This is a genomic window from Streptomyces sp. S.PB5 (genome assembly GCF_030403745.1).
Taxonomy (GTDB): Bacteria; Actinomycetota; Actinomycetes; order Streptomycetales; family Streptomycetaceae; genus Streptomyces.
The window spans coordinates 343988-398876 of the sequence record NZ_JAQMWP010000003.1 but is presented as its reverse complement, the minus strand read 5'-3'; the positions used below and the strand labels follow the sequence as shown (position 1 = coordinate 398876).

Here is a 54889-nt window from a genome sequence, read left to right as displayed (position 1 = left end):
CCTGAGGCCGAAGGAGAATCCGCCGCTGACGCCACCGACATAGCCGAACCCGGAGGCCCGCCTGCCGCCGCCGGCGCCGATCCAGCCGTGCCCCTTCTTGGTGCGCTTGCGCAGGGTGAAGCCGTCGGCGGAGAGCTGGGAGAGGGTGTAGTCGCCCCACTCGGGGATGTACTGGAGGCGGGTGGTGACCCGCTGGTCCCAGGTGGCCGGGTCGGGCAGCTTCTGGCCCGCGTACTGCGCCGCCTGCACGGCCGCACCGGGATCGCGGCGCAGACCCGTGATGCCCTTGACCGCTTCCCGCAGCAGACCGGTCCCCTCACCACCGATGCGGATGTGCCGGTCGTACGACTGGTCCCGCATCGGCACGTTGAACCGGACGCCGATGCCGCGGATGAAGTCCCCGCTGGCCTTGCCCGGTTCCTGGGTGCCGTCGAAGGTGATGGTGTGCACCATCCGGAAGGAGTCGGCGCCCGCGTAGAAGTACAGGCGGATGGAGAACGGCAGCCAACTGCGGTTCCCCTTGCGGTGCTTGCCGTCGATGCGGACGACCGCGCGGACCGGCCCCTCCTGCTCGACGGTGACCTCGGAGATGGCCCCGTCGAAGCGCTCGGTCTTGACCGCGCCCTGGTCCTCGTCCTCGATCTCGGGCTGGCGGATCAGGACGAGCTTGCCGTTTCTGGCGATCTCGATGGAGCCGCGGGTGACCGACTTGATGAGCGTGGCACCGGACTTGCCGATCTTCGCCGTGATGACACCCGTGGACACGGTGACGGTGCCGCCGCTCTTGTCGACGGTGACCTTCTTCTCCGGTACGGCGGTCTCGCCCGCGGTCAGCGTGAGCTTGCCGTTGCCCGAACTGACGGCGTGGGCGGTCCACTTGAGGGAGCCGTCCGGCCAGTAGGCGATGGGCCAGGACTGCACGGGCACGGCCTTGCCGTCGGCGTCCGTGATCGCGAAGGTCTGGTCCTCCTGATGGACGCCCTTCGGCCAGGGCACGCCGAGCGTGGAGCCGGGCGCGGCACCGAGGCCGCCGTCCTCCAGCCAGTCCAGGACCACGGGCGAGTCGTCGGCCTCCGCGGCTCTCGGCGCGGCCTGCGCGTCCTTGGCTCCTAGCGCCCAGCTGAACTGTGCGGCGGCACCGGCGACGGCGGCCGCCTTGAGGATGGACCTGCGGGGGATGGGGGACATGGCCTTTCCTTTCCGTGCGGGAAGTCTTTTTCCATGCAGCTGGCCAGGGGCATGACAGAGAGAGGTACGACGCCCAGGGCGCCGACCTTGTGCGAGGGCGCCGCCCGTCAGCGGCGCCGGAAGCGTTCCTCGACGGCGACGGCCGCCGCCGCGACGGCCCCCAGCACGGGGACCGCCAGCGGCGCGACGAACAGGGCGGACAGGGCCACGACACCCAGCCCGCAGACGATCAGGAAGGACCCGGCGGGATCGAGCACGGTCCGCCGTCCGGCGTCCGCGAGCAGCACCCGCCAGGCGTCACCGGGCGTCCAGTCGGCCGCCGCCCGCAGCAGGGCCACCGCGACCCCGATCAGCGCGAAGATCCCGACCGCCCCGACGAACGGCCCGCCGGGGATCCCGGCCCGCGCGGCCAGGACGTCCACCCAGACCGCGAGGACCACCGCCCACCCGGCGAGCCCGACAACCCACCCACCTCGCAGGGCCGTACGGAAGTCCGTGACGAACGCCCGCCAACCGCCGCCCTCGTGCGTCGTACGACGCCGCAGATGCCGGGCGCCGGCGGCGAAGGCGGCCGGATAGGTGACGACCCCGAGACAGGCCACGGCGATCCACACCCCGGTGAGCAGACACTCGGCGAAGACCGAGAACCGCTCGCCGAACATGGACTCCCTGCGCCGGGAGCGGGCCTTCACTCGTGCTTCCGCCATGGTGACCGCCTTCAGCCCTTTCCGCTCACTTCAGTCCGGACGTCGCCATGCCGTCGATGAGATACCGCTGGAAGGCCATGAAGAACGCGATGACCGGCACCAGCGCCACCAGCGACATCGCGATCATGCTTCCGTAGTTGGAGATGCCCTCCTGGTCGCGGAACATCATCAGGCCGAGCGAGACGGTGTACTTGTCGGGGGTGTTCAGGTAGATCAACGGCCCCATGAAGTCGTTCCAGGCGTTGATGAAGGTGAAGATGGCGCTGGTGATGAGGGCCGGCCGGGTCAGCGGCAGCACGATGGACCAGTAGGTCCTGAAGTGTCCGCAGCCGTCGAGCTTGGCGGCCTCGTCCAGCTCACGCGGCAGCCCGCGCATGAACTGCACCATCAGGAACACGAAGAACGCCTCCGTGGCCAGGAACTTGCCCGCGACGAGCGGCACCAGGGTGTCGGTGAGCTCAAGCTTGCGGAACATCACGTACTGCGGGATGAGCAGGACGTGATACGGCAGCAGCAGCGTGCCGATCATCAGTGTGAACAGCAGGTTCCGCCCGGCGAACCGGATCTTGGCGAAGGCGTAGGCGGTCAGTGAGCTGGACAGCACCACACCGGCCACGGCCAGGCCCGCGTACAGCAGCGAGTTCGTGAAGAAGGTGCTGATGGAGATGCCGGAGATACCGTCGGCGAGCCCGGAGAAGTTCTCCCAGACCGGCTTGGTCGGCAGCAGGTCGATGCTGGCGATGATGTCCTTGCTCGGCTTGAACGAGGCTCCGAGCACCCAGATCACGGGATACAGGACGACCGCGAGGACGAGGAGGGCGCCCACGTGCCAGGCGATCGATCCCACGCGCTTGCGTTCGTTCGCGGTGCGCACGGCGGGAGTGCTGACAGTGGTCACTTGGCGGCCTCCTCGTAGTGCACCCACTTCTTCTGCGACCAGAACAGGACCGCCGTGACCAGCGCCACCGCGACCACCAGTGTCCAGGCCATCGCGGAGGCGAAGCCCATCTGGGCCTCCTTGAAGCCCTTCTGGTAGAGGTAACAGGTGTAGACGAGCGTGGCGTCGGCGGGCCCGCACTGGGTGTTGGACACGACATAGGCGGAGCCGAACACCTGGAACGCGTGGATGGACTCCAGCAGCACGTTGAAGAACAGCACCGGGGAGATCATCGGCAGCGTGATGTTCCAGAACCGCCGCAGCGGACCGGCCCCGTCCATCTCGGCGGCCTCGTACAGCTCCTGCGGGACCTGCTTGAGGCCGGCCAGGAAGATGACCATCGGTGCGCCGAACTGCCAGATACTCAGGGCCACCAGGGCGTAGAGGACGTAGTCCGGGTTGCCGATCCAGCCGCCGACGTCGAGCCCGAAGATCTTCTGACCGCGGTCCACGATCGCGTCGTCGGAGAACAGCGCCCGCCACACGAAGCCGACGGAGACGCTGGCGCCGATCAGCGAAGGCATGTAGAACGCGGCCCGGTACAGCCCCTGTCCGCGCCGCTTCTGCGCGAGCAGCAGCGCGACGCCCAGCGCGAGCAGCAGCTTCAGCGGGGTGGCCACCACCACGTACTTCAGGGTGACCTCGACCGACTTCTGCCAGCGCGGGTCCTGGAACATCGTCGTGAAGTTGTCGAAGCCCACCCACTCCGGTGGAGTGAAGAGGTTGTAGCGGGTGAACGCGTAGTACAGCGACGCGATCATCGGCCCCGCCGTGAGCACCAGGAACCCGGCGATCCACGGCGACATGAAGAGATAGCCGGCGATGTTCTCTCGGCGCCGCCCGCGCCGCCCGGCGACAGGAGCGGCGGACCGCTTCTTCGCCGGGCGCGCGGGCGCTTCCTTGACGAGCGTCATGGCGGTACGTCCCCTCAGCCCGCGAACGCGGCCTTGGCCTCGCTGAACAGCGCCTTGGCGGCGTCGGCCGGCTTGGTCTTGCCCTGGGCGACCTCGCCGCCGAGACGCAGGAACGCCGCCTCGATGACATCGGCGCCCGACGGGTGCGGCGTGATCTTCCCGAGCACGCCGGCCTTGGCGACCTCTTCCTCGTACGCCTTGACGCCCTTGTTGTTGGGGTCGGTGGGCACGAACGCGTCGTACTGCTCCGTCGTGGAGAGGATGCCGCGGTCGTAACCCATGATCTTGCCGACCTCGGGGTCGTGGACCATGAAGGAGATGAACTGGGCGGCTTCCTTGGGGTGCTTGGTCCCGGAGAAGGCGCTGAGCATCAGCGAGCCGAGGTACTGGCCGGTCTGCTTGCCGTCCGTGGTGGGGATCGGCGCGAGCCCGTAGTCCGACTCGCCCTCGCCCTCGTAGCGGATGGAGAAGTTGTCCCAGGTGAACTCGGAAGCGGCGAGGCCGGCCGACAGACCCGACTTGGGCTGGACCTGCTCGATCTTCTTCGGGTCCGTGACGAGGCCGGACCGTACGCGCTTGTAGCCGTCCTCCCACCACTGCGTCAGATCGTCCTCGGTGAAGCCGAGATCGGAGTCGGTGAAGAAGGCCTTCCCGTTCTGACGCAGATACAGGTCGTACAGGTACATGATGCCGAAGTAGCCGGTGTCACCGGCGATCTTCAGCTTGTCCTGGATCGTCTGGAGGGCGTCGAAGTACTCGTCCCACGTCCAGCCCATCTTCGCCTCGACGCCCGCCTTCTTGAAGGCGTTGAGGTCGACGACGAGGGCCATGGTGTTGGCGCCGACGGGGATGCCGAGCTGCTTGCCGTCGACCTGACCGTTCGCCAGAACGCCGTTGCGGAAGTTGTCCAGGCTCAGATTCCCGGAGTCCGCCTGGGCCTTGAGGTCCAGCAGAACACCGCGCTTGTCGTACTTGCGCAGGAAACCGACCGCATTCTGGAAAACGTCCGGCGGATTTCCACCGGAGGCCTGCGTCTGGAACTTCTCCCAGAACGCTGCGTAGTCGGTGAATTCCGGCTTTATCTTGATCTTCGGATACTTCTTCTCGAAGACGGCGATCGCCTTCTTCATGGCGATGGTGCGCGGCTCACCGCCCCACCACGCGTAACGGAGCGTCACATTCCCGTCGCCGGAACCGCTGTCGCCACCGCACGCGGTGGTCGCTCCCAGCCCGATGGCGGCCGCGGAGGCCCCGGCCACCTTCAGGATCGTTCGCCTCTCAACATTCCTGCTGGTTCCCATGGTTGGGCCCCCTCCCCGCAGCGTCATTGCCGCCTGCATGAATCGTTTCAAGTAAGCGCTTGCTGGCACAAGCTACGAGGGGCCTCGGGGTGCGTCAATGATTCGGACAGGAATTTCTTGCGGGCCGGTTCGGCAAGTTGACGGCACCGTCCGGGACTGTGCCGCAGCACACACTGCGAAGTCGCAGGTGGAGAGCCGGGGTTCGAGCAGCCGAACATGAACTGGCCTGCCGCACCCGACAGTTGCCCGGCCGAAATTCATCGAAGGCCCGGAGGGCCGGAAACGACGTCGGCCCGACTGCGCTCTGGCAGTCGGGCCGACGGTCCGGGTGGGCGATACTGGGTTCGAACCAGTGACCTCTTCGGTGTGAACGAAGCGCTCTCCCACTGAGCTAATCGCCCGGACGCAGGAAGAACATTACCCCATGTCAGGGGGTGCCTGAGCACCCCCCGCCGGGCCGCCGGTCACTGGTCCTTGATGTTCCACGGCATCTCGAAGCCGAACTTGTAGAGGTAGATCCCGCCGAGCGCGGCCACGATCACCAGGCCGATCGACGTCAGGATGATGTTGCGCCGCCGCACCCTGGGGTCGAGCGCCCGCTGGGCCGCCTCGGTCACCTTGCGCTTGGTCCAGCGCAGCACCAGCTGCGCCCAGACGAACTCGGTCGCCCAGATCGCCATGCCGCCGAAGATCACGACCCAGCCCGGCCCGGGCAGCGGAAGCATGATGATGCCCACGACCACGACCGCGAGCCCGATGATGAAGATCCCGACCTGCCAGCTCAGGTGCAGCGCGCGGCGCGCCTTGATGAACTCCGGTGCTCTGGAGCCGAGCGACTGCTCGCCCTTCGCCCCGTCCGTACCGGTCCCGTCCGATGCCACGCCGGCCTCGCCCGGCTGGTCACTCCCCGTATTCATACGGCCAAACTTTACCCGAGGGAAACCAGTCACCGGAATGGAGGTAGCTCGCGAACGGGTCCTCGGCCGGAAGAGTTACGTAAAGGCACGCAAAACACTCAGAGGGGTTTACAACGGCACCGTAGGTGGCATGTCGATTTCGCCGACGTGCGAATCCCCGAGCGCACACTGAGCGAAAGGCCCTGGCGCTTATGAACACCACGGTCAGCTGCGAGCTGCACCTGCGCCTCGTTGTGTCGAGCGAGTCCTCCCTGCCTGTCCCCGCAGGCCTGCGGTACGACACGGCCGACCCCTACGCCGTGCACGCCACCTTCCACACCGGAGCCGAGGAGACCGTCGAGTGGGTGTTCGCCCGCGACCTCCTCGCGGAGGGCCTCCACCGGCCCACCGGCACCGGCGACGTCCGAGTCTGGCCGTCGCGCAGTCACGGTCAGGGCGTCGTGTGCATCGCCCTGAGCTCCCCGGAGGGCGAAGCACTGCTCGAGGCCCCGGCCCGGGCCCTGGAGTCGTTCCTGAAGCGTACGGACGCCGCCGTGCCCCCGGGCACGGAGCACCGCCACTTCGACCTCGACCAGGAGCTCTCCCACATCCTGGCGGAGAGCTAGGGCGAGGCCGCACCAAGCCGCCCGGCGCCGTCGACTCGGGGTGACGGCTCGGGCCACAACAACCGCATAGGTACGCACACCGGCGCCGTCGCCGCGGATTCTCGCGGGGCGGCGCCGGTGTGCGCAGGCGTATGTGCGCACCGTCACTACCGGTTCACGGGGTCCGGAGCCGGTACGGGCGCTCGTGGAGCCATTACCATCGGCCAGCATCGGCGGGCGCTCGCCCGACCCCCAGGCCAGGGAGCGAAATGTGCTGATCACCCACGACACCCGGTGTGCCCTAGATACCGTGGTGGATCTGGTGAACACCGCACCGGAGGACAGCACGACGCCGGACGCGCTGCCGGACGTCGCGGCTCTCGGCGATTTCGTGGACAAGCACGAGATCAGCGATGTGGGAGTGCTCTCGGAGTTCGATCTCTCGGCGGTGCGCAAGATCCGCGCGCGGTTCGCCGCGATCTTCTCCGCCCCGGACGCCCGGGCCGCCGCCGGACTGATCAACGAGCTGGTGGCCGCGGCGGGCACCACTCCCCGGCTCACCGACCACGACGGCTACGACTGGCATGTGCACTACTTCGCGCCCGGCGCCTCCGTCGCCGATCACCTCGCGGCGGACTGCGGCATGGCGCTGGCCTTCTTCGTGGTCGCCGGGGAGCAGGAGCGGCTGCGGCGCTGTGAGGCCCCGGACTGCCGGCGCGCCTTCGTCGACCTCTCCCGGAACCGCTCCCGGCGGTACTGCGACAGCCGGACCTGCGGGAACCGGCTGCATGTGGCCGCGTACCGGGCGCGCCGCAAGGAAGCGGCGGGCTGACCGCCGGCTCGGCAGGGGTGTCGACGCGGTACCCGGCGGGTGACGCCGGGTACCGCGGGTACGGCTCAGAGCAGCAGCAGATCGTGCAGCGCAGCCATGAGCAGCAGACACCCGATCACCGCAAGGAAGATCATCAGCGGTGGCTGGGAAAGGGCGAAAAGGCACCCGCGCGGCTCGTCCTGCGGCGGCGCGGTGTCGCTCTGTGTCGTGTCCAGCATCTCGCGGGCGATGATGGCGTACGCGGCACCCCCCGGGTGACCAACACGCCAGGAAAGAACGGCAGTTCGCCGGATCCCGTGACGAGCGGTTCAGGCGGTGGACGATCTCCGGACCGGTGCGGGCCGACTGTGTCGTTTCAGTCCGCCTGCACCCGTCATATGCCGAGCCGCTTCATATGCCGTGCTTCTTCAGGATGGCCTCGATGTCGCTGAAGTCGTCCCCGGCGCCCGCGCGAGGGGCCGCTGCGGGGCGGGTGGCCGGGCCCAGCGAGGGCGCCGAGGCCGCCGGGGCCACCGCCTCGGTCTGAGCGGACCGGGCTGCCTTGCGCTCCTTGCGGGTTCCGCCGCGGCGCCGCTCCACCGCGCGCGTGCTCACGAAGAGCAGCCAGGAGGCGCCGAGCACCCCGAAGCCTGCCCAGGCCGTCGGGCTGAAGGCGGTGTCCGCCACCCAGTCGACGACGCCGGTCATCACCAGACCGAGCGGCACGAGGGAGTACGCGGCGAGGCGGGCGGCCGCGAGGAAGCGCTTGCGGTACGCCGTGACCGCCGCGATGCCCAGGCCGGCCGCGGCGACGGCGGAACAGACGGTCTCGGCAATCATCCGGTCCTCCAGGCAGGGCTCGCACGGGCAGTTCGTCCCTTCCATCCTGCACCGCCCCGACCCCTCGGGGCCATGGTCCGGCGGGACATCAGGGACATCTCCGGGTCGGCTCCTCCGGAGGTGCCGGTCCGGGTGTACGGCCCCCGATGCCTTCCGGGGCCGATTGGGTCGTCCGGGGCCCGGCTGGAAGACTGTGCGGCATGAGCGACTCCTCCCCCGTGCGTCCCGCCGTCCCCGTGCTCGAAGTCTGGTGCGATCTCCAGTGCCCGGACTGCACGAGCGCCCTGGAGGATGTCCGCGCCCTGCGCGCGCGTTACGGCGACCGGCTGGAGCTGCGGCTGCGGCACTTCCCGCTGGAGAAGAACAAGCACTCCTTCGCCGCCGCACAGGCCGCCGAGGAGGCCGCCGAGCAGGGCAAGGGCTGGGAGTACACCGAGGCCCTGCTGGGGCGGGTCGAGGAGCTGAACCGTACGGGAGAACCCTTCCTGGTGCGGCTGGCCGGCGAACTCGGACTGGACGACGAGGAGTTCGACACCGCGCTGATCGACGGCCGGCACATCCTGATCGTCGACGCCGACCAGGCCGAGGGCAAGGCGATCGGCGTGACCGGGACCCCGACGTATGTCATCGGCGGCGAACGTCTCGACGGCGGCAAGAGCCAGGAGGGGCTGCGCGAGCGCATCGAGGAGATCGCCGACCGACTGCTGGCCGGGCAGGGCGCCTGAACCGTCGTACGACGTGGTGCGGTGGTTGTCGGGGGTCGGACGTCGGACGCGGTGGGGCTACAGCAAAGGCTTGTAGTAGGCGTACTGGGTCGTCTCGTAGCCGAGTGACTCGTAGAGCCGCTCGGCCGGGGTGTTGCCCGCGAACACGTTCAGGCCGAGGGTGTGTTTGCCGAGGGCGTGTGCCTGGATCTCCGCGAGCAGCATGAGCGTGCGGCCGTGTCCGCGGCCGCGGTGGGCCTCGTCGGTTTCCACGTCGTAGACGAAGGGGCTGCCGTCGCGCAGGGCGAGCCAGAGGACGCCCACGCGCGTGCCCTCGTGCTCCAGGATGCTGAACTGCATGTTCTCGCTGGCCAGGCCCTGTGACAGCAGGGTCTCGTGGTCGCGGGCCGACTTGGCGCGTGCCTCGGCCTCGGGGACGCCCCGTTCGATCCAGGTGCGGATGTAACTCTCGGATTCCTGCTCCAGCCACGCGTCGAACTCGGCCCGCGTCATGGGGCGTGCCCGGCTGCCGGCGGGCAGTTCGGGCGGGGTCTCGCCGAGTCGCTTCACCATGCCGCGGTTGCGCAGGACATATCCGAGCGCGCCGACGAGCCGCAGCGCGGCCTCGGCTGCCGCGGGTACGCCGATCTCGATCTCCCGGCAGCCCCAGCCGCGCGCGACCTCCTCGGCGGCGAGCGCGGCCACCGTGCCGCGGCCGCGGCGCCGGTCGGGCTCCTCGATGCGCAGGTCGTTGATGCGGGCCACCGAGTCACCGAAGGCCGGTGACGTACCGAGGTGTATCGCGCCGACGGGACGGCTGTTCACGCACACCCGGTAGCGGCGTGAGAGCGTCCCGTCGGCGTTGCGCTGAAGCGGCTCGACCGGCCGCAGGGTCGTGGTCATCACGGGTGTTCTACCCGCCGGGGACCTCCGAGTCAGCCCAATTTGCTGGGCCCTCTCCTTAGGCCCTTCACGGGTCCAGGTCGTCCCCGGACCGCTCGTCGAAGATCCGCATGGCCTTCGCGGTGACCGGGCCGGGGGTGCCCGGCAGTTCGCGGTCGTCGACGCGGTGCACGGCCTGGACGTCGCGCAGGGTGGAGGTCAGGAAGACCTCCTCGGCGCGCTCCAGGACGTCCAGCGGCAGATCGGTCTCCCTGGCGCCGGTCCATTCGACGGTCAACGCGCGCGTGATGCCCGCGAGGCAGCCGGAGGCGACGGGCGGGGTGTGGATCTCACCGTCCAGGACGACGAAGACGTTCGACCCGGTGCCCTCGCAGAGCTGCCCGACCGTGTTGGCGAACAGCGCCTCGGTCGCGCCCTGCTCGCGCGCGCGGGCGAGGGCGACGACGTTCTCGGCGTACGAGGTGGTCTTGAGGCCGGCGAGCGCGCCGCGCTCGTTGCGGGTCCAGGGGACCGTGACCACGGCCGTCGAGTCGGCGCGGCGGGTGGTCTCGCCGAGGGCGACGACGAGCGTCGGGCCGTGCTCGCCGCGGTCGGAGCCGAGGGGGCCGTGGCCGCCGGTGTAGGTGATGCGGAGGCGGCCGAGCGGCATGGGGTTGGCCTCCAGGACGGCCGCACAGCCTCGGCGCACCTCGTCCAGGTCCGGGTCGGGCAGACCGAGGCCCCGCGCGGAACGGGTCAGCCGGTCGAGGTGCCGGGTGAGCGCGAAGGGCTTGCCGTCCACCGCCTTCACCGTCTCGAAGATGCCGTCGCCCACGGTCAGTCCGTGGTCGAAGACGGAGACACGGGCGGACTCGATGTCCTGCAGCCCGCCGTCGAGCCAGATCTTCACCTCAGGGTCCCTTCGCTCACCTCGTACGTTCCCGACGCTACCGCGAGCAGCCGGGCGGCCTTCAGCTCGGTCTCCCGCCATTCCCCCTCCGGGTCCGAGCCCCAGGTGATGCCGGCGCCGGTGCCGAATCTCAGCACCGCGCCTCCGGCGGCACGGTCGATCCAGAAGGTGCGGATGCCGACGGCCAGCTCACCGGTACCCCGGTCGGCGTCGACCCAGCCGATGCCCCCGCAGTACGGACCGCGGGGCGCGGTCTCCAGGGCGTCGATGATCCGCAGGGCGCTGGACTTGGGGGCCCCGGTGACCGAACCGGGCGGGAAGGCGGCGTCGAGGAGTTCGGGCCAGCCGGCGCCGTCGCGAAGTTCGCCGCGAACCGTCGAGACGAGGTGGACGAGCCCGGGGTGCTTCTCCACCACGCACAGGTCGGGGACGGTGACGGAGCCGGTGGCGCAGACCTGGCCGATGTCGTTGCGGACCAGGTCCACGATCATCACGTTCTCGGCGTAGTCCTTCTCCAGGAGGTCCGCCTCGGTGCGCCCGGTGCCCTTGATCGGCCCGGACTCGACGACCTGTCCGTCGCGGCGCAGGAAGAGCTCGGGGGACGCGGTGGCAATCTCCACACCGTGCCCCGGCAGCCGGATCGTTCCTGCATACGGTGCCGGGTTGCCGCGCGCCAGCAGGGCGGTCAGAGCGTCCACGTCGGCGTCGGGGGCCACGGGCGCGGTCAGTACGCGGCAGAGGTTCGCCTGGTAGACCTCGCCGGCTGCGATGTGCTCACGGATGCGGCGGACGCCCGCCGTGTACCCGGCGCGGTCGAGCGACGACGTCCAGTCGCCGGTCGCCGGGCCGTGCCAGGCCCCCGGCACCGGGGCGGGCACCGGCTCCCGTCGTACGTCCCGGAAGCGGGCGCAGGTCAGACGGCCCTCGTAATCGGCGCAGACGGCCCAGAAGCCGCTGGAGTCCAGGGCTGCGGGATCGCTGGTGACATCGAGGAGGCCGGTGGCGACGCGGTCGCCGAAACGGGCGAGAGGAGCGAGGTCGTGCACGTCGTCGAGTCTATGGCGGGTGTCCCGCGGGTGACCTGGTCATGTCCCTTCGGGGCCTGTGACCATGTCCGTCGTCGGGTGCAGGGCAGCACGCTGCACAAACGCGTTTTTGTACTGGCCCGGGAATCCGCTAGAGTTCAACACGTCGCCGGGCCGCGAGAGCGGAACGGAAAGACAGGCGAACGTAGCTCAGTTGGTAGAGCGCAACCTTGCCAAGGTTGAGGTCGCGAGTTCGAACCTCGTCGTTCGCTCGAAAGAGCAAGGGGATCTTCCCGACCCCCTACACTCCTGGTGGAGTGGCCGAGAGGCGAGGCAACGGCCTGCAAAGCCGTCTACACGGGTTCAAATCCCGTCTCCACCTCCAAGGACGATTAGCTCAGCGGGAGAGCGCTTCCCTGACACGGAAGAGGTCACTGGTTCAATCCCAGTATCGTCCACTGGATCTTCGACAGATCATCGAAGGTCTGACCCGCGCGATTAGCTCAGCGGGAGAGCGCTTCCCTGACACGGAAGAGGTCACTGGTTCAATCCCAGTATCGCGCACGCAGTACGCACGGCTCGCGGCCGTGGTCCCGCGCGATTAGCTCAGCGGGAGAGCGCTTCCCTGACACGGAAGAGGTCACTGGTTCAATCCCAGTATCGCGCACATGGAGAAGCCCCCGGTCCTGTGACCGGGGGCTTCGTCGTCCGTGCGCAGCTTCCGTGCTCAGCTGGAGAACAGCATGTGGCCGAAGCTCTTGTGACGCTTGTGGCCGTAGTGACCGCCGTGGTGACCGCCGTGCTGCGGGGCGCCCCAGACCGGGGCCGCGGGTGCTGCCGGGTAGGCCTGCGGGGCCGCCGGGGGCGGCGGGGCGGGCTGGCTCCACTGGGACTCCAGGCGGGTCAGCGCCTCCAGCTCGCCGTAGTCGAGGAAGATCCCGCGGCAGCCGCTGCACTGCTCGATCTGAACACCGTTGCGGTTGTACGTGTGCATGGGCGCGTGACACTTCGGACACTGCATCGTCGGCTCAACTCCTCGCCGGTTGGTCCTGCTTCGCGTTACGCCAGGACAGACTCTGTCCGGCTCCGGTCGGTTGCACCCTACTTCGCGTCGGTCCGGGCCAACTCGGATGGAGCGGAACCCATTCGGGCACAGGCGTCCACGAGAGCCTGCTCCACCTCGTCCAGGGGGCGGTCCGCGGCGACGGCCTTGGTGACGGCTCTGGCGGCGGTCTGCACGGTGAGGGCGCGGGCCGGGACGTCCAGAGCGGGCCACGGGTCGCCTGTCGGCGGGACGGCCGGGCCGTCGGCCGCCCTGTAGGCGTCGAGGAAGCGGGTCCATTCGTCGGGCGGGAGCAGGCCGCAGGCGAACCAGGCGGCGGGGCGGGCGAGGTCCCAGGCGGGGACGCCGTGTCCGATGTCGTCGACGTCGATGAGCCGCCACGGGCCGTCGGGGGCGGGGTGGCGGACCAGCTGGCCCAGGTGGAGGTCGCCGTGGCAGAGGGTGGTGGTGTCCGGCATGGGGGTCTCGGCGCGGGCCCAGGCGGGGAGGGTGGACCAGGCTTTCAGGACGGGGCGTATGAGGGGGGCGAGGGGGTCGGTGGCGGGGGTTGTGGTCGCGCGGAGGGGCTCGGAGGCGGCGGTTGTGGTGGCACGGAGGCGTTTGATGGCCTGGGCCGCCTTTGCCGGGCCGCGCATGGGGGGTGTGCCGGGTGGGGCGGGGGTGCGGTGGAGGTGGGCTAGGAGGGTGGCCGCTTCCTCCCAGGGGGCGGCGTCCGGGTTCTCCGGGTCCACGGGAGTGCCGTAGGGCCAGAAGGTGACCAGGCGGCCGTGCAGGTCGACTGGCGTCGGGGTGAGTGGAGGGAGGAGGACGTCGGGGATCTTTGACGCTGTGGTGAGGCGGGACGTCAGTTCGGCGGGGTGGGTGTGCGGGGCGTGGGCCTTGGCGACGGTGTCGGCGTGGCGGACGACTGTGGCGTCGGGGCGGTCGGTGAGGACGTGTGCGGTGCAGGGGCAGGTGGGGGTGGTGAGGGAGTGGGCCCTGGCCTTGACTCGGGCGGTGAGCTCGGAGAGCAAGGGGGTGGTCACGGGGCTCCCTGGGGGTGGGGTGGGGTCTTTCGTGAGGGTACGGGGAGGGGTGGGGTGGGGTGGTTGCGAGCGTCGGGTTTTTCTCGCCCCCGCCGCCCCTACCCGTCCCGTTCCCAGGGGCTGCCGCCCCTTCGACCCCGCCCAGGGGCTCTGCCCCTGGACCCCGCTGAGGCTCCGCCCCGGACCCCGATCGGCCCGAAGGGCCTCGTCCTCAAACGCCGGACAGGCTGAAATGACCCGCACCGGCATCCAAGAAGCGCCGCACCCTCACCCACCGCCCCCGAGGCGCAGCCCCAACGGGTGGAAGGGGATAGGGATGGCCAAGCCTCGTCCTCAAACGCCGGACGGGCCGGCATTCTCCGGGGCCGCATCGCGAACCGTGGTCGTTCGAAAGGTGGGTACAGCAATGCCGGCGCAGCTCCCCAGCTGCGCCGGCATTTGTGCCGTCCGCCGCACCCCCGTCCCCACGGGGTTTCATGGGTGGATGTCCCCGCCCGGACCGCTCTTCCGGGCCTGGGGTCGCCGCTCAGCGCCCCAGCATCACGCCCACGGACGACGCCTGTGTGGCCACTGTCTCCCAGCCGTCGAAGACGAGGAGGAGCAGGGCCGCCAGGGGAAGGGCCATGAGTGTCGCCACCAAGGGGTGGCGGCGGCCCTGACGGCGGGGGCGGAACGGCTTGCGTTCCTGGGTGCGGATCAGTGTCCGCGGTGCCGTGTGGGCCATGGTCCCTCTCCTGACCGTTTCGGTGTCGTTGGCAGCGGCGGGTGTCTGACCTCGGGGGACGAGTGCTGCACCCGCCGCTTGACCTCAAATCTAGGCGTCCGGCGCCCACCGCACGTCATGCCCTCGTACCGATTGGCTGGCCTCCCGGAGGATGAGCCATGACCTGCGGAGTACTCCCCTGGGTGGAGACGAGGTCCTAGGTCTCCGGGTCTTCCCGGAGGGGGTGCCCGGACTGTCCCGCTTTCTCCGAGCCGTCCTCGCGGGGCACCGGCTGCTCGACCAGTGCCAGGACTCGGGTCGCCATGAAGCGGGCGGTGCGGACCACCGAGCCGCTCCGGGTGACTTCGCTCACTTCCACGACACCTCGGCGTACCGCTGTCTCCACCCGGCGGCCCGCCCTGCTCGCCACCACCTCGTATGTGCGCGTCGTGTCCCCTGCGTCCACGACTATCTCCACGCGATCACCCTTCACGGGTTCAATCCCCCTTCTGCGACGGGTGGTTGAGATCGCCTGCAGAGCGAACGCGCCCTGCTTCCGCGCTCCCTGACCACCCCTCAATTCTCCCACCCGGCACTGACAATCCATCGGGACGAGAGGGCGCGGCCTCTGCGCGCGGGCGGCCGGGGAAACGTAAGCTGTGGCTCGTCACACGGACCGGGCAGCGGGGATGAACATGGCGATGATGCGCCTGAGGCGCGAGGACCCGCGCGTCGTCGGCTCGTTCAGGCTTCACAGACGGCTCGGCGCGGGTGGGATGGGCGTCGTCTACCTGGGCTCCGACAAGAAGGGGCAGCGGGTCGCGCTGAAGGTGATCCGGCCCGATCTGGCCGAGGACCAGGAGTTCCGTTCGCGGTTCGCGCGTGAGGTCTCGGCGGCCCGGCGGATCAGGGGTGGGTGCACGGCACGGCTCGTCGCCGCCGACCTCGACGCGGAACGGCCGTGGTTCGCCACGCAGTACGTGCCCGGGCCCTCCCTGCACGACAAGGTCGCCGACGAGGGGTCGCTGGGCGCTGCCGAGGTCGCCGCCATCGGGGCCGCCCTGTCCGAGGGGCTCGTCGCCGTGCACGAGGCGGGGGTCGTGCACCGGGATCTCAAGCCGTCCAACATCCTGCTGTCGCCCAAGGGGCCGCGGATCATCGACTTCGGCATCGCCTGGGCCACCGGGGCCTCGACGCTCACGCATGTCGGTACGGCTGTCGGGTCGCCCGGGTTCCTCGCGCCCGAGCAGGTACGCGGCGCCGCCGTCACCCCGGCCACGGACGTGTTCTCGCTGGGGGCGACTCTGGCGTACGCCTCCATGGGGGACTCGCCCTTCGGGCACGGCAGTTCCGAGGTGATGCTGTACCGCGTGGTGCACGAGGAGGCGCAGCTCGGCGGGGTGCCGGACGCCTTGGCTCCGCTCGTGCGGGCCTGTCTCGCCAAGGACCCGGAGGAGCGGCCCAGCACGCTCCAACTGTCCCTGCGGCTCAAGGAGATCGCCGCCCGGGAGGCACAGGGGCTTGCCGATGTACGGCCGCCCGCGCCTCGTGCGGGTGAGAGCGACCGGCCCACCGGACGGCTCGCCGAACCGAGCTATCCGGAGCAGCAGCGCACCCAGCGGCGTCCGCAGGGGCAGGCGCCCGGCGCCACCCAGCGCACTCCCCCGCCCCGCGGGTCGGCCCCGCGCGGGTCCGTACCGCCGCGGAACGGCACGCCGTCCCGGAGTGGTGGCACGGCCTCCCCCCGGAACGGGGTTCGGCCCACGCCCGCCGCGCGGAACACCACGCGCTCCGGCAACCGTCCGGCGCCGCGCAGCGGTACCGGGCGTCAGGGACCGAGGACCACGGGGACGGGGCGGCGGCCGGCCAATCCGCGGCTGCTGCGGCAGCGGCTGTTCGTGTTCGTGGTGGTGACGCTGCTGGTCGCGCTCGGTATCGCCGCGGCTCAGGGATGCCAGGGGCCGGCCCGGGGGCTCGACGGGGACCGTGATGTCGTACGTCATCAGCAGGAGCATGTGCCGTCGTTGGACGAGCGGCAGCTGATGGATCAGCGGTTGGAGTCGGCGTTCGAGACGTCCGTGACCCACGAGACGTCCTCCGACTAGGACGTCGTAAGGTCAGAGTGTCGGCAGGATCTGGTCGAAGAATTCCAGGTCGCCCTCGAAGATCGGGGTGAGGGCCGGGAACTCCTCCGGGGTGATCCAGCGGGCCTCGGCGACTTCCACCGGGTCGGGGATCACTTCGCCGGTCTCGGCGCGGGCGGTCCACCAGTGGAGGCGGAAGCGGCCGTCGTCGGTCTCCGACTGCCAGACCTTCGCCAGGGGTTCGACGGTGAGTCCGACCTCTTCGCGGACCTCGCGGAGCAGTGCCTCCCGTTGGGTCTCCCCCGGTTCGATGCGGCCGCTGAGGGGTTGCCAGTAGCCGGGGCGGGAGATGGTGGGGCCGCGGCGGATGACGAGCAGTCGGTCGTCCCTCAGCAGGACCGCGACGATCGCCTCGCCCTGGGGCGTCAGAGTCGGCATCAGAGTTCGGGGCGGCCCGTGGCCACCGCGTAGAAGGCGACCGCGGCGGCCGCGCCGACGTTCAGGGAGTCGACGCCGTGGGCCATCGGGATGCGGACCCATTCGTCGGCGGCGACCAGGGCCTGGGTGGAGAGGCCGTCGCCCTCCGCACCGAGCATCAGCGCGACCCGGTCCATCCGGTGGGGGGCGGCCTCGTCGAGGGTCTTGGCCTTCTCGTCGGGGGTCAGGGCGAGGAGGGTGAAGCCCGCCTCGCGAACCGACTCCAGGCTCTTGGGCCAGGTGTCGAGGCGGGCGTAGGGGACGGAGAACACCGCGCCCATCGAGACCTTGACGCTGCGGCGGTACAGGGGGTCGGCGCAGTCCGGGGAGAGCAGGACCGCGTCCATGCCGAGCGCGGCCGCCGAGCGGAAGATCGCGCCGATGTTGGTGTGGTCGTTGACCGACTCCATGACCACCACGCGGCGGGCGGTCTGGAGGAGGTCGGTGGCCGTCGGGAGCGGCTTGCGCTGCATCGAGGCGAGGGCTCCGCGGTGCACGTGGTAGCCGGTGACCTGTTCGGCGAGCTCCGGGCTGACGGCGTAGACCGGGGCCGGGAGTTCGTCGATGACGTCACGCATGACGTCGACCCACTTGGCGGACAGCAGCATCGAACGCATCTCGTAGCCTGCGTCCTTGGCCCTTCTGATGACCTTCTCGCCCTCGGCGATGAACAGGCCCTCGGCGGGTTCGCGCTTGCGGCGCAGTTCGACGTCGGTCAGGCCTGTGTAGTCGCGCAGGCGCGGGTCGTCGGGGTTCTCGACGGTGATGAGATCGGCCACAGGGTGATACTGCCTTGCTCTGGGTGCGGTGCCAACGGCTGGGTACGAGTTGGTGTTACCCGGGGTTACTGAGGGGTCTCCGGGCCTACGTTCACCACCGCGCCGATGACGATGACCGCCGGCGGCTTGACCTCCTGGGCCTGGACGACTTCGGCGACCGTCTCCAGCGTCGCGTCGACGCGGCGCTGCGCTGCCGTCGTGCCCTCCTGGACCAGGGCGACGGGGGTGTCAGGGGACTTGCCGTGCGCGACGAGGGTCTCGGCGATCTTTCCGATCTTGTCGACGCCCATCAGGATGACGAGGGTGCCGGTGAGCTTGGCGAGTGAGGGCCAGTCGACCAGCGAGCGCTCGTCGTCAGGGGCGACATGGCCGCTGACCACCGTGAACTCGTGTGCGACACCGCGGTGGGTGACCGGGATGCCGGCCGCGCCCGGGACCGAGATCGAGCTGGAGATACCGGGCACGACGGTGCAGGGGATGCCGGCCTCGGCGAGGGCGTGCAGTTCCTCCATGCCGCGGCCGAAGACGTAGGGGTCGCCGCCCTTGAGCCGTACGACGGACTTGCCCTGCTTGGCATGTTCGATGAGCGCGTTGTTGATGGCCTCCTGGGCCATGAAACGGCCGTACGGGATCTTCGCCGCGTCGATCACCTCGACGTGCGGCGGGAGTTCGGCGAGGAGGTCGCGGGGGCCGAGGCGGTCGGCGATGACGACGTCGGCCTCGGCGAGGAGACGGCGGCCGCGGACCGTGATGAGGTCCGGGTCGCCGGGGCCGCCGCCGACGAGGGCGACGCCGGGGGTGCGGGTGCGGTGGTGGGGGGCGACGAGGGTGCCGTCGCGGAGGCCCTCGACGACCGCGTCGCGGATGGCCGCGGTGTGGCGGGGGTCACGGCCCTTGGCGTTCGTGGTGAGTACGGCGACGGTGACGCCCTCGCTGTGGCCGGTGGCCGGGGTCCAGGCGGTCGCCTGGTCGGCGTCGTCGGAGCGGACGCACCACACGCGGTACCGCTCCGCTTCGGTGGAGGCCGCGGTGTTGGCGTCGTGGTCGCTGGTGGCGATCAGGGCGTACCAGGCGTCGGCGAGGTCGCCGTCGGCGTACGGCCGCCGCTGCCAGGTGATCTCGCCCGCGTCCGCCATCGCCTCGACCGAGGGCGTCGCCTCCGGCGATACGAGGAGGACGTCCGCGCCCGCTGCGATCAGGGCCGGGAGGCGGCGCTGGGCAACCTGGCCGCCGCCGAGGACGACGACCTTGCGGCCGGTGAGGCGGAGGCCTACGGGGTAGGCGGGGTTTTCGGCCATGAGGGTGCGGCTCCTCTGGGGGCTTGGCGGGGGCCCTGACGTGCGGATTTTACTGGGCGGCTGGGTGGGGCGGCTTCGGTGTCCGGTGGCTGGGCAGGGCGTGCCGGGTGCTGGTGCGTGGGTCCGTGCCCACCCGTTCCGCCCTGCGGAACGACTGCCCACGGACCTGCCGGTGGCGGACCTGCGGACGTGGACCCACGGACGTTGGCCCTGTGGACCCGTGGACCTGCGGCCCCGTGGACGTGTGGACGACGGGCCCTCGAGCCCAGGGACTCGCCGACGACAGATCCGCAGCCCCAAGGACCCGCGGGTGACGGACCCAGGCCCCAGGGACCCGCGCGCGACGGGCCCCGGGCCACAGCCCCACGGACGACAGATCCCCAGACCCAAGGACCCGCGGACGGCGACCCCCCGGACCACACCCCCGGTCTCAGGGACTCACGAACGTCGGCCCCTCGGGCCCGGGACCCGCGCACGACAGATCCGCAGACCCAGGGATCCGGAGATGTCGGACCCGCAGACCCATGGACCTGCCGACGCCGGACCCGCAGACCCAGAGAGTGTTGGGCGGACGGAGACGCGCCGCGTGGCCGGGTCGCCGTGCTGGGCACCTCTTTGTGCCCTACTTCTCAGTTACACCCGCGGAGTCGAACGTCGCCACCTCGTGCATCGCCCGGGCCGTGCTCTGGACGAGCGGGAGGGCGAGCAGGGCGCCCGTGCCCTCGCCCAGGCGGAGGTCGAGGTCGACCAAGGGGCGCAGGCCTAGCTTGTTCAGGGCGGCTACGTGGCCGGGTTCCGCGCTGCGGTGGCCTGCGATGCAGGCGGCCAGGACCTCGGGGGCGATGGCGCGGGCGACCAGGGCTGCGGCGCCGGCGCTGACGCCGTCCAGGATCACCGGGGTGCGCAAGGAGGCACCGCCCAGCAGGAGGCCGACCATCGCCGCGTGCTCGAAGCCGCCGATCGCGGCCAGTACGCCGATGGGGTCCGCCGGGTCGGGCTGGTGGACCTCGATGGCGCGGCGGACGACCTCGGTCTTGCGGGCGAGGGTCTCGTCGTTGATGCCGGTGCCCCGGCCCGTCACCTCGGCCGGGTCCGTGTCCGTGAAGACCGAGATCAGGGCTGCCGAGGCGGTCGTGTTCGCGATGCCCATCTCGCCCGTCAGCAGGGCCTTGTTGCCCGCCGCCACCAGGTCGCGGGCCGTCTCGATGCCGACCTCGATGGCCTGCTGGGCCTCCTCGCGGGTCATCGCGGGGCCGGTCGTCATGTCGGACGTGCCCGCGCGGACCTTGCGGGGCAGGAGGCCGGGGGTGGCCGGAAGGTCGGCGGCGACGCCGACGTCCACCACACAGACCTCCGCGCCCACCTGGCCCGCGAACGCGTTGCAGACCGCTCCGCCGCCGAGGAAGTTGGCGACCATCTGGGCCGTCACCTCCTGGGGCCAGGGGGTGACGCCCTGGGCGTGGACGCCGTGGTCGCCCGCGAAGATGGCGACCGCCGCGGGCTCCGGGATCGGCGGCGGGCACTGCCGGGACAGGCCCGACAGCTGGGCGGAGATGATCTCCAGCATGCCGAGGGCACCGGCCGGCTTGGTCATGCGCTTCTGGCGTTCCCAGGCCTCGCCGAGCGCCTTGGCGTCCAGCGGGCGGATCTGGGCGACGGTCTCGGCGAGCAGGTCGTGCGGCTCCTCACCGGGCAGCGCGCGACGGCCGTACGTCTCCTCGTGGACGACCCACGACAGCGGGCGGCGCTTGGACCAGCCGGCCTGCAGCAGCTCGGGCTCGTCCGGGAACTCATCGACGTAGCCGACGCAGAGGTAGGCGACGACTTCGAGGTGCTCGGGGAGGCCCAGCGCGCGGACCATCTCACGCTCGTCGAAGAAGCTGACCCAGCCGACGCCGAGGCCCTCGGCGCGGGCGGCGAGCCAGAGGTTCTCGACGGCGAGCGCGGAGGAGTACGGGGCCATCTGCGGCTGGGTGTGCCGGCCGAGGGTGTGGCGGCCGCCGCGGGTCGGGTCGGCGGTGACGACGATGTTCACCGGGGTGTCGAGGATGGCCTCGATCTTCAGTTCCTTGAACTGCTTCGCCCGGCCCTTGGGGAGGGACTTCGCGTACGCGTCACGCTGGCGCATGGCCAGTTCGTGCATCGTGCGCCGGGTGTCGGCGGAACGGATGACGACGAAGTCCCACGGCTGGGAGTGGCCCACGGAGGGCGCGGTGTGGGCCGCCTCCAGGACGCGGAGCAGCACCTCGTGCGGGATGGGGTCGCTGCGGAAGCCGTTGCGGATGTCCCGGCGTTCGCGCATGACCTTGAGAACGGCCTCGCGCTCGGCGTCGTCGTAGGCGGGCGCGGCCGGGCCGGTGGACTGACGTACTTCTTCCACGGGGGCCGTGCTCTCTTCCTGATCCGCGGCCCGGGTGTCCAGGTCGTCGGCGTGCTGTACGAGTTCGGGGTCGCCGTCGCCGTCGCGAGGGCCCGGGACGGCGGGCTGCTCCTGCGCCGGGAGGACCAGCGGCTGGGGCGGGGTCGGGGCGAGGTGCGGGGTCGTCGGGACCGTGCCCTCCACCGGGACGAACTGTCCCAGGGGCTGCGGCACGGCGGTGGCCTCCGCGCCCGGCCGGTCCTGGTCGACGAACAGGACCTGGGGGCCCGCGGGTTCGGCGACGAGGGGCTGGGCCGTGGCGTCGGGGGCGGCGGCCGCGTCCACGAGGGCCGGCTGCTCGGTCTGCTCCTGAGTCGGGTCCACGGGCGTGCCCTCCGGCTGCGCCGACCGCTCGGCGATGGCAGCGGGGGCGGACGCCTCCGGCTGTACGACGGCAGTGCCCTCGGCGTCCGCGAGGTGAGGCGGCTGCGGCTGCTCCGCGTCGGCGGACTCGGGGAACGGCGGCACGGCTTCGAGGATCTCCGGGGCGGGCGGCGCGGTTTCGGGGGCCGAGTCGGGCGTGAGCGCAGTGGGGTCGGCGGGTGAGGGTGCGGGGGCGGCCGCGTCCGGGGCCTGCCCGGGGTGGGCTGCGGGGACGGCTGCGTCTACGAGCTGCGCGGGGTTGGGTGCGGCTTCTTCGGTTACGACGGCGGCGGGCGTCGCGGCCTGGTCGAGCTCGGTGCCGGGGGCCTGGAACTCGGGTGCCGGTACGACCTGGGGGTCGGTGGCGTCGGTGACGGCCACGGCGGCGGGCTCGGTGACCTGGTCGGCCTCGGGGGCGGGAGCCTCCGGTACCGCGACCGCCTGCGGCTCGGCGGCCTCCGGCGCGAGCGGCGCCTCGGGAACCGGCGCGGCTTCCGGAAGCGGGGTGCCATCGGCCACGTTTGCGATGCCGGGGGTCTGTCCGGCGTCTACGACGTCAAGGGCGCCGACGGCCTGGTCGGCGCCGGTCGCCTCGGGGCTCGCGATCTGATCGGGGGCGACGGCCTCGGGGCCCGGAACCTGGTCAGTGGCGTCGGCTTCCACAAGCCCGGGGATCTGGTCGCCGCCGACCACCTCCACGGCGCCCGGGACCTGGTCGGTGCCGACCGCCTCGGGGCTCGGAGCCTGGTCGGTGCCGGCTTCCACGGTCCCCGGAATCTGCGTGGCCTCTGCGGGCGAGGCGACGCCGGGGTTCTGTCCTGCCTCGGCACCGGGTGCCGCAGCGGTGGCCTGGAGTGTGTCGAGGCCGGGCGCGAGGTCGGTGGCCTGAGGTGTGTCGGGGCCGGGCGCCGCATCGGCAAGCGGAAGTCCGTCCGCCGCCTGGCCTGCATCGACGCCGGCTACGGGAACCGCCGCCTGTTCCGCGTCGGTGCCCGGCAGCGCGCCGGCGGACAACCCTGCCTCACCGTCGGACACGTGACCAGGCGTCTGCCCGGCGTCGCCGAGCGGGCCGGCAGCGGGAGCTTCCCCGCCTTCCGGGGCGGGCAGAACTGCCGAACCGTCACCGGCGTCCGGAACCTCTCCGGCCGCCGGCGCCGGTGCGTTCACGTCCGCCGGGACCAGGCCGCCGTCCGGCTCCTGCGCGGCGACCGGGATGCCGCTCGCGTCGGGCACATACGCGGCCTCGGTCTCCTGGGGCAGCGCGAACTCCGGTGCACTCGCGTCACCCGGGGCGCCTTCGGACACTGAGACGCCCGCACCTGCCGGGGCGCCGTCGGCCCCAGGGACATGCACGGCTCCGGGGACGCCTTCGGACCCCAGCACGTTCGCATCGCCGGGGAGACCCTCAGGACCAGGAACCGCAGCCACTGGAATCCCACCGTCCGCCGGAACCTCCCCGACTCCGGGGATACCCCCGCCGTCCGGGACCCCGACCATCGGAGCCACTCCGGAGCCGGGAACCTGCCCAGCCTCCGGCTCTCCCCCGGCCTCCGGCGCACTCCCGGCGACCGGCACCTGGCCGTTCGCGTCGTACGCCGCACCCGCACCCGCACCCGGAACGCCGTCCGCGCTCACCGCGGCCTGTCCGGCGTACACCGCCTCCTGGGGCTGCGGTGCGGCGGTCTCGGTGACCGCGTCCGTCACCAGACGGGCCACCGCGGCCTGGGCCGCGTCGACCGGCTGCGGGGCCTGTTCCGGCACCGGGACAACCGTTTCGGCAGTCGGGGCCGCCGCGCCGACCGACGCGGGGGCGGTCCACGGCGTGGCGCCCTGGGGGGACATCTCCCGCAGCTGCTGCGGGACGTCGAGGTATTCGGGGCCGACCGTCGGCGGGCCCGACTGGCGGACGGGCGCGCCCGCGGGGCCGCGGTCGGCGAGGGAGCGGACCGGGCTCGCGGAGGCGTCGGGGGTGGGCGGGCCGAGGTGCAGGGGCCGGCGGGGCGTCACCGGAGGAATCGGCACCGACGGGGCCACGCGCTGCGGCTGGGACGGGCGGACGGCGCTGAGGTCGTGCGAGCCGCTGTCGCGGCCGGCGGTCTCGTGCGGTCCGGGCTCGTGGACGGCCTCGACGACCGGCTCGGGTGCGGGCGGGGCGACCTCGTTGCCCCATGCGCCCTGGGCGCCGGGCAGCAGCAGGAGGTCTTCGTCCTCGGCGGTGGTCTCGGAGAGGTAGGTGTACGCACCGTGCGCGGGAACGCCCGGCTGTTCCACCATGCCTGCGTTCTCCGGCAGTCCCTCGCCCGGGATCTGGCCGGTGTCGGTCATGCGTACCCCTCGCCCATCGGTTAGTGCTTCTACGGCCAGCTCACCGGAGACGGCGCACCGACCGCCCCCGCAGTGAAGAACGAGCGTGCGTGCCCAGCGGCACGAACGGCCCGCCGAGAAAGACGACAAAGCCATTAACTGGCATTGTCCCGGCCGTTCCCCCGTCGCGACAGCTTGATCCGCGTCGGTCCGCTGTGGACTGCGCCACGTTGCGCGTCCTCCGGTTCTGCCGTACCACACCCACCCCAAAACGGGCGCGCTTTCCGGACATTGACGAACGAAAGGCCGGTCCACCGGTGCGGTACAACAGTCGGCCAGCCTACCGCGCGCAGTACGACAACAGGATCACGGGATCAACAAATGGGGTCACGTTGAGCGGTCCGGCAGAACCCCGCTGAGCAGGAACGCTACGCTCCGCTCCGTCTCCGTCCAGGCCCGTGTGTCGAGTTCGACGGACTGGATGAGGGCGCACTCGACGCGGTAGCCGTGTTCGGTCAGGTCGCGGCCGATGAGTTCGGCCTCGTCGCGCGTCATGGCGTGGGCGACGATGCCCTGCGGGCGGCGGTCGGCGACCGCGGAGACGACGGCCGCTCCCCCGCCGCCGACCCGGACGACGTCCGGTTCGGGGAGGTTCTCCAGGACGTGCGGGGCGGTGCCGCGGACGATCTGGAGCTGGACGCCGAAGCGGCGGGCGGCGGCGTCGGCGCGGCCGCAGGCGATGAGGTCCCGGTCCACGGCGATGACGGCGGCGCCCGCCCGGGCGGCCTCGACGGCGAAGGCGCCGCTGCCGCTGCCGATGTCCCACACGAGGTCGCCGATCCGGGGGCCCAGGCGGGCGAGTTGGGCCGCCCGGAGCAGATCCGTCTCACCTTCGCCCAGCGGGCCGTCGTAGGTCTCGGCGGGCAGGGCCCAGCCGCGGGGCCCGGCGGCGGGTTCGCGGCCGGAGATCCAGCCGCCGCCCTCGCCTGCGGTCACCGGTCCGCCGATGACGATGACGACGTTCGGGTCGCGCCAGATGTGGTCGGCGGCCTTGTCGGAGGTGAGGATCGTGACCTGTTCGCGCTCGGTGCCGAGTTCCTCGCAGATGACGAAGGTGCGGTGGACGCCCTCCATCAGGAGGCCGAGTTCGGCGGGGCCCGCGCCGGGTGAGGTGAGGACGGCCACCTTGGTGTGGGCGCGGCACACATTCACCGCGCGTCGCAGGGTGCGACGGTGTGCGACGACCACTTGGGCGTCGTCCCAGGGCATGCCGGCGCGGGCGAAGGCGGCGGCGACCGAGGAGACGGCGGGGACGACCTCGACCTCCAGGCCGAACTCGGGGTCGCGCAGGGTGCGTACCACTCCGAAGAAGCCGGGATCGCCGTCGGCGAGCACCACCGCCGTGCCGCGATGGCCGGCGATCCGGCGGGCGGCGAGCGAGACGCTGCCGAGGCGGATGCGTTCGGCGCCGGTGGGTACCTCGGGCAGCGCCAGATGGTGGGCGGCGCCCGCCACGAGTGTGGCGGCACCGAGGGCGGAGCGTGCCGCGGCGGTCAGCGGCGAGCCGTCCCAGCCGATCACCGTCACCCGGTCGGCCATCGTCGTCAGTCTCCAGGGGGTTCGCGCAGGTCGTCAGGGGCGGGCTCCGTGAGGGTACCTGGTCGACCCGGCGAACGCGGCAGCGGTACCTCGGCCGCCCCCTGGTTCAGTTCCAGTCGCCGAACGAGGTGAACCCGTCGGAACCGGTCAACTGGTCGTCGACGCCGGTGAGGTCCTCGGGGAGCAGGCTCCAGACGATGATGTCGGTGCGTACGTCGGTCCAGCCGCCCGCCTCGGTCCGGGCGCGGGCTATCCAGGCGCCCCGCAGGACGCCCTCGCTGATACAGCCGATCTTCTGGGCGACCTGCTGGGAGGCGGTGTTGTCGGCGGCCGTGCGCAGTTCGAGGCGCTCGAACTTCTGGTCCTGGAACAGCCAGCGGGCCGTGACGAAGGCCGCCTCGGAGGCGTAGCCCTCGCCGCGCGCCCACGGGGCTATGACGTAGGCGATCTCGCTGGCGCGGACCTTCCAGTCGGTGTTCCTGAGGTGGACGATGCCGACGAGCCGCTGGGTCAGGAACTCGGTGACGGCGAAGACGATGCCGCGGCCCTCGGCCCGTTCGGCGGGGGCGAGTTCGGTGATCCAGGCGCGGCCGTCGGCCTCGGTGTAGGGGTGCGGCACGGACGTCCAGGCGACGACCTGTTCGTCGTTCATCATCTCGGTGAGCGACTCGATGTCGGACTCCTCGAAGGGACGCAGCACCAACCGCTCCGTGCTGATGGAGATGTTGGGGAAGGTGCTAGTCATGCGCCGCTCCGTAACCTTCGGAAAACCTTCAAGTACCGCTGAACTCCTGCTGAACTGCCCAGCATGCAGCATGAAAGCACTGAACCGCACTACAGGGTCCACCCGGGGTGAGCGAGTGGACCCTGTGCGTGGCGATACGCGGTAAACGCGTGGCGATACGCGGTATACGCGCCGTCAGCCGGAGGTGACCGGCAGGACGCTGCCCTGGTACTCGTCCTCGATGAACTTCTTCACCTCGGACGAGACGAGGAGCTTCGCGAGCTTCTCGCCCCGGGGGGTCGTCCTCGTCGCCCTTCTTGACGGCCAGGAGGTTGGCGTAGGGGTTGTCCTTCGCCGGCTCCGGGACGATCGCGTCCTTCGCGGAGCTGTAGCCCGCGTCCTGGGCGTAGTTGGCATGAGGACGCGGGGCCACAGCCGCACCTGCCTCGGCTGGGCAGGGCGTAGTCCGTCAACTTCTCGGCCGGGGCCGCGGCAACCGGTGCCGCTCGCCCATCGATTCGCGCTTCCGGCTACCCCCGACGACAGGACGGCCACGGATCGCATCCGCCGTGCGGCCCTGGCGGACCGTACAGCGCGGGACCGTTGACTGGGCCCCACGGACGTGCCCCTAGAGGCCACGTGACACCAGACCGGTCAGCGCCAACTGCAACCGTGTCCCCGGGGTGCCCGGTTCGTGCCTTCAAGGGCTCGCGACCGGTGCGGTAACCGCACCGGCATGCTGCGTTACGCACGCCGTATCCGTGGACTCCCTGATCTTCAGCCCAAGTCGGCCTTCTCGGCGAGGTTGTCCTTGATGTACGTCAGGACCTCGCCGGCCGGGACGGCGGTGGCGCCGAAGGCCAGGGCCGCCGCGGCCGCGGGTATGAGGAGCTTGCGCATGCGTGTCGGTCCCCCTGTCGATCGGTGCGCTCAGAACGACGGGATGACGGAGCCGTCGTACTTGTCCTCGATGAACTTCTTGACCTCGTCGGAGGTGAGAAGCTGCGCGAGCTTCTTCACGCGCGGGTCGTCCTCGTTGCCGTCCTTCACCGCGAGGAAGTTGCCGTACGGGTTGTCCTTGGCGGACTCCAGGACGAGGGCGTCCTTCGCGGGCGAGAGGTCGGCCTCGATGGCGTAGTTGCCGTTGATGACCGCCGCGTCGACGTCGTCCAGGGAGCGCGGGGTCTGGGCCGCCTCCAGCTCCTTGAACTTGAGGTTCTTCGGGTTCTTCGCGATGTCGGCCGGGGTCGCGTCGTTGCCCACGCCGTCCTTGAGCGTGATGATCCCGCCTGCGTCGAGCAGCTTGAGGGCACGGGCCTCGTTGACGCTGTCGTTCGGGACGGCGATCGTCGCACCGCTCTTGAGGGCGTCGGCGCTCTTCACCGAGTTCGAGTAGAGGCCGAGCGGCTCCAGGTGGACCGTGACGACGGGCACGATGTGGGTGCCGTTCTTCTTGTTGAAGTCGTCGAGGTACGGCTGGTTCTGGAAGTAGTTGGCGTCGACCGAGCCGTCCTCCGTCGCCGTGTTCGGCGTGACGTAGTCGGTGAACTCCTTGACCTCCAGGTCGAGGCCCGCCTTCTTCGCCAGGTTGTCCTTGACGTAGGTGAGGATCTCGGCGTGCGGGACGGGGCTCGCGGCGACGACCAGCGGGCCGCTGGTGTCGGAGGAACCCGCGGAGTCGTTCTCCGAGCCGCAGGCGGTGAGCCCGAAGGTGAGGGCGCCGACGGCGAGGACTGCGGTGGTGAGCTTTGCGGTGTTACGCACGAAAAGTGCCTTTCCTTTTGGGCAGAGCGACCCCGCGGAGGGTGTGCGGGGACGTTTTCGGGGGTGGGGTCAGACGGTCTTGGTGTCGGCCGTCGCGGCCTTCAGCAGCCGCAGCTTCGGCGCCGGGCCGCCGCGTCCGCCCCGGCTGTACAGGGAGCGGGCCGCGTGGTCGCCGGCGAACTGGATCAGCGAGATGACGACCGCGAGGATCGCCACGGTGATCCACATGAGCTCGGTCTCGAAGCGCTGGTAGCCGTAGCGGATGGCGATGTCGCCGAGACCGCCGGCGCCGACCGTGCCGGCCATCGCGGAGTAGCCGATGAGCGCGACGATCGTGGTCGTGGTGCTGGCGATCAGCGAGGGCAGGGATTCCGGTACGAGGACCTTGCGGACGATCGTCCAGGTGTTGCCGCCCATCGACTGCACGGCCTCGACGAGCCCGCCGTCCACTTCGCGGACAGCCGTCTCGACCAGACGCGCGAAGAACGGGATGGCGCCGATGGCGAGCGGCACGATCGCGGCCTCGCGGCCGATGGTGGTGCCGGTGATGGACCGGGTGAAGCCCATCAGCGCGACCATCAGGATGATGAACGGCATCGAGCGGGCGACGTTCACGACCTGGCCGATGACCTTGTTCGCGAAAACGTTCTGGAGCAGTCCGCCGCGGTCGGTGAGGACGAGGAGGACACCGAGCGGGAGGCCGCCGACGACGGCGATGACGGTGGACCAGCCGACCATGTAGAGGGTGTCCCAACACGCCTGCTCCAGCAGGGGCTGCATCTCGGACCAGGTCACTTGGCACCTTCCTTCACCAGCACGGAGACGGGCTCCTGGCCCACGACGTCGATCTGCAGGCCCTGTTCGCGCAGGAACCCGACGGGCACGACGTTGTCCTCGTAGCGGCCCGGCAGTTCGATGCGCATCCGGCCGACCTGGAGGCCGCCCACGGTGTCGATGGCGGCGCCGAGGATCGAGATGTCGATGTTGTAGGTGCGGGAGAGCTGGGAGATGACCGGCTGGGTCGCGGCCTCGCCGTGGAAGGTGACGTCGATGACCGTGCGGTCGTCGCCCGTGGCCTCGCCGCCGACCGGGAAGAGGGCGGTGGCGAGCTCGGAGCCGGGGGTGGCGAGGAGTTCGCTGACGGTGCCGGACTCGACGATGCGGCCGTTCTCCATGAGGGCGGCGGAGTCGCAGATCGACTTCACGACGTCCATCTCGTGGGTGATGAGAAGGACGGTCAGGCCGAGCTCGCGGTTAAGGTCGCGCAGCAACTGGAGGATCGAGCCGGTGGTCTCCGGGTCGAGGGCGCTGGTGGCCTCGTCGGAGAGCAGGACCTTGGGGTCGCCGGCCAGGGCGCGGGCGATGCCGACGCGCTGCTTCTGACCGCCGGAGAGCTGGGCGGGGTAGGCCTTGGCCTTGTCGGAGAGGCCGACGAGGTCGAGGAGTTCGAGGGCCTTGCGGGAGCGCTCCTTGCCGGACTTGCCGAGGATTTCGAGGGGCAGCTCGATGTTGTCCTGGACGGTCCGGGAGGAGAGCAGGTTGAAGTGCTGGAAGACCATGCCGATACGGCTGCGGGCGCGGCGCAGTTCCTTGCCGGCCCGCGGTCCGCGTCCGGCGAGGGCGGTGAGGTCCTGGCCGGCGACGGTGACCGTGCCGGCGGTGGGCTTCTCCAGCAGGTTGACACAGCGGATGAGGGAGGACTTGCCGGCGCCGGACTGGCCGATGACGCCGTAGACCTCGCCTTCGCGGACGTGGAGATCGACGCCGTCCAAGGCGGTGACCTCACGGCCGCGCGAGCGGTAGACCTTGGTCAGGCCCGTGGTGGTGATCACGTGGATTTCCGTCACTGTCGGGTGCAGGGCGTGGGTGTGCCCTGGCGGGTGCATTCGGTCGGGAACGCGGCACGGTTCTCGTGCGGTGGCACAGGAGCCGGGGGAGAACATGTGCGCGGGGCGGCGTCACGTACGGCAATCAGCGCACGGACATGCCACTGCGTCTCGCTTCGGGGCGCGAGCTCGGGGTGGTGCGGGGGCCCTCTAGAAGGCGCACATTCGACACATACAGCGAGCACCGGGCGTCATGGTCGCCTCGGTCGCAAGGGTGCGGCTGCTCGTCGTGGTCATGGAATCAGTAAAGCAGACGTATGGTCCTGACAAGCCGCCGCTGTCCAGGATGTGGACAGCGGCGGACAGGGTTCAGGGGCGGACGGAGATCTCCACTCCCCCGTCGGTGACCAGCGCCGACAAGGCCGACAGGTTGCCCACGACGAGATCGGCGTCCAGCTCATGGGCCCGGTGGGTTGTGGCCAATGCCACGGTGGTCATCCCGGCGGCCCGGCCGGCCCTGAGCCCGGCCGGGGCGTCCTCGAAGACGACACAGTGCGCGGGGTCGACGCCGAGCGCGCGGGCGGCGAGCAGATACGGCTCGGGGTCGGGCTTGCCGCGGGTCACGTCCTCGGCGGCGACGAGGGTCTTGGGCAGGATGCCGACGGCGTCGAGCCGGGCCTCGGCGAGCCGCCGGGTGGCGGAGGTGACGACGGCCCAGCGGTCGGCGGGCAGGGAGCCGAGGAACGCCTTCGTCCCCGGCAGCAGCTGTACGCCTCCGTCGGGCACGTCCTCGACCTCCAGCCTCTCGATCCGCGCGACCGCCTCCGCCACGACCTCGGAGGGCAGCAGTTCGGCGGCTATCTCGGCAGCGGTACGACCGTGCAGCTCCACCCGCCCGAACTCCTCCGCCGTGATCCCGTACTCCCCGGCCCACTGCCGCCAGCAGCGGTCCACAGAGGCGAGGGAGGAGACCAGAGTGCCGTCGTTGTCGAAGAGCAGGGCCTGCGCGTGGATCGTCATGGTCCAGACCCTACGGCTCGGCGCGGGGTCGGCCGCATCAGGCCTTTTGGCCCGTAATAGGGTCGCCCCATGCTTGATGCCCTGACGCTGGTGACCGGTGTCGCCGCGCTGTTGCTCGCCGCCTGGTGCGGGTGGGCGGCCTATCGTGATCAGCCGACCAAGGACTGGCACTTCATCGGGATGGGTGTCGTCACAGCACTGGCCCTGGTGCAGCTCGTCGTCGGGATCGTGCAGCTGGCGCGGGGCGAGGAGCCGGAGCAGGGGACGACCATCTTCGTGGCGTATCTGCTGGGGGCGTTCGCCTGTGTGCCCGCCGCCGGGTTCATGTCGCTCGCCGAGCGGACGAAGTGGGGCTCGGTGACCGTGGCCGCGGGCGGAGTGGTGCTGGCGGTGCTGGAAGTGCGGCTCTATGACATCTGGGGAGGCTGAGGTGGCCGTGGACGAGGAGAAGGCGGGCAGGAACCGGCTGATCAGCGGCCCCGGGACGCTGCTCGTGTGGCTCTACGGGGTCATGGTCGTCGGCGCCGTGTCGCGGTCCGTCTATCAGATCGCCACCGAGTTCGACCGGGCGCCGCTGGCCTACTCGCTCTCCGCCCTCGCCGGCGTGGTGTACGGCTTCATCACGTACACCCTCGTGCGCGGCGGGGAGACCGCCCGCAAGGCGGCGCTGGTGTGCTGCGCCGCCGAGCTGGTGGGCGTGCTGACGGTGGGGACCTGGACGCTGGCGGATCCGTCGGCGTTCCCGGACGCGACCGTCTGGTCCGACTTCGGCATGGGGTATGTGTTCATCCCCGTGCTGCTGCCACTGTCGGCCATCTACTGGCTGCGGAAAGCCCGTACCGCTACGCCGTAGCGGCGTACGTCCCCGCAGCCTTCTCCAGGACGATCATCGGTACGCCGTCCGCGCCCTTCGACGTGCCCACCGCCTCGTAGCCCACCTTGCGGTAGAGGCTGAGGTTGCCCTCGCTGCGGTGGCCGGTGAAGAGGCGGAACCTGGTGGCGCCGCGCTCGCCGGCCAGCGCCGCTTCCGCCGCGCGCAGCAGCCGCGCCCCGATGCCGTGGCCCTGGAGGCGCGGGTGGACGCAGAGCTTGCCGATGGCGGCCGAGCCGTCCTCGGTGACATGGCCGCGGACCGAGCCGACGACCTCTTCGCCGAGCCGCGCCACGAAGACGCAGTCCCCGGCGACCTCCTCACGGACCGAGTCCAGGGTCTGGACGAGCGGATCGATGCGGTAGTTGCCGTACAGCGCAGCCTCGCTCTGGAAGCACAGGTACTGCAGCCTGAAGATCTGCTCCGCGTCCTGCTCGGTCGCCGCAGAGATGGTCACGCTCATGCCCATGTGCGCACGCCTCCCGCTCACCTGATCGCCGTTTCGTCCCTCACTCCTATCCCCGCCCTCCGCGGGCCGCAACCTCCGGTGTGAGCAAACGACGGAGACAACCCAGGCATCTGGAACGTTCCGGGCCGAGACTGCCCTGTGAGATACCCAACTTCCCCGCGATTTCCCGATAGGTGAGGTCCCTCGGGGAGAGCAGCGCCTCCATGAGACTGGGGCAGCGGCCCGGCAGCCGGCGTACGGCATCCCGCAGGGCGCGGCCCCGGGCCGCCGCGAGGGCGAGGTGTTCCGGGGTGCGGTCGGTGTCGTCCGCCGGCTCGGTCTCGTACGGCTGTTCGAGCATGGTCGTACGGCGGGTGCGGCGGGCCTCGGAGCGGACCGCGCTGCGGAGCCAGCTCTGCGGGTCGGCCGGGGGGCCGTCGGTGTCGAGGCGTTCGAGGAGGCGGAGCCAGACCGCCTGTTCCAGGTCGCCGGGTTCCGTACCGGTGGCATGTGCCTCGGCGGAGGCTTCGGCGGTGAGCAGGGGGCGCAGGGTGGTGACCAGGTCGTGGGACATATGCCTGACGACGCGGCCGTCCGGGCGGCGGGTTGCCCGGACGGCCGTTTGTCACCCCAACCGGGGCCGGGCGCTCAGCCGTTGACGAAGTCCTCGCGGGCCAGCAGGCCGGTGTCCGGGTTGTCGGTGAAGACGCCGTCGATGCCGGTGGCGAAGTACGCCCGGTAGGCGCCGAAGACATCGCCGTACCCGTCGGCGTCCGTGCCCTTGCGGAAGTTCGCGGGGAGGAACGGGTTCTCGTTGCGCATGGTGTACGGGTGGAGGATCAGGCCCACCTTGTGCGCGTCGGCGACGAGGGTGGTCGGCGTGGTGAGGTTGCCGCTCGCGTCCTTCGGGATGACCAGGTCGAGGGTCGGGCCGATGCCCTGGGCGTAGCCGGCGATCTCCCTGAGGCCTTTGGGGGTGATCAGGTCGGCGACCGTGCGCGGGTCGCCCGTCTCGACGAAGTCCCAGGGGCGGCTGGCCGCCGAGGAGAGCAGGACCACCAGCGGGTTGTCGACCAGCGTGTTGAGGCGCTGGATGCTGGTCGGCTCGAAGGACTGCAGGATGACCGGCGAGTTCCGCTTGTCCTTGCCGTACTTGCGCAGCAGCTTGGCGACCCGCTCCTCAAGGCCCAGGCCCAGCTTGCGGAAGTAGGTGGGGTGCTTGGTCTCGGGGTAGATCCAGACCTGCTTGCCGCGCTTGCGGGTCTGCTCGTCCTGCCACTTCAGGACCTCTTCGAAGGTGGGGATCTCCCAGCGGCCGTCGTAGAGGGTGTTGTGCGGGCGGTTGGCCGGGATGCGCTCGATCGCGCGCAGGGTCTTCAGCTCGGCGAGCGTGAAGTCCTCGGTGAACCAGCCGGTGACGGAGACGCCGTCCAGCAGCTTGGTGGTCCGGCGGCCGGCGAACTCGGGGTGGTCGGCGACATCCGTCGTCCCGCCGATCTCCGGTTCGTGACGGCAGACGATGTGACCGTCCTTGGTGGGCACCAGGTCTCCGGCCTCGACGATGTGGGCGCCGAGGTCGAGGGCGAGCTGGTACGCGCCGAGCGTGTGCTCCGGCCGGTAGCCGCTGGCGCCCCGGTGGCCGATGATCGTCGGCACGGGCAGGCTCTTCACGCCTCCACCATGCCGTGTCCCGCCGGCTCTCGCCGTACCCGGCAGACCGAGCACGGCTCCGCTCGCGCCGAGTACCGCGGCGCCGAGAAGTGCCCGCCGGCCGGTCCCGCCCGTCTGCTCGTCCGAGTCCTGCGTTCCCATGAGCGCCTCCTGCGTCGGCTCCTTCGGTGCGGGCCGATCGTAGGTGCGTGTACATGACGGACGGGAGACCTCCGGCATAACGCACGGGTGATGCTGGATGTCGTACGAGATCACTGCCGCCGTCGCACGGGAGGTCCGCTGTGACGGGTCGTCAGCGGCGGAGGCGATGTCCGTCACATATGGCCAACGGGTTACGGGCGGTACACCGCACGTCACCGCAGGTAAACCAGCGTCAACAGTTCGTAAGACCTCGGTGAACCCGGTGAACCCGATGTGCACGACCCGGGGAACCGCGAGTATCGTCCTCACCTGCACAGACATATACCGATTCACTTGACACCGGAGGATCCGTTGTCCCGCTTCGCGTTCCTCAAGGCAGTGCTCGGACCGATCATGCGCCTGATGTTCCGCCCCCGGGTGGAGGGCGCGGAGCACATCCCGGGGGACGGTCCGGTGATCCTCGCCGGGAACCACCTCACGTTCATCGACTCGATGATCATGCCGCTCTTCTGCGACCGCCAGGTCTTCTTCATCGGCAAGGACGAGTACGTCACCGGCAAGGGCCTCAAGGGCCGGCTGATGGCCTGGTTCTTCACGGGCTGCGGCATGATCCCGGTCGACCGGGACGGCGGCCGGGGCGGGGTCGCCGCGCTGATGACCGGGCGCCGGGTGCTGGAGGAGGGCAAGGTCTTCAGCATCTACCCCGAGGGCACCCGCTCCCCCGACGGCCGGCTCTACCGCGGCCGCACCGGTATCGCCCGGCTGGCCCTGATGACCGGGGCGCCGGTCGTGCCGTTCGCCATCATCGGCACGGACAAGGTCCAGCCCGGCGGCGCCGGCTTCCCGCGCCCCGCCCGGGTCACCGTCCGCTTCGGTGAGGCGATGGAGTTCTCCCGGTACGAGGGGATGGACCGGGACCGCTATGTGCTGCGCGCGGTGACGGACTCCGTGATGGCGGAGGTCATGCGGCTGTCCGGGCAGGAGTACGTGGACATGTACGCGACCAAGGCCAAGGAAGCGGCGTAACTTCTCTACACGGCGGGCTGCTCATCGGGCGGCCCGCCGTTGGTGTGTCCGGGGGCGGGAACCCACAGGACGAAGGTCGCCCCCTCCCCCACCTGTGAGAACAGCCGGACCTGGCCTCCGTGCGACTCCACGATCTGTCTGACGATCGCCAGGCCGAGACCCGCGTGCCGGTCGCGGCCGCTCGCCCCGTCGGCCCGCCAGAACCGGTCGAAGACCCTCGTCTGGTCGTCGTGCAGGATGCCGGGACCCTCGTCACGTACCGCCGTCCACAGCCAGCTGCCGGTGCGGCCCGCCGCGACCGTGATCAGCGTGCCCGGTGGAGACAGCCGTACGGCGTTCGAGAGCAGGTTGCCGACCGCGCGGCGCAGGGCGTCGTGGTCGCCGATGACGGTCAGGCCCGTGGTGAGACGGCGGTGGAGGGTGAGGCCGCGTTCCTGGGCCAGCGGGGCGAACTCCTCGCACGCCTCCGCCGCCGCTGCCGCGAGGTCGACGTCGGCGTCGGCGAGGGCGGGGGCGTTGCGGCGGGCGGTGGCGAGGAGGTCTTCGACCAGGCGGGTCATCCGGGTCGTCGCCCGGTCGACGCTGCGGGCGGCCGTACGGCGCTCCTCCTCGTCCGAGTCCTCCGACGTCAGTACGGCGTCGACGTTCGCGCGGATGATGGCGAGCGGGCTGCGCAGTTCGTGGGAGGCGTCGTCGATGAGCTGGCGTTGGGCGCGGAAGGCCTCGTCGAGGCGTTCGAGCATGGAGTCGACGGTGTCGGCGAGGTCGCGGAGTTCGTCCTTGGGGCCCTGCAGGCGGATGCGCCGGGAGAGGTCGGTGGCCTGGATCTCCGCTGCGGCGCGGGAGATGGAGCGCACGGGGCGCAGGGCGCGGCCGGAGAGGATCCAGCCGAGGGCGAGGCTGGTGACGGCGACGCCGCCGAGGACGGCGAAGGAGAAGCGGCGGAGGTTGGCGAGGGTCTCGTAGTTCACGGCGGCCTCGACCTCGTGGACCTTGACCGCGTCGAACTCGCCCACCTCCTCGCCGTTCACGAACTTCTTCACCGGGAACTGCTTGGTGACCGGGTGGGCCTCGCCGCTGCGTTCCACCGCGAGGTAGGTGGCGCCCAGGACAAGGGCGGTGAGGATGAACAGGAGTCCGGAGTAGAGGACGGTCAGGCGGAAGCGGATGGTGTGGGTGAAGGCGGGGAGACGGAACCTGTCCGACGAAGTCCCCTTCAGGGCGGGCCACTTCAGGGAGGGCCGCTTCATGGCGTGTCCTTCAGGCGGTAGCCCTGCCGGATCACCGTCTCGATGAGGGGTTCCTGCTCGCCGGTGACCTTGCGGCGCAGTGAACCGACCGTGACCCGCACCGTGTTGGTGAACGGGTCGGCGTATTCGTCCCAGACGTGTTCGAGGAGTTCCTCGGCCGGTACGACGCGGCCCGGGCGGGTCATCAGATAGTGCAGGACGCTGAACTCCTTCGGCGTGAGCGGGAGCCGGCGGTCGCCCCGGTAGGCCTCGAAGCGGGCGGTGTCCAGGCGGAGTTCACCGACCTCGACGATGGCGGTGCCGCCGTCCTCGCGACGCAGCAACGCCCTTATCCGGGCGAGGAGTTCGGGGAGGGCGAAGGGTTTGACGAGGTAGTCGTCGGCGCCCTCGTCGAGGCCGCGGACCCGGTCTGCGAGGCGGTCACGGGCGGTGAGCATGAGGATGCGGGGGCCGCCGGGGGTGGCGCGGATGGCACGGCAGACCGAGAAGCCGTCGCCGTCGGGGAGGTTGAGGTCGAGCAGGACCAGGTCGTAGTCGTTGACGGCCAGTTTCTCGGTCGCGCTGTCGACGTCCGGGGCGACGTCCACGGCGTAACCGGCCCTGACCAGACCGACCTTGAGCGCGACGACCAGGTCCTCCTCGTCCTCGACCACGAGCAGTCTCATGTCCGCCCCCTCGGTCCTCCCGGCGGTTCAGCCGCCGTCGATGATGGTCCGGGCCGCGGCCGCCGCGTCGGCGACGGGGATGGCGAAGCCGATGCCGATGGAGCCGCCCCGCTGCTGGTCCAACGTCGCGATGGCCGTGTTGATGCCGATGACCCGCCCGTCGGCGTCGACGAGGGGCCCGCCCGAGTTCCCCGGGTTGATCGAGGCGTCGGTCTGCACGGCACGCTGCTGCCGACCACCCTCACCCAGCCGCACGTCACGGTCCAGGGCGCTGACGATGCCGGAGGTGACGGTACCGCTGAGGCCGAGCGGGGAGCCGATGGCGAGGACGGTGTCTCCGACGCCGGGCCGGGAGCCGGGAGTGGCCAGCTGGGCCGGGCGCAGACCACGTGCCGTCTCCGGCTGGAGTACGGCCACGTCGTGATCCGGGTCGTCGCCGATCACCTCGGCGTTGAGCCTGCGGCCGTCCTGAAGCTCGACGGTGACGGTGGAACTGCCGTCCACGACATGGGCGTTGGTGAGGATCCGGCCGCGGGCGTCGAGCACGAATCCGGAACCCTGGCCGTTCGGGGTGACGACGGACACGACGCTGGGCAGGACTCGCGCGGCGACGGCTTCCAGGTCACCGGGGGCGCGGGCGGCGGCGGCCGGGGTGGCGGGTTCGTCGTCGCCGAGGGCACCCGCCGCGTATCCGGCGGCGCCGCCCGCGAGGACGGCGGCCAGGAGGGCGGTGGCGAGGGGACGGGGGGTGCGGGCGCCTTTGGGTGACGGGGGTTTCGGGGTGTCGTACGGCGAGGGGGACGGGGTGGGTGTCGGGGGTGCGGTCCGCTCGGGGAGCGTCGGGGGACGGCCGGCGAGGAAGGCGGGGCCTCGGGGGGTGCCCAGGCCGCGGGTGGACGCGGGGCCGGGGGCGGGGGTGGCGTCGGTGGGGGTGCGGGGTGTGTCCGGGTCGGGCAAGGCGTGGCCGAGGGCCGGCGTGCCGAGGCCGGGCGGGCCGGCGTTCAGGGCGGTGGGACCGCTGGGCTCTTCCGGGCCCACCGGCTCTCCCAGGCCCAGCGGCTCCACCGGCTCCTCCAGGCCCACCGGCTCCCCCCGGCCGTCAGCCCCTCCCGGACTTGTTGGGTCCCTTCGGCCCGGTGGGTGGGTCGGGGTGCCGGGGGTCGTCGGAGGGCCGGAAGCTGTCGGAGGGCCGGGGTGCGTGGGGTCGGTCACGGGTTCCTCCCTGGGTGGGGGGTGGTCATGGGAGCCTCGAGAACCACAGCAGGGACGTCGCCGCGGCGATCAGTGCCGCACCGAGGCCCGCGGCCACGAACCACTGCCAGATCTCGCGCTGCTCGGTGCGGTGGCCCACGGAGCTGCCGATGTCGTCGTAGACGGCCTGGAGCTCCTCGCCGGTGGCGGCCTCGTGGTAGTCACCGCCCGTGACGGCGGCGAGGCGTTCCAGCGCGGGGCCGTCGACGGGGACCTGGAGGACCCGGCCGTCGGGGAACTCGATGACCCCGTCCTCGGTGCCGTAGGCGATCGTCGAGACCGGGATCTCCTCGGCGGCCGCCTCCGCCGCTGCCGACTCGACCGAGCGGCCCACGGTGTTGGAGCCGTCGGACAGAAGGACGATGTGGGCCGGGGGCGGTTCGGTCTCGGCCTGTTCGTCCAGCGCGCGGATCGCGTCGCGGGCGGCGATGACGGCGTCGCCGATCGCGGTGCCCTGGCCGGCGGTGAGCTGTCGGATCGCCGAGCGGAGCAGGGCGCGGTCGGTGGTCGGCGGCACCGCGACCGTGGCGTTGCCGCTGAACGTGACCAGCCCGGTGTTGAAGCGCGCGGGCAGCCGGTCGACGAAGGTGAGGGCGGCGCGCTGGGCCGCCTCGAAGCGCGTGGGTTCGACGTCCGTGGCCTCCATGGAGCCGGAGGTGTCGAACGCGACGACGATCGTGGCCCGTTCCCGCGGCACCTGTACGTCCGCCGTCGGACGGGCGAAGCCCACGACCAGCAGGGCGATGGTGGCGCAGAAGGCCCCCGCCGGGACGTGCCGGCGCCAACCCGGCCTCGTGGGTGCGACCTTGTCGAGCAGATCGAGATTGGTGAAGCGGACGGCGTACCGGTTGCGTCGGCGCTGTGTCAGCAGATACGCGCCGATCAGTGCGGCGAGCGGCACCAGGAGCAGCAGCCAGCCCGGTGAACGCAGACCCATGATCCCTCCTTTCCGGAAGGCGCGTTCGTCATGCGGCGCCGCCTCCCGCTCGGCGCCGCTGGTTCTCCACGTACTTCACGACGTCCCGCACCCAGTCCCGGTCCGTGCGCAGCCGCAGATGGGCGGCGCCGGCCCGGTGGATGGTGCGTTTGATCAGGGCGCGCTGTTCCAGTGCGGCCTCGGCGTAGCGTTCGCGCACCTTCCGTGCGTGTGTGGACACTTCGCGTCGGCGGCCGGTCTCCGGATCGACGAAGGTGAGCAAGCCGACGGCGGGCAGTTCGAGTTCGCGCGGGTCGACGGTCTCGATCGCCAGTACCTGGTGGCGCTGGGCCACCGTCCGCAGGGGCCGCTCCCAGCCGGGCTCCAGGAAGTCGGAGACGACGGCGACCAGTCCCCGGGCGGGCAGTGCGCGCAGGGCGCCGAGCGCGTCGGCGAGGGTGTCGGGGGCGGTTCCGGGCGCCACGCGCGGGCGGTCCAGGGCGGCCCGCAGGATGGTCAGCAGGTGCCGGCGTCCGGTGCGTGGCGGGATGCGCCGGATGCCGTCCGCCCCGGTGAGCTGGGCGCCGAGCCGGTTCCCGGCCCGCTCGGTGAGGAAGGCGACCGCCGCCGCGGCCCCGACCGCCAGGTCGCGTTTCTCCATGCGGGCGGTGCCGAAGTCCATGCTCGCGGAGGCGTCGAGGACGATCCAGGTGGTGAGTTCGCGGTCGGCGAGGGTGAGCCGGACGTGCGGGACGGTGGTGCGGGCGGTGGCGTTCCAGTCCATTCGGCGTACGTCGTCGCCGATGATGTACGGCCGGGACTCGGCCATCTCGCCGCCGGGGCCGGGGAAGAGGGAGGGATGGTCGCCCTGAAGGAGGCCGTCGGGGTGCCGGGTGAAGAGCAACTCCAGGTGTTTCAGGGCCTGTTCTGGGGTGAGTTCGCGGAGGGTGGGGGTCATGCGACGGCCTTCCCCGCGTCGTCGGCGGCGGCCTGGCGCGGGCTGATCCGCGGTTGCTCCACGGCGGCCAGCACCTCGTCGACGATCTCGCCCGGCGTGACGCCGTCCGCGAGCGCGTCGAAGGAGAGGACCAGCCGGTGGCCGATCACCTCGTGGGTCAGGTCGCCGATGTCGTCGGGCAGGACGTATCCACGGCCGCGCAGCAGAGCGAGGGCGCGGGCGGCGGCGACCAGACCGAGCGTGGCGCGGGGACCGGCCCCGTGCGCCAACCGCCTGTCCGGACCGGCGAGTTCGCGGGTCGCGCAGACCAGTCGTACGGCGTATTCGGCGATCGCGTGGTGCACGAACACCTCGTCGGCGGTGCGCTGGAGCGTGACCAGGCGGTCGGGGGTGAGGATGCGGCGGGGGCGCGGCGGGTCCACGCTCATGCGGTAGAGGATGGCCAGTTCCTCGGACTCGCCGGGGGCGGGGACCTCCACCTTGAGCAGGAAACGGTCGCGCTGTGCCTCGGGGAGGTGGTAGACGCCCTCGGACTCGATGGGGTTCTGGGTGGCGAGGACGAGGAACGGCTCGGGGACGGGGAGGGTCGTGCCGCCTATGGAGACCTGGTGCTCGCCCATGACCTCCAGCAGGGCCGACTGCACCTTCGCGGGGGCACGGTTGATCTCGTCGGCGAGGACGACGTTCGCGATGACCGGGCCCGGCTCTATGTCGAACGCCTCTTGCGAGGGGCGGTAGATGCGGGTGCCGGTGATGTCGGAGGGGATCAGGTCGGGGGTGAACTGGAGGCGGGTGAAGTGGCCTCCCACCACGTGGGCGAGGGTTTTCGCGGCGAGGGTCTTGGCGACGCCGGGGACGCCTTCGAGGAGGCAGTGGCCTCTGGCCAGGACCGCGGTGAACATGCGTTCCACCATGCGGTCCTGGCCGACGATGACTCGCTTGACCTCGAAGAGGGCCTCTTCGAGGAGCTTGGCCTCCGGGGGTTCGGGGGTTGTCATGGGCCAAGACCATCAGGTGGAGGCGAAAAGCTGCTTAAAGCCGGATGTAGGGGCTGGTTGGCGTGCGGGGAGGCGGCTGCGGACCGGTGGGAGTCGATCGCGGCCACGCGGCGGAGCCGCAGATCGACACAGCCCCGTGTCCCTCGGGTCAGTCACCCAACCGTTGGTCCCTGAGCATGAACCATGCCGCCACTGCCGTCGCCGACAAGACCGCCGCGCCCACCCCCGCCGCCAGCGACAAGCCGTCCACGAATGCCTGCCTTGCCGCGTCGAGCAGTGCTGCGGATTGCTGCGCCGGCATCCCCGCCGCCGCCTCAACCGCCCCGCCCAGCGACTCATGCGCCGCCTCCGGCGTACCCACCGGCCCCGTGAAGCCCCGGTACACACCCGTCACGATCGAGCCCAGCACCGCGATGCCCAGGGCCGCGCCGAGCTCGTACGCCGTCTCGGACACCGCCGACGCCGAGCCCGCCTGTTCCTTCGGGACGCTCGACAGGATCACGTCCGCCGTCACCGTGAAGGAGAAGCCGGCGCCGACGCCGACGACCAGCAGGGCCGCGCCCAGCAGCGGGTAGCCCGTCGACCGGTCGATCACCGTCAGGGCGGCCAGGGCCAGACCCACCGCCGCCAGTCCGCCCGCGACCACCGAGCGGACCGAGAAGCGGCGGGCCGCACGCCCGGCGATCAGACCGGCCGCCACCGCGCCCACCGCGGCGGGGAGTTCGGCGAGGCCCGCCTCCAACGGGCGCCTGCCCTGGACGAGTTGCAGGTACTGCGAGAGGAAGAAGACCAGGCCGGACAGGCCGAGGATCGTCAGCAGGTCCGCCAGGACCGCCGCGCTGAAGCCGCGGTTGCGGAACAGGCGCATGTCCAGCAGCGGGGCCGGGAGGGTGAGCTGGCGGCGGACGAACCAGAAGAGGGCGGCCGCGCCCAGCAGGGCGGCGGCGGCGATCTCGCCGGAGAAGCCGTGTGTCGCGGCCTCCTTGACGGCGTAGACCAGGGCGATCACGCCGACCAGGGACAGGGCCACGCTGAGCATGTCCCATGGGCCCGGGTCGGGGTTCTTCGACTCCGGCAGGAGCTTGATGCCCACGACGACCAGGACCGCCATGACGGGCAGGTTGATGAGGAAGACCGAGCCCCACCAGAAGTGTTCGAGCAGGAAGCCGCCCGCGATCGGGCCGATCGCCGTACCGGCGGAGGCGGTTGCGCCCCAGATGCCGACGGCGAGGCTGCGTTCGCGCGGGTCGTGGAAGAGGTTGCGGATCAGGGCGAGGGTCGCCGGCATCAGGGTCGCGCCCGCCACGCCCAGCAGGGCGCGGGCGAGGATCATCAACTCCGGTGTCGTGGCGTAGGCGTTGAGGACGGATATCGCGCCGAACGCGGTGGCACCGACGAGCAGGATCTTCTTGCGGCCGATGCGGTCACCGAGGCTGCCCATGGAGACGAGCAGGCCCGCGATGACGAACGAGTAGACGTCGCCGATCCACAGGAGCTGGGTGCCGGACGGCTTCAGGTCCTCGCTGATGTAGGGGGTCGCGAGACCGAGGACGGTCGCGTCGACGGCCACCAGCAGCACGGCGAGCACGAGGACGGAGAGCGCGAGCCAACGGCCCGGGCGCTTGGTCACCGCCTCGGTCGTCGACGCCGGCTGCAGGGTGCTGGTCATGATTCCTCTCTCGGTTGTGAGTGATGCCGCAGGGCGCCGCCGAGCAACAGCTCGGCGATCATGTGGGCGAAGTCCTTGCGGGCCACGCGGCCCTCCGAGACCGCCCAGGCCCCGGAGGCCAGCAGGCCGTAGAGCGCCTCGGTGAGCCAGGCCGGGGTCAGGTCGATACGGAACTCGCCGGCCGCCTGACCGCGTCGGAACAGCGCCGCGACACGCTCGTCGATGCGGGTCCAGCCGGGGTTCTGCCCCTCGCCCTCGAACAGCTGGTTCTCGGTGTAGAGGAAGGCGAGCAGAGCGGCGGCCGGTTCGATCTCACGGACGAGGCGGCGCACGGCGTCCCGCGCCGGGCCCTCGTCGAGGCGGGCCGCGTCCAGGGCGGCCTCGCACTCCGCGATACCGAGCGCTTCGAGGGCCCGTACGAGCGCGTCGCGTCCGGCGAAGTGCCGGTGCAGGGTGGCGCGGCTGATCCCGGCGGCCTTGGCGACCTCGTCCATGGTCGCGGTGGATTTGCGGGTCAGCAGGGCCGCGGCACTGCGCAGCACATGGTCACGATCGACAGCCATGAGACAACGATAGCCCACATGAGACACAGATGTCTCACCACAGGCGTGACTGTCTCATCCGACGGTGCCCGACCAGGGGTTTCTCAGTCCCAGGCGATGCTCAGCGCCAGGGATTTCTCAGTGCCAGGGCAGGCCGGCCCGCTTCTCCCAGTACTCCTGCGGCTCCTCCGCCAGCCCGGTCAGTCGCGCCAGCTGGTCCTCGTCCAGGTCGACGACGGCCGCGTGCAGGTTGGAGGCGAGCTGGTTCGTCGCGGCGGCGCCGGAGAGGACGACGCCCGCCCAGGGCTGGCGCAGGATCAACGCGAGGGCGACCGCGTCGGCGCCGAGGGACGTCTCCGCGGCCACGGCCCTCAGGGCCTCCGGCGCGTACGGGTCCGCGAGCCTGCCGTTGGCCATGCCCTCCTTGACGATCACCGTGAGCCCGGCGTCATGGGCCTCGGCGAGGGCGGGGGCGGCGGAGGTCTCCAGGGCGTTGTACGTCGACTGGACGGTACGGAAGAGGGGCTCGCCGTCCACCGTCACGGCGAGGGCGGCGCGGATGGCGTCGGCCTGGGCAGGGCCGCTGGTGGAGAAGCCGATGCTCACGCCCGCGGCCGCCGCCTCGGCGAGCCTGGCGTGGAGTTCCTTGTCGGTGAGGGCCGGGCTGTCCGGGGTCACCGAGTGGATCTGGTAGAGGTCGAGGCGGTCGCCGAGGAGTTCGGCGGTCTCGGCGCGCTGACGGTCGTACGTCTGGACGCTGTGGTCCTTGACCTCGTGTTTCTCGGCGTCGGTGGTCCAGCCGGCGGTGTACGTGTAGCCCCATTTGCTGCCTACGACGATGTCGTCGATGTCGGGGCGGGTGTTCAGCCAGTCGGCGAGGAACTCCTCGGAACGGCCGTAGGAGCGGGCGGCGTCGAAGTAGCGGACGCCTTGGGCGTAGGCGGCGTCGAGGAGTTCATGGGTGCGGGTGCGCAGGGCGTCGACCGTACGGGCCTCGGGCAGGTCCTGTTCGCGGCCCAGGTTGATGTACCCGGGGCGCCCGACCGCGGCGAGGCCCAGTCCGATGTGGCAGGTGGGGGTCGTCGCTGAGGCAAGACGTGCGAAGGGCATCGCGGGCTCCGTTCGGTCGGTTCCTTACCGCTCACGACCAACGTAACCGCGATGCCCTTCGGACATGCGTACCGCTACTTCTCGGCGTTCGCCCTGCTACTTCTTGGCGTTCGCCCACGCGTGCTGGACCGCCACGTCCGCCTTCACCTCGGCCAGCTGCACCGCGACCGCGCTGGGTGCCGTGCCGCCGCGGCCGTCCCGTGAAGCCAGCGCGCCCGGCACGTTCAGGACCGTCCGGACCTCGGGGGTGAGGTGGGCGGAGATCTTCGCGAACTGCTCGTCCGTCAGTTCGTCGAGCTCCTTGCCCTCGGCCTCCGCGGCCTTCACGCACTCGCCGGCGACCTCGTGCGCCACCCGGAACGGCACGCCCTGCTTCACCAGCCACTCGGCGATGTCCGTGGCGAGGGAGAAGCCCGCCGGGGCCAGCTCCTCCATGCGCTCGCGGTTGACCGTGAGGGTCGCCATCATGCCGGTGAAGGCGGGGAGCAGGACCTCCAGCTGGTCGCAGGAGTCGAAGACCGGCTCCTTGTCCTCCTGGAGGTCGCGGTTGTAGGCGAGGGGCAGGGCCTTGAGCGTGGCCATCAGGCCCGTCAGGTTGCCGATCAGGCGGCCGGACTTGCCCCGGGCCAGCTCGGCGATGTCCGGGTTCTTCTTCTGCGGCATGATCGACGAGCCCGTGGAGAACGCGTCGTGGAGGGTCACGAAGGAGAACTCCTTCGTGTTCCAGATGATGATCTCCTCGGCGATCCGGGAGAGGTTGACGCCGATCATCGCGGTGATGAAGGCGAACTCCGCGACGAAGTCACGGGACGCCGTGCCGTCGATGGAGTTGCCGACGCTGCCGTGCTCGAAGCCGAGGTCCTTGGCGACCGCCTCCGGGTCGAGGCCGAGGGAGGAACCGGCCAGGGCGCCGGAGCCGTACGGGGAGACCGCGGTGCGCTCGTCCCACTGGCGCAGCCGCTCCGCGTCCCGGGAGAGGGACTGGGCGTGGGCCAGGACGTGGTGGGCGAAGAGGACCGGCTGGGCGTGCTGGAGGTGGGTGCGGCCGGGCATCGCCACGTCCGGGTGGGCCTCCGCGAGGCCGATGAGGGCGTCCTGGAGCTCGGCGATCAGGCCGCCGATGATCCGGGCGTGGTCCCGGAGGTACATGCGGAAGAGGGTGGCGACCTGGTCGTTCCGGGAGCGGCCGGCGCGCAGCTTGCCGCCGAGGTCCGGGCCGAGGCGCTCCAGCAGGCCGCGCTCCAGGGCGGTGTGGACGTCCTCGTCGGCGATGGTGCCCACGAAGGAGCCGTCGGCGACGTCGGCCTCGAGCTGGTCGAGTCCGGCGATCATGCGCTGGAGCTCGTCCTCGGTGAGCAGGCCCGCCTTGTGCAGCACGCGCGCGTGGGCACGCGAACCGGCGATGTCGTAGGGCGCCAGCCGCCAGTCGAAGTGCACGGACGCGGACAGCTTGGCCAGGGCCTCGGCGGGACCGTCGGCGAACCGGCCGCCCCAGAGCCTGACGTCACCGCTGTTGCTGCTCACTTGCGTTGCTCCTCATCGCCGCATTCAAGGTTATGCATGAGTATGCAGACCTCTGCATGATTCGTCAATCTGACGCGTTTTTTGAATTCCCTTTGAACATGGGAAACCGCTTGCTCGTACCTCCCACCGAACGCAGGCGCCGCGTTTGTACACACGACGAACTCCACGACACTCCCGACCCTTGTGAGGCATACGCATGTCCAGGGCTCTTCCTAAGTACAACAAGCGCCGCGTCGCCCTCATCGGCAGCGCCACCGCACTGGCGCTGACCGGTGCGGTGATCGCCGGTTCCGCCCTCGCCGGGGAGAGCTCCAAGAGCAGCGGCAACAACACCGCCCGCACCCTGGCGAGCCCCGGCACCATCACCTGCCCGGACGTCGCCTCCAAGCTCCCCGCCGTCCCCGCCTCCGCGAAGGCCGAGGTCGACCGCAACCTCACCCTCCTCCAGACCCAGATCAACGAGGCCAACACACGCCTGGTCAACACCGTCGGCCAGGGCGGACCCAACTTCGTCCAGAACGCCATCCTCGGCCCCCTGAAGGACAAGCGGGTCGCGACCGTCAACCGGATCGCCACCGCCATCGGCCGGACCGCCGCCAAACCCCAGGGCCTGGACTCCCTCGCAGCCTGCGCCCTGAACGCCGGCGGCGCCACGGGTGCGGGTGGACAGGCGGGCGCGGGCAACGGAGCCGGGAACGCGGGCAACGCCGGAAACACGGGCAACGCCGGGAACGCGGGCAACGGAGCCGGAAACGCGGGCAACGCGGGCGCGGGCAACACCGGGGTCGGCACCATCACCTGCCCGGACGTCGCCTCCCAGCTCCCCGCCGTCCCCGCCTCCGCGAAGGCCGAGGTCGACCGCAACCTCACCCTCCTCCAGACCCAGATCAACGAGGCCAACACACGCCTGGTCAACACCGTCGGCCAGGGCGGACCCAACTTCGTCCAGAACGCCATCCTCGGCCCCCTGAAGGACAAGCGGGTCGCGACCGTCAACCGGATCGCCACCGCCATCGGCCGGACCGCCGCCAAGCCCCAGGGCCTGGACTCCCTGGCCGCCTGCACGCTCACCAAGTGACGTGACAGGCGCGCTGTGGCCGCCCCGAGTTCTGCGCCGGCCGGGGCGGCCATGGCAGGCCCCGGGAAACGGACGCCGCAATTCATTAGACAGGCGAAAGACCTGCACCCATAATCGTTAGACATGGGAAAGACTTACGACCGCATAGACGGCAGGCTGCGCACCTTCATCGAGGCGCAGCCTCTTTTTTTCACCGCGACCGCTCCCCTCTCCGGCGACGGCACGGTCAACCTCTCACCCAAGGGCCTCAAGGGCTCCTTCGCGGTCCTCGACGAACTCACCTTCGCCTACCTGGACTTCGCGGGCTCCAACGCCGAGACGGTCGCGCATCTGCGGGAGAACGGCCGGATCACCCTCATGTGGTGTGCGTTCCAGGGCCCGCCCAACATCGTCCGGGTGCACGGCCGCGGCGAGGCGGTGCTGCGCGACGACCCCCGCTTCAAGGAACTGCTCGGCCACTTCCCCGACATCGACCCGAGCCTGCACGGGCTACGGGCGATCATCGTCGTGACGGCCGAGACGATCCGCGACTCCTGCGGCTACGCGGTGCCCTTCATGACGTACGAGGAGGACCGCGATCTGCACGCCAGGCGGTTCGCGCGCGAGGACGACGAGTCGCTGAGCGACTACTTCGCCAAGCGGCAGATCGCCACGAGCCTGGATGGCCTACCCGGGCTGCCGTTGCCGCTGCCGCCCTCTACGGTCTGAGCCATGGGCTCCCCCGCCGCCACGGCTCTCGTGTCCGCGTCCCTCCTCGTGCTCGGTGCCACGCCCGGCGGCGGACAGCCGCTGCCCGCCCGTATGGCCGACACCGGCGGCGGGACCCAGCTGATCACCGCGGTGGCCGCGAAGACCTCGTCCACCTCCGGCACGGTCACCTGGTGGGACCTGCGCGACGGGCGGTGGGTGGAGGCCGGTTCGGCCGAGGCCCGCTTCGGGGCCAACGGGCTCGTCGAGGGAGCCTCGCGCAAGCAGGGCACGAACACGACTCCGACGGGGCTGTACCACCTGCCGTACGCCTTCGGGATCAAGGCGGCGCCGAGCGGGACGTCGTACAAGTACCGGCCCGTGCGCGGGAATTCGTGGTGGTGCCAGGACAACGACTCGCGGGTCTACAACCGTTGGAGCGAGCCGCGCGCCAAGGACTGCCGGGCCGCCGAGGCCGAGCATCTGATCTCGTACGAGAAGCAGTACGCGTACGCCATGGTCATCGGGTTCAACTACGCCAAGCCGCAGCGCGGTCGGGGTGCCGGGATCTTCCTGCATGTCAACGGCAGCGGGGCGACGGCGGGTTGTGTGTCGGTGTCCGCCGGGGCGATGCGCCGGATCCTGCGCTGGGCCGATCCGGAACGGGAACCGCACATCGCGATCGGCACCACGGGCGGTCGTACGGGGATCACCCGGTACTGAGGAGTTACCGCGAGTCACTCCTGCACGCACGGGACTCGCGGAACAACTGAACACTCGGGCGTCGCGGCACGTACCTCAGGGCCAAGGGACCACGCCAACCCCCTTGCCCCGCTTTCCGGAGGAACCCGTGACCACCACGCTCGCAGGCGGCCGCGCCGCCCGCCGCCAGACGATGCGCCGCATCCGTCCGCGCCGCTCCCCGGCCGTCCCGCTGGTGATCGCCCTGTGGGCGGGTGCGGCGGCGGTGCTGTGGCTGTGGTGGGACAACACCCCTTCCCTCGGGGACACCACCGCCAAGATCCTCGCCGCGGGCCGGATCACCGGACTGCTCGCCGGCTATCTGATGGCGCTCGTGGTGCTGCAGATGGCGCGGGTGCCCGCGCTGGAGCGGCGGGTGGGCTCGGACCGGGTGGCGCGCTGGCACGCCATGAGCGGTCGCTACACGATCTTCCTGGTCGTCGCGCATGTCTTCCTCACCATGTGGGCGTACGCGCGGCAGGCCGGCAAGTCGCTCGGTGACGTCGTCCAGCAGACGATCGACTCGGTCAACACCCTGCCCGACATGGGCAAGGCGGGCATCGGCACCCTGCTGCTGTTCGTCATCGCGTTCCTGTCGATCGGCGGGATCCGCCGCATCATCGGGTACGACACCTGGTACCACATCCACCTGCTCACCTACGCGGTGGTGTACCTGACCTTCTGGCACCAGATCAGCACCGGCAACGAGTTCGCCGTGGAGCCGGCCGCGAAGACCTTCTGGTACGGGCTGTACGGCGTGGTCACCGCGCTGGTGCTCTGGTACCGGATCCTCACCCCGATCCGCCTCAACATGCGGCACCGGATGTATGTCGAGGCGGTCATCGAGGAGACGCCGGGCATCGTGTCGGTGCTCATCGGCGGCAAGAAGCTGCACCGGATGGGCGCCGAGGCGGGCCAGTTCTTCCGCTGGCGGTTCATGGCGCCCGGGATGCGGTTCAGCTCGCACCCGTACTCCCTGTCGGCGGCGCCGCGCCCGGACATGCTGCGCATCACCGTCAAGGCGATCGGCGACCACACCGAGCGACTGCGCGAGCTGACGCCCGGCACCAAGGTGTGGGCCGAGGGCCCGTACGGCGCCCTGACCGCCCAGCGCCGCAGCCGGGGCAAGGTGCTGCTGGTCGCGGGCGGGGTCGGCATCACGCCGATGCGGGCGCTGTTCGAGACGCTGCCCGGGGCGTCCGGGGACATCACCCTGCTCTACCGGGCCAACAGCACCCAGGACCTGGCGCTGTGGGACGAGCTGGCCGCCATCGCCGACGAGCGGGGCGCCCGGCTGATGTACGCGGTCAACAGTCCGGACGGCGAGCGGCCCGACATCTCGGCGGAGCGGCTGCAGCAGAAGCTGCCGGACATCGACGAGCACGACGTCTTCATGTGCGGGCCGCCCGGCTTCGCGCAGGGCGTGTACGAGGCACTGCGCGGCGCGGGTGTGCCCGCCCGCCGCATCCATCACGAGTCGTTCGAGATGTGAGCGACGGGAACTTCAAGGACTTCAGGAGCTGTTGAAGCGATGAGGAAGAGTCACCCCCTTCGGCGTGTCGTCCTGGCCGGCGCCGCCACCGTCTCCGGCGTCGTGCTGCTGCTGTCGCTGAAACCGGGCACCGACCCGGCCTCCGCCTCCGCGGCGGGCGGCGCGGCACCGCAGGCGACCGCGCAGGCACAGGAGTCGGCGCAAGGCGGTGCCCAGGGCGCCACCGGCACGGCCACCGGGGACGCCGTCAAGACCCAGTACGGGGCGGTCCAGGTCCGTATCACCTTCGTCAACAACAAGATCACCAAGGCGGAGACGGTCCAGCAGCCCAAGGGCGGCCAGAGCGACCAGATCACCGGCAACGCGGTGCCCAAGCTCAACGCGGCGACCCTCGCGGCGCAGAGCGCGCAGATCGACACGGTGTCCGGGGCGACCTACACCAGCGAGGGCTACAGGAAGTCCCTCCAGTCGGCCATCGACAAGGGCAACGCGGCGGCCGCCGGAGGCGCCTCCTCGCCGGCTCCCTCCCAGAGCGCGGGCGGTACGGGCGGTACGGGCAGCGCCGAGGCCGCGGCCCCCAAGACCGTCACCGGCGCCGTCGCGCAGACGCAGTACGGCCCGGTCCAGGTCCGTATCACCGTCGCCAACGGAAAGATCACCAAGGCGGAGGCGGTCCAGCAGCCCAAGGGCGGCCAGAGCGACCAGATCTCCGGCAACGCCGTACCGAAGCTCAACCAGGCGGCGGTGGCGGCCGGCAGCGCCGACATCGACGCGGTGTCCGGCGCCACCTACACGAGCGACGGCTACAAGCAGTCCCTCCAGTCCGCGCTGGACCAGGCCGGTGGCTGACACGGTGACCGACCCGACTCAAGCTCCCGCCGCGGTACGTCGTACGGAGGAGGCGATGGGGACCGTCTTCTCCTTCGACGTCCGCGGCGGGGAACCCGGGGCCGTGCGGACGGCCCTGGAGGAGGCGGTGGCGGGTCTGCACCGCGCCGACGCCGTCTTCAGCACATACCGGGACGACAGCCAGATCTCGCGGCTGGCCCGGGGCGACCTGACGGTCGAGGACTGCGACCCGGAGGTCGCCGAGGTCCTCGACCTGGGCGCCAAGGCGGAGGAACTGAGCGACGGCTGGTTCAGCATGCGCTACGAGGGCCGCCTGGACCCGACCGGCATCGTCAAGGGCTGGGCGGTGGAACGCGCGGCCCGGCACCTGGCGAAGGCCGGGGCGACCGGGGTGAGCCTCAACGGCGGCGGCGACGTACAGCTGCTGGGCACGCCGGGGCAGCAGCGGCCGTGGCGCGTGGGGGTGGCGGATCCGTTGCGCCCGGGGGGTCTGGCCGCGGTGGTCTCGGCGGCGGGTACGACCGAACTGGCCGTGGCGACCTCCGGTACGGCCGAGCGGGGCGCCCACATCGTCGACCCCCGGACCGGCCGCTCGGCGGTCACGGACCTGGTGGCGGTGACGGTGGTGGCCCCCAGCGTGACCTGGGCGGACTGCTGGGCGACGGCGGCGTTCGCGATGGGGTCCAGGGAGGGCCTGCGCTGGCTGGAGTCGCTGCCGGACGTGGAGGCGCTGCTGATCACGGCGGGGGACGAGGTGAGATGCACAGGAGGGCTGGCATCTCGCCTCGGCTGACCTTCTTCGCCTTCGTCAGTGGCCGTTCTGCGTCACGTCAGTGGCCGTTCTGCGCCAAGCGCAAGAGGTGTTCGGCCAGAGCCTGACCTCCCACCGGATCCCGGCTGATCAGCAGCAACGTGTCGTCGCCCGCGATCGTACCCAGGATGTCGTGCAGTTCCGCCTGGTCGATCGCGGAGGCGAGGAACTGAGCCGCACCCGGCGGGGTGCGCAGAACCACGAGGTTGGCCGACGCCTCCGCGGAGATCAGCAGCTCCTGGGACAGCCGCCGCATCCGCTCTTCCTTCGCCGACTCCCCCAGCGGCGCCCGAGGGGTACGGAAACCCCCCTCGCTCGGCACCGCATAGATCAGGTCACCGTCGGTGTTGCGGATCTTCACCGCGTTCAGCTCGTCGAGGTCCCGGGAGAGCGTCGCCTGTGTGACGCTCAGCCCGTCGTCGGCCAGCAGCTTGGCCAACTGGCTCTGCGAACGCACCGGCTGCCGGTTGAGGATGTCCACGATCCGGCGGTGCCGTGCGGTGCGGGTCTGGGGTACGGCCGGCCCATGGGCCTGCTCGTGATCCTGCGCCTGGCTCATCGTCGTCTCATTCTCCGGATCATCCGTCCCCGTTGGCCGCCCTGGCCACGTCCAGGACACCCGGCAGCGCCTGGAGCAGCGCCGCCACCTCGTCGTCGCCGAGGTTCAGCGGTGGCATCAGCCGTACGACATCGGGGGCGGGCGCGTTCACCAGGAAACCGGCGTCCTGAGCCGCCTGCTGCACCTGGGGCGCGAGCGGCTCGGTGAGCACGATACCCAGGAGAAGCCCGGAGCCCCGGACATGGGCGATCAACGGGTGCCCCAGTGACTCGATTCCATCGCTCAGCGCGGCGCTCTGCCGCTTGACGTTCTCGAGCAGCCCCTCACCGGCGATGGTGTCGAGGACGGCGAGTCCGGCCGCGCAGGCGACGGGGTTGCCGCCGAAGGTCGTGCCGTGATGGCCGGGCTGGAGCAGCTCCGCGGCCCGGCCGAAGGCGACGGTCGCACCGAGCGGCAGCCCGCCGCCGAGCTGCTTGGCGAGGGTGACGACGTCCGGCAGGACACCCTCGTGGGCCTGGTACTCGAACCAGTGCCCGGTCCGGCCGATGCCGGTCTGCACCTCGTCCAGGACCAGCAGCGCTCCCTTGGCCGCCGTGATCGCCCGGGCCGCCTTGAGGTACCCGGTGGGCGGCACGACCACGCCGTTCTCGCCCTGGATGGGCTCGATGACGACGAGGGCGGTGTCCTCGGTGACCGCGGCGTCCAGCGCCTGCGCGTCGCCGTACGGGACGTGTGTGACGTCGCCCGGGAGCGGCAGGAACGGCTCCTGCTTGGCGGGCTGGCCGGTGAAGGCGAGCGCTCCCATGGTCCGGCCGTGGAAGCCGCCGCTGGTGGCGACCATGTGGGAGCGACCGGTGAGCCGGCCGATCTTGAAGGCGGCCTCGTTGGCCTCGGCGCCGGAGTTGCAGAAGAAGACCTTGCCGTCCCGGCCGAAGAGCTGCAGGAGCCGTTCGGCGAGGGTGACGGTGGGCTCGGCCATGAAGAAGTTGGAGATGTGGCCGAGGGACGCGATCTGCTTGCCGACGGCCTCGACGATCGCCGGGTGGGCGTGGCCGAGCGCGTTGGTGGCGATGCCGCCGACGAAGTCGTAGTACTGGTTGCCCTCGGTGTCCCAGACCTTCAGGCCTGCACCGCGGGCGAGGGGGAGCCTGGGGGTGCCGTAGTTGTTCATCAGCGCGCCCTGCCAGCGCTGGGTGAGCTCCTGATTGCCGGTCATTCCCCGTCCCCCTCTTGCTCGTCGGGCACGACCATCGTGCCGATTCCCTCGTCGGTGAAGATCTCCAGCAGGATCGAGTGCTGGACCCGTCCGTCGATGACCCGGGCCGTGGTGACGCCGTTCCGCACGGCGTGCAGGCAGCCCTCCATCTTCGGGACCATGCCGGAGCTCAACTCCGGCAGCAGCTTCTCCAGTTGGGAAGCGGTGAGGCGGCTGATCACCTCGTCGGAGTGGGGCCAGTCCTCGTAGAGACCCTCGACGTCCGTGAGGACCATGAGAGTCTCCGCTCCAAGAGCAGCCGCGAGTGCCGCAGCCGCCGTATCAGCATTGACGTTGTAGACATGTCCGTCGTCCTGGCTACGGGCGATCGACGAGACGACCGGGATGCGGCCGTCGGCGAGGAGTGCCTCGATCGCGCCCGTGTCGATCGCGGTGATCTCGCCCACCCGCCCGATGTCGACCAACTCGCCGTCGATCTCGGGCTGGTGCTTGGTGGCGGTGATGGTGTGCGCGTCCTCGCCGGTCAGCCCGACGGCCAGCGGCCCGTGCTGGTTGAGGAGTCCGACGAGCTCGCGCTGGACCTGGCCTGCGAGCACCATCCGTACGACGTCCATGGCGTCCTCGGTGGTGACCCGGAGCCCGGCCTTGAACTCGCTGACGATGCCCGCCTGGTCGAGGGCGGCGCTGATCTGCGGGCCGCCGCCGTGCACGACGACCGGCTTGAGGCCGGCGTGGTGCAGGAAGACAACGTCCTGGGCGAACGCGGCCTTCAGGTCCTCGTCGATCATGGCGTTGCCGCCGAACTTGATGACGACCGTCCTGCCGTTGTGCTTGACCAGCCAGGGCAGCGCCTCGATGAGGATCTGGGCCTTGGGCAGAGCGGTGTGCTTACGCGTGGTGCTCATGAGGAGTAGGCGCTGTTCTCGTGTACGTAGTCGGCGGTGAGGTCGTTGGTCCAGATCGTGGCGGTCTCGGTGCCGGCGGCCAGGTCGGCGACGATGTGCACCTCGCGGTAGCGCATGTCGACCTTGTCGCGGTCCTCGCCGACGCCGCCGTTCTTGCAGACCCAGACGCCGTTGATGGCGACGTTCAGCCGGTCCGGCTCGAAGGCGGCCTTCGTGGTGCCGATCGCGGAGAGCACGCGGCCCCAGTTGGGGTCCTCGCCGTGGATGGCGCACTTGAGGAGGTTGTTGCGGGCGATGGAGCGGCCCACCTCGACGGCGTCGTCCTCGGTCGCGGCGCCCACCA

56 protein-coding genes, 6 tRNA genes and 1 pseudogene (2 of these 63 cut by a window edge) are annotated in these 54889 nt (G+C 70.9%); 18 read left to right on the top strand and 45 right to left on the bottom strand.

Translation table 11 applies throughout. The annotated features are described in order from the left end of the window. The 7 genes from PH203_RS10690 to PH203_RS10660 form a co-directional block, all read right to left on the bottom strand. Window positions 1-1188: the 5' portion of a Tat pathway signal sequence domain protein gene (locus PH203_RS10690; RefSeq protein ID WP_289919032.1), read on the bottom strand. Its footprint begins 1551 nt before the window's first position; the window shows 1188 of its 2739 coding nt (coding positions 1-1188); the start codon lies at window positions 1186-1188; its stop codon lies beyond the left edge, outside the window. Window positions 1189-1295: 107 nt separating this feature from the next. After that, window positions 1296-1895, bottom strand: a complete 600-nt coding sequence (locus PH203_RS10685) for a hypothetical protein (protein ID WP_289919030.1) — start codon at window positions 1893-1895, stop codon at window positions 1296-1298. 25 nt (window positions 1896-1920) lie between these two features. Continuing rightward, on the bottom strand, window positions 1921-2793 hold the full coding sequence (locus tag PH203_RS10680) for a carbohydrate ABC transporter permease (protein ID WP_289919029.1): 873 nt from the start codon (window positions 2791-2793) through the stop codon (window positions 1921-1923). Beyond that, a complete protein-coding gene (locus PH203_RS10675) occupies window positions 2790-3746 on the bottom strand; it encodes a sugar ABC transporter permease (protein WP_289919028.1) in 957 nt (318 codons plus the stop codon). The genes PH203_RS10680 and PH203_RS10675 overlap by 4 nt, the downstream gene beginning before the upstream one ends. 14 nt (window positions 3747-3760) lie before the next feature. Beyond that, window positions 3761-5047 (bottom strand): extracellular solute-binding protein, encoded by a 1287-nt coding sequence (locus tag PH203_RS10670; RefSeq protein ID WP_289919026.1) that lies wholly within the window; start codon window positions 5045-5047, stop codon window positions 3761-3763. Window positions 5048-5376: 329 nt separating this feature from the next. Next, a tRNA-Val gene (locus tag PH203_RS10665) sits at window positions 5377-5448 on the bottom strand. Window positions 5449-5511: 63 nt separating this feature from the next. Further along, a complete protein-coding gene (locus PH203_RS10660; RefSeq protein WP_289919024.1) occupies window positions 5512-5964 on the bottom strand; it encodes a TIGR02611 family protein in 453 nt (150 codons plus the stop codon). Window positions 5965-6155: 191 nt separating this feature from the next. Between PH203_RS10660 and PH203_RS10655 the strand changes: the two genes are divergently transcribed. Continuing rightward, window positions 6156-6569, top strand: coding sequence for an SsgA family sporulation/cell division regulator (locus tag PH203_RS10655; protein WP_004002642.1), 414 nt, complete (start codon window positions 6156-6158; stop codon window positions 6567-6569). Between the two features lie 250 nt (window positions 6570-6819). Further along, entirely contained in the window at window positions 6820-7380 is a 561-nt protein-coding gene (locus PH203_RS10650) for a CGNR zinc finger domain-containing protein (RefSeq protein ID WP_289919022.1), read from the top strand. A gap of 65 nt (window positions 7381-7445) precedes the next feature. Here the strand turns inward: PH203_RS10650 and PH203_RS10645 are convergent, their stop codons facing one another. Then, window positions 7446-7598, bottom strand: a complete 153-nt coding sequence (locus tag PH203_RS10645; RefSeq protein ID WP_170068264.1) for a hypothetical protein — start codon at window positions 7596-7598, stop codon at window positions 7446-7448. A gap of 172 nt (window positions 7599-7770) precedes the next feature. Further along, window positions 7771-8199, bottom strand: a complete 429-nt coding sequence (locus tag PH203_RS10640) for a hypothetical protein (RefSeq protein WP_289919015.1) — start codon at window positions 8197-8199, stop codon at window positions 7771-7773. A gap of 200 nt (window positions 8200-8399) precedes the next feature. On the opposite strand from PH203_RS10640, the gene PH203_RS10635 reads away from it, so the two are divergent. Beyond that, window positions 8400-8924, top strand: a complete 525-nt coding sequence (locus PH203_RS10635) for a DsbA family protein (protein WP_289919013.1) — start codon at window positions 8400-8402, stop codon at window positions 8922-8924. Between the two features lie 57 nt (window positions 8925-8981). On the opposite strand, the gene PH203_RS10630 is transcribed toward PH203_RS10635, so the two are convergent. The 3 genes from PH203_RS10630 to PH203_RS10620 form a co-directional block, all read right to left on the bottom strand. Further along, the gene (locus tag PH203_RS10630; protein WP_289919010.1) at window positions 8982-9806 is read right to left on the bottom strand and encodes a GNAT family N-acetyltransferase; all 825 of its coding nucleotides are present in this window, start codon (window positions 9804-9806) and stop codon (window positions 8982-8984) included. 67 nt (window positions 9807-9873) lie between these two features. Further along, window positions 9874-10695, bottom strand: coding sequence for an aminodeoxychorismate lyase (locus tag PH203_RS10625; protein ID WP_289919008.1), 822 nt, complete (start codon window positions 10693-10695; stop codon window positions 9874-9876). Further along, on the bottom strand, window positions 10692-11741 hold the full coding sequence (locus PH203_RS10620) for a chorismate-binding protein (RefSeq protein ID WP_289919007.1): 1050 nt from the start codon (window positions 11739-11741) through the stop codon (window positions 10692-10694). Before PH203_RS10620 ends, PH203_RS10625 begins: the two co-directional genes overlap by 4 nt. Window positions 11742-11919: 178 nt before the next feature. On the opposite strand from PH203_RS10620, the gene PH203_RS10615 reads away from it, so the two are divergent. The 5 genes from PH203_RS10615 (at window position 11920) to PH203_RS10595 (ending at window position 12387) form a co-directional block, all read left to right on the top strand. After that, a tRNA-Gly gene (locus PH203_RS10615) sits at window positions 11920-11992 on the top strand. Window positions 11993-12031: 39 nt separating this feature from the next. Further along, window positions 12032-12105, top strand: a tRNA-Cys gene (locus PH203_RS10610). Window position 12106: 1 nt separating this feature from the next. After that, window positions 12107-12178 (top strand) — tRNA-Val (locus PH203_RS10605). A 34-nt stretch (window positions 12179-12212) separates the two neighbouring features. Then, a tRNA-Val gene (locus PH203_RS10600) sits at window positions 12213-12284 on the top strand. Window positions 12285-12315: 31 nt separating this feature from the next. Beyond that, a tRNA-Val gene (locus PH203_RS10595) sits at window positions 12316-12387 on the top strand. 60 nt (window positions 12388-12447) lie between these two features. On the opposite strand, the gene PH203_RS10590 is transcribed toward PH203_RS10595, so the two are convergent. The 4 genes from PH203_RS10590 to PH203_RS10575 form a co-directional block, all read right to left on the bottom strand. Next, window positions 12448-12741, bottom strand: coding sequence for a zf-TFIIB domain-containing protein (locus PH203_RS10590; protein WP_289919005.1), 294 nt, complete (start codon window positions 12739-12741; stop codon window positions 12448-12450). Between the two features lie 80 nt (window positions 12742-12821). Continuing rightward, entirely contained in the window at window positions 12822-13808 is a 987-nt protein-coding gene (locus PH203_RS10585) for an aminoglycoside phosphotransferase family protein (RefSeq protein WP_289919002.1), read from the bottom strand. A 526-nt stretch (window positions 13809-14334) separates the two neighbouring features. Continuing rightward, window positions 14335-14532, bottom strand: coding sequence for a hypothetical protein (locus PH203_RS10580; RefSeq protein WP_289919000.1), 198 nt, complete (start codon window positions 14530-14532; stop codon window positions 14335-14337). 196 nt (window positions 14533-14728) lie between these two features. Then, window positions 14729-15004: a hypothetical protein gene (locus tag PH203_RS10575; protein ID WP_289918998.1), complete on the bottom strand. Its 276-nt coding sequence runs from the start codon at window positions 15002-15004 to the stop codon at window positions 14729-14731. Window positions 15005-15200: 196 nt separating this feature from the next. Between PH203_RS10575 and PH203_RS10570 the strand changes: the two genes are divergently transcribed. Further along, on the top strand, window positions 15201-16616 hold the full coding sequence (locus PH203_RS10570) for a serine/threonine protein kinase (RefSeq protein WP_289919449.1): 1416 nt from the start codon (window positions 15201-15203) through the stop codon (window positions 16614-16616). A gap of 12 nt (window positions 16617-16628) precedes the next feature. Here PH203_RS10570 and PH203_RS10565 read toward each other — a convergent pair whose 3' ends face one another. The 12 genes and pseudogenes from PH203_RS10565 to PH203_RS10510 all read right to left on the bottom strand — a co-directional run bounded on the left by PH203_RS10565 (window position 16629) and on the right by PH203_RS10510 (window position 31168). Beyond that, window positions 16629-17033: an NUDIX domain-containing protein gene (locus PH203_RS10565; protein ID WP_289918995.1), complete on the bottom strand. Its 405-nt coding sequence runs from the start codon at window positions 17031-17033 to the stop codon at window positions 16629-16631. Continuing rightward, window positions 17033-17851, bottom strand: a complete 819-nt coding sequence (locus PH203_RS10560; RefSeq protein WP_289918993.1) for an RNA methyltransferase — start codon at window positions 17849-17851, stop codon at window positions 17033-17035. The genes PH203_RS10565 and PH203_RS10560 overlap by 1 nt, the downstream gene beginning before the upstream one ends. A gap of 65 nt (window positions 17852-17916) precedes the next feature. Then, on the bottom strand, window positions 17917-19149 hold the full coding sequence (gene cobA, locus PH203_RS10555) for a uroporphyrinogen-III C-methyltransferase (protein ID WP_289918991.1): 1233 nt from the start codon (window positions 19147-19149) through the stop codon (window positions 17917-17919). Between the two features lie 622 nt (window positions 19150-19771). Continuing rightward, entirely contained in the window at window positions 19772-24256 is a 4485-nt protein-coding gene (gene cobT, locus PH203_RS10550) for a nicotinate-nucleotide--dimethylbenzimidazole phosphoribosyltransferase (protein ID WP_289918989.1), read from the bottom strand. Window positions 24257-24622: 366 nt separating this feature from the next. After that, window positions 24623-25834, bottom strand: coding sequence for a precorrin-6y C5,15-methyltransferase (decarboxylating) subunit CbiE (cbiE, locus tag PH203_RS10545; protein WP_289918986.1), 1212 nt, complete (start codon window positions 25832-25834; stop codon window positions 24623-24625). 106 nt (window positions 25835-25940) lie between these two features. Next, window positions 25941-26579 carry a GNAT family N-acetyltransferase gene (locus tag PH203_RS10540; RefSeq protein WP_289918984.1) on the bottom strand — a complete coding sequence of 213 codons (639 nt, stop codon included), beginning with the start codon at window positions 26577-26579 and terminating at the stop codon, window positions 25941-25943. 174 nt (window positions 26580-26753) lie between these two features. Beyond that, window positions 26754-26976: pseudogene (locus tag PH203_RS10535) on the bottom strand (MetQ/NlpA family ABC transporter substrate-binding protein); the annotation flags it as partial. 359 nt (window positions 26977-27335) lie between these two features. Further along, complete coding sequence (locus PH203_RS10530; protein ID WP_289918982.1) at window positions 27336-27458, bottom strand: hypothetical protein; 123 nt, start codon at window positions 27456-27458, stop codon at window positions 27336-27338. Window positions 27459-27488: 30 nt separating this feature from the next. Further along, complete coding sequence (locus tag PH203_RS10525; RefSeq protein WP_289918979.1) at window positions 27489-28322, bottom strand: MetQ/NlpA family ABC transporter substrate-binding protein; 834 nt, start codon at window positions 28320-28322, stop codon at window positions 27489-27491. A 69-nt stretch (window positions 28323-28391) separates the two neighbouring features. Continuing rightward, on the bottom strand, window positions 28392-29117 hold the full coding sequence (locus PH203_RS10520) for a methionine ABC transporter permease (protein WP_289918976.1): 726 nt from the start codon (window positions 29115-29117) through the stop codon (window positions 28392-28394). After that, window positions 29114-30154 carry an ATP-binding cassette domain-containing protein gene (locus PH203_RS10515; protein ID WP_289918974.1) on the bottom strand — a complete coding sequence of 347 codons (1041 nt, stop codon included), beginning with the start codon at window positions 30152-30154 and terminating at the stop codon, window positions 29114-29116. Before PH203_RS10515 ends, PH203_RS10520 begins: the two co-directional genes overlap by 4 nt. Window positions 30155-30517: 363 nt before the next feature. Further along, window positions 30518-31168, bottom strand: a complete 651-nt coding sequence (locus tag PH203_RS10510) for an HAD family hydrolase (RefSeq protein WP_289918972.1) — start codon at window positions 31166-31168, stop codon at window positions 30518-30520. A 69-nt stretch (window positions 31169-31237) separates the two neighbouring features. Between PH203_RS10510 and PH203_RS10505 the strand changes: the two genes are divergently transcribed. Together PH203_RS10505 and PH203_RS10500 are read left to right on the top strand one after the other, a co-directional pair. Beyond that, on the top strand, window positions 31238-31597 hold the full coding sequence (locus PH203_RS10505) for a hypothetical protein (RefSeq protein ID WP_289918970.1): 360 nt from the start codon (window positions 31238-31240) through the stop codon (window positions 31595-31597). Further along, window positions 31578-32021 carry a hypothetical protein gene (locus tag PH203_RS10500; RefSeq protein WP_289918968.1) on the top strand — a complete coding sequence of 148 codons (444 nt, stop codon included), beginning with the start codon at window positions 31578-31580 and terminating at the stop codon, window positions 32019-32021. Before PH203_RS10505 ends, PH203_RS10500 begins: the two co-directional genes overlap by 20 nt. On the opposite strand, the gene PH203_RS10495 is transcribed toward PH203_RS10500, so the two are convergent. From PH203_RS10495 to PH203_RS10485, 3 genes are all read right to left on the bottom strand, one after another. Further along, window positions 32011-32508: a GNAT family N-acetyltransferase gene (locus PH203_RS10495; protein WP_289918966.1), complete on the bottom strand. Its 498-nt coding sequence runs from the start codon at window positions 32506-32508 to the stop codon at window positions 32011-32013. The two genes, PH203_RS10500 and PH203_RS10495, sit on opposite strands and share 11 nt — an antisense overlap. Before the next feature lie 46 nt (window positions 32509-32554). Further along, entirely contained in the window at window positions 32555-33061 is a 507-nt protein-coding gene (locus tag PH203_RS10490) for a sigma-70 family RNA polymerase sigma factor (RefSeq protein WP_289918964.1), read from the bottom strand. 74 nt (window positions 33062-33135) lie between these two features. Then, window positions 33136-34299, bottom strand: a complete 1164-nt coding sequence (locus tag PH203_RS10485) for a glycerophosphodiester phosphodiesterase (RefSeq protein WP_289918963.1) — start codon at window positions 34297-34299, stop codon at window positions 33136-33138. 351 nt (window positions 34300-34650) lie between these two features. Between PH203_RS10485 and PH203_RS10480 the strand changes: the two genes are divergently transcribed. Next, window positions 34651-35325 carry a lysophospholipid acyltransferase family protein gene (locus tag PH203_RS10480; RefSeq protein ID WP_289919448.1) on the top strand — a complete coding sequence of 225 codons (675 nt, stop codon included), beginning with the start codon at window positions 34651-34653 and terminating at the stop codon, window positions 35323-35325. A gap of 5 nt (window positions 35326-35330) precedes the next feature. Here the strand turns inward: PH203_RS10480 and PH203_RS10475 are convergent, their stop codons facing one another. From PH203_RS10475 to argH, 10 genes are all read right to left on the bottom strand, one after another. Then, window positions 35331-36575, bottom strand: coding sequence for a HAMP domain-containing sensor histidine kinase (locus PH203_RS10475; protein ID WP_289918962.1), 1245 nt, complete (start codon window positions 36573-36575; stop codon window positions 35331-35333). Continuing rightward, a complete protein-coding gene (locus PH203_RS10470; protein WP_289918960.1) occupies window positions 36572-37240 on the bottom strand; it encodes a response regulator transcription factor in 669 nt (222 codons plus the stop codon). Before PH203_RS10470 ends, PH203_RS10475 begins: the two co-directional genes overlap by 4 nt. A 27-nt stretch (window positions 37241-37267) precedes the next feature. Beyond that, complete coding sequence (locus PH203_RS10465; protein ID WP_289918958.1) at window positions 37268-38323, bottom strand: trypsin-like peptidase domain-containing protein; 1056 nt, start codon at window positions 38321-38323, stop codon at window positions 37268-37270. A 154-nt stretch (window positions 38324-38477) separates the two neighbouring features. After that, window positions 38478-39428 (bottom strand): VWA domain-containing protein, encoded by a 951-nt coding sequence (locus PH203_RS10460; RefSeq protein ID WP_289918957.1) that lies wholly within the window; start codon window positions 39426-39428, stop codon window positions 38478-38480. 28 nt (window positions 39429-39456) lie between these two features. Next, window positions 39457-40365, bottom strand: coding sequence for a DUF58 domain-containing protein (locus PH203_RS10455; protein WP_289918955.1), 909 nt, complete (start codon window positions 40363-40365; stop codon window positions 39457-39459). Next, the gene (locus PH203_RS10450; protein WP_289918953.1) at window positions 40362-41363 is read right to left on the bottom strand and encodes an AAA family ATPase; all 1002 of its coding nucleotides are present in this window, start codon (window positions 41361-41363) and stop codon (window positions 40362-40364) included. Before PH203_RS10450 ends, PH203_RS10455 begins: the two co-directional genes overlap by 4 nt. 148 nt (window positions 41364-41511) lie before the next feature. After that, on the bottom strand, window positions 41512-43032 hold the full coding sequence (locus PH203_RS10445; RefSeq protein WP_289918952.1) for an MFS transporter: 1521 nt from the start codon (window positions 43030-43032) through the stop codon (window positions 41512-41514). After that, window positions 43029-43595 carry a TetR/AcrR family transcriptional regulator gene (locus PH203_RS10440; RefSeq protein ID WP_289918950.1) on the bottom strand — a complete coding sequence of 189 codons (567 nt, stop codon included), beginning with the start codon at window positions 43593-43595 and terminating at the stop codon, window positions 43029-43031. The genes PH203_RS10445 and PH203_RS10440 overlap by 4 nt, the downstream gene beginning before the upstream one ends. 117 nt (window positions 43596-43712) lie before the next feature. Beyond that, window positions 43713-44684, bottom strand: coding sequence for an aldo/keto reductase (locus PH203_RS10435; protein WP_289918949.1), 972 nt, complete (start codon window positions 44682-44684; stop codon window positions 43713-43715). 96 nt (window positions 44685-44780) lie between these two features. After that, window positions 44781-46208, bottom strand: a complete 1428-nt coding sequence (gene argH / locus PH203_RS10430) for an argininosuccinate lyase (RefSeq protein WP_289918947.1) — start codon at window positions 46206-46208, stop codon at window positions 44781-44783. Window positions 46209-46404: 196 nt separating this feature from the next. Between argH and PH203_RS10425 the strand changes: the two genes are divergently transcribed. From PH203_RS10425 to PH203_RS10400, 6 genes are all read left to right on the top strand, one after another. Then, window positions 46405-47286 (top strand): hypothetical protein, encoded by an 882-nt coding sequence (locus PH203_RS10425; protein WP_289918945.1) that lies wholly within the window; start codon window positions 46405-46407, stop codon window positions 47284-47286. A gap of 123 nt (window positions 47287-47409) precedes the next feature. Further along, window positions 47410-47994 carry a pyridoxamine 5'-phosphate oxidase family protein gene (locus PH203_RS10420; RefSeq protein ID WP_289918944.1) on the top strand — a complete coding sequence of 195 codons (585 nt, stop codon included), beginning with the start codon at window positions 47410-47412 and terminating at the stop codon, window positions 47992-47994. 3 nt (window positions 47995-47997) lie between these two features. Beyond that, window positions 47998-48696, top strand: coding sequence for a L,D-transpeptidase family protein (locus PH203_RS10415; protein WP_289918941.1), 699 nt, complete (start codon window positions 47998-48000; stop codon window positions 48694-48696). Window positions 48697-48823: 127 nt separating this feature from the next. Beyond that, on the top strand, window positions 48824-50206 hold the full coding sequence (locus tag PH203_RS10410) for a ferredoxin reductase family protein (RefSeq protein ID WP_289918939.1): 1383 nt from the start codon (window positions 48824-48826) through the stop codon (window positions 50204-50206). A gap of 39 nt (window positions 50207-50245) precedes the next feature. Next, window positions 50246-51055 (top strand): FMN-binding protein, encoded by an 810-nt coding sequence (locus PH203_RS10405; RefSeq protein ID WP_289918935.1) that lies wholly within the window; start codon window positions 50246-50248, stop codon window positions 51053-51055. 55 nt (window positions 51056-51110) lie between these two features. Next, window positions 51111-51848: an FAD:protein FMN transferase gene (locus PH203_RS10400; RefSeq protein WP_289919445.1), complete on the top strand. Its 738-nt coding sequence runs from the start codon at window positions 51111-51113 to the stop codon at window positions 51846-51848. A gap of 37 nt (window positions 51849-51885) precedes the next feature. Here PH203_RS10400 and PH203_RS10395 read toward each other — a convergent pair whose 3' ends face one another. The 4 genes in view from PH203_RS10395 to argJ are tightly spaced (at most 19 nt apart) and all read right to left on the bottom strand, a layout consistent with a single transcriptional unit that may run on beyond the window. After that, window positions 51886-52425 carry an arginine repressor gene (locus PH203_RS10395; protein WP_289918932.1) on the bottom strand — a complete coding sequence of 180 codons (540 nt, stop codon included), beginning with the start codon at window positions 52423-52425 and terminating at the stop codon, window positions 51886-51888. Between the two features lie 19 nt (window positions 52426-52444). Further along, window positions 52445-53641 carry an acetylornithine transaminase gene (locus PH203_RS10390; RefSeq protein ID WP_289918930.1) on the bottom strand — a complete coding sequence of 399 codons (1197 nt, stop codon included), beginning with the start codon at window positions 53639-53641 and terminating at the stop codon, window positions 52445-52447. Continuing rightward, the gene (argB, locus tag PH203_RS10385; RefSeq protein ID WP_289918928.1) at window positions 53638-54546 is read right to left on the bottom strand and encodes an acetylglutamate kinase; all 909 of its coding nucleotides are present in this window, start codon (window positions 54544-54546) and stop codon (window positions 53638-53640) included. Before argB ends, PH203_RS10390 begins: the two co-directional genes overlap by 4 nt. Continuing rightward, window positions 54543-54889, bottom strand: partial view of a bifunctional glutamate N-acetyltransferase/amino-acid acetyltransferase ArgJ gene (gene argJ / locus PH203_RS10380; protein ID WP_289918927.1) — the end only. Its footprint extends 805 nt past the window's final position; only the last 347 of its 1152 coding nucleotides appear in the window; its start codon lies beyond the right edge, outside the window; it ends in the stop codon at window positions 54543-54545. The genes argB and argJ overlap by 4 nt, the downstream gene beginning before the upstream one ends.

Excerpts from the sequence above, each read along its gene's own strand:
- PH203_RS10685 (WP_289919030.1), bottom strand. The coding sequence starts at position 1,895 with ATGGCGGAAGCACGAGTGAAGGCCCGCTCCCGGCGCAGGGAGTCCATG.
- PH203_RS10675 (WP_289919028.1), bottom strand. The coding sequence starts at position 3,746 with ATGACGCTCGTCAAGGAAGCGCCCGCGCGCCCGGCGAAGAAGCGGTCC.
- PH203_RS10670 (WP_289919026.1), bottom strand. The coding sequence starts at position 5,047 with ATGGGAACCAGCAGGAATGTTGAGAGGCGAACGATCCTGAAGGTGGCC.
- PH203_RS10660 (WP_289919024.1), bottom strand. The coding sequence starts at position 5,964 with ATGAATACGGGGAGTGACCAGCCGGGCGAGGCCGGCGTGGCATCGGAC.
- PH203_RS10655 (WP_004002642.1), top strand. The coding sequence starts at position 6,156 with ATGAACACCACGGTCAGCTGCGAGCTGCACCTGCGCCTCGTTGTGTCG.
- PH203_RS10645 (WP_170068264.1), bottom strand. The coding sequence starts at position 7,598 with ATGCTGGACACGACACAGAGCGACACCGCGCCGCCGCAGGACGAGCCG.
- PH203_RS10640 (WP_289919015.1), bottom strand. The coding sequence starts at position 8,199 with ATGATTGCCGAGACCGTCTGTTCCGCCGTCGCCGCGGCCGGCCTGGGC.
- PH203_RS10635 (WP_289919013.1), top strand. The coding sequence starts at position 8,400 with ATGAGCGACTCCTCCCCCGTGCGTCCCGCCGTCCCCGTGCTCGAAGTC.
- PH203_RS10630 (WP_289919010.1), bottom strand. The coding sequence starts at position 9,806 with ATGACCACGACCCTGCGGCCGGTCGAGCCGCTTCAGCGCAACGCCGAC.
- PH203_RS10590 (WP_289919005.1), bottom strand. The coding sequence starts at position 12,741 with ATGCAGTGTCCGAAGTGTCACGCGCCCATGCACACGTACAACCGCAAC.
- PH203_RS10580 (WP_289919000.1), bottom strand. The coding sequence starts at position 14,532 with ATGGCCCACACGGCACCGCGGACACTGATCCGCACCCAGGAACGCAAG.
- PH203_RS10570 (WP_289919449.1), top strand. The coding sequence starts at position 15,201 with ATGAACATGGCGATGATGCGCCTGAGGCGCGAGGACCCGCGCGTCGTC.
- PH203_RS10565 (WP_289918995.1), bottom strand. The coding sequence starts at position 17,033 with ATGCCGACTCTGACGCCCCAGGGCGAGGCGATCGTCGCGGTCCTGCTG.
- cobA (WP_289918991.1), bottom strand. The coding sequence starts at position 19,149 with ATGGCCGAAAACCCCGCCTACCCCGTAGGCCTCCGCCTCACCGGCCGC.
- cobT (WP_289918989.1), bottom strand. The coding sequence starts at position 24,256 with ATGACCGACACCGGCCAGATCCCGGGCGAGGGACTGCCGGAGAACGCA.
- cbiE (WP_289918986.1), bottom strand. The coding sequence starts at position 25,834 with ATGGCCGACCGGGTGACGGTGATCGGCTGGGACGGCTCGCCGCTGACC.
- PH203_RS10540 (WP_289918984.1), bottom strand. The coding sequence starts at position 26,579 with ATGACTAGCACCTTCCCCAACATCTCCATCAGCACGGAGCGGTTGGTG.
- PH203_RS10530 (WP_289918982.1), bottom strand. The coding sequence starts at position 27,458 with ATGCGCAAGCTCCTCATACCCGCGGCCGCGGCGGCCCTGGCCTTCGGC.
- PH203_RS10510 (WP_289918972.1), bottom strand. The coding sequence starts at position 31,168 with ATGACGATCCACGCGCAGGCCCTGCTCTTCGACAACGACGGCACTCTG.
- PH203_RS10505 (WP_289918970.1), top strand. The coding sequence starts at position 31,238 with ATGCTTGATGCCCTGACGCTGGTGACCGGTGTCGCCGCGCTGTTGCTC.
- PH203_RS10500 (WP_289918968.1), top strand. The coding sequence starts at position 31,578 with ATGACATCTGGGGAGGCTGAGGTGGCCGTGGACGAGGAGAAGGCGGGC.
- PH203_RS10495 (WP_289918966.1), bottom strand. The coding sequence starts at position 32,508 with ATGGGCATGAGCGTGACCATCTCTGCGGCGACCGAGCAGGACGCGGAG.
- PH203_RS10490 (WP_289918964.1), bottom strand. The coding sequence starts at position 33,061 with ATGTCCCACGACCTGGTCACCACCCTGCGCCCCCTGCTCACCGCCGAA.
- PH203_RS10485 (WP_289918963.1), bottom strand. The coding sequence starts at position 34,299 with ATGGGAACGCAGGACTCGGACGAGCAGACGGGCGGGACCGGCCGGCGG.
- PH203_RS10475 (WP_289918962.1), bottom strand. The coding sequence starts at position 36,575 with ATGAAGCGGCCCTCCCTGAAGTGGCCCGCCCTGAAGGGGACTTCGTCG.
- PH203_RS10470 (WP_289918960.1), bottom strand. The coding sequence starts at position 37,240 with ATGAGACTGCTCGTGGTCGAGGACGAGGAGGACCTGGTCGTCGCGCTC.
- PH203_RS10460 (WP_289918957.1), bottom strand. The coding sequence starts at position 39,428 with ATGGGTCTGCGTTCACCGGGCTGGCTGCTGCTCCTGGTGCCGCTCGCC.
- PH203_RS10455 (WP_289918955.1), bottom strand. The coding sequence starts at position 40,365 with ATGACCCCCACCCTCCGCGAACTCACCCCAGAACAGGCCCTGAAACAC.
- PH203_RS10450 (WP_289918953.1), bottom strand. The coding sequence starts at position 41,363 with ATGACAACCCCCGAACCCCCGGAGGCCAAGCTCCTCGAAGAGGCCCTC.
- PH203_RS10445 (WP_289918952.1), bottom strand. The coding sequence starts at position 43,032 with ATGACCAGCACCCTGCAGCCGGCGTCGACGACCGAGGCGGTGACCAAG.
- PH203_RS10440 (WP_289918950.1), bottom strand. The coding sequence starts at position 43,595 with ATGGCTGTCGATCGTGACCATGTGCTGCGCAGTGCCGCGGCCCTGCTG.
- PH203_RS10435 (WP_289918949.1), bottom strand. The coding sequence starts at position 44,684 with ATGCCCTTCGCACGTCTTGCCTCAGCGACGACCCCCACCTGCCACATC.
- PH203_RS10425 (WP_289918945.1), top strand. The coding sequence starts at position 46,405 with ATGTCCAGGGCTCTTCCTAAGTACAACAAGCGCCGCGTCGCCCTCATC.
- PH203_RS10420 (WP_289918944.1), top strand. The coding sequence starts at position 47,410 with ATGGGAAAGACTTACGACCGCATAGACGGCAGGCTGCGCACCTTCATC.
- PH203_RS10415 (WP_289918941.1), top strand. The coding sequence starts at position 47,998 with ATGGGCTCCCCCGCCGCCACGGCTCTCGTGTCCGCGTCCCTCCTCGTG.
- PH203_RS10405 (WP_289918935.1), top strand. The coding sequence starts at position 50,246 with ATGAGGAAGAGTCACCCCCTTCGGCGTGTCGTCCTGGCCGGCGCCGCC.
- PH203_RS10400 (WP_289919445.1), top strand. The coding sequence starts at position 51,111 with ATGGGGACCGTCTTCTCCTTCGACGTCCGCGGCGGGGAACCCGGGGCC.
- PH203_RS10395 (WP_289918932.1), bottom strand. The coding sequence starts at position 52,425 with ATGAGCCAGGCGCAGGATCACGAGCAGGCCCATGGGCCGGCCGTACCC.
- PH203_RS10390 (WP_289918930.1), bottom strand. The coding sequence starts at position 53,641 with ATGACCGGCAATCAGGAGCTCACCCAGCGCTGGCAGGGCGCGCTGATG.
- argB (WP_289918928.1), bottom strand. The coding sequence starts at position 54,546 with ATGAGCACCACGCGTAAGCACACCGCTCTGCCCAAGGCCCAGATCCTC.